The 57,469-nt window shown below is 68.6% G+C and carries 54 protein-coding genes and 1 riboswitch (1 of these 55 cut by a window edge); of the genes, 38 read left to right on the top strand and 16 right to left on the bottom strand.

Annotated features, from left to right (window positions below):
• The 5 genes from leuD to QCD75_RS08475 all read left to right on the top strand — a co-directional run.
• Nucleotides 1-517 carry the 3' portion of a 3-isopropylmalate dehydratase small subunit gene (gene leuD / locus QCD75_RS08495; RefSeq protein ID WP_301227564.1) on the top strand. 86 nt of this gene lie to the left of the window's left edge, so only the last 517 of its 603 coding nucleotides appear in the window; its start codon lies beyond the left edge, outside the window; it ends in the stop codon at nt 515-517.
• 245 nt (nt 518-762) lie between these two features.
• Nucleotides 763-2,088 carry a UDP-N-acetylglucosamine 1-carboxyvinyltransferase gene (gene murA / locus QCD75_RS08490; RefSeq protein ID WP_301227563.1) on the top strand — a complete coding sequence of 442 codons (1,326 nt, stop codon included), beginning with the start codon at nt 763-765 and terminating at the stop codon, nt 2,086-2,088.
• An 11-nt stretch (nt 2,089-2,099) separates the two neighbouring features.
• Nucleotides 2,100-2,906, top strand: a complete 807-nt coding sequence (locus QCD75_RS08485; protein ID WP_301227561.1) for a lysophospholipid acyltransferase family protein — start codon at nt 2,100-2,102, stop codon at nt 2,904-2,906.
• Nucleotides 2,903-3,955, top strand: coding sequence for an NAD(P)H-dependent glycerol-3-phosphate dehydrogenase (locus QCD75_RS08480; RefSeq protein ID WP_301227559.1), 1,053 nt, complete (start codon nt 2,903-2,905; stop codon nt 3,953-3,955). The genes QCD75_RS08485 and QCD75_RS08480 overlap by 4 nt, the downstream gene beginning before the upstream one ends.
• A gap of 2 nt (nt 3,956-3,957) precedes the next feature.
• Nucleotides 3,958-5,103, top strand: coding sequence for a D-alanine--D-alanine ligase family protein (locus tag QCD75_RS08475; protein ID WP_301227557.1), 1,146 nt, complete (start codon nt 3,958-3,960; stop codon nt 5,101-5,103).
• Between the two features lie 48 nt (nt 5,104-5,151).
• Here QCD75_RS08475 and QCD75_RS08470 read toward each other — a convergent pair whose 3' ends face one another.
• Nucleotides 5,152-5,655, bottom strand: coding sequence for a DUF3515 family protein (locus QCD75_RS08470; RefSeq protein WP_301227555.1), 504 nt, complete (start codon nt 5,653-5,655; stop codon nt 5,152-5,154).
• Between the two features lie 213 nt (nt 5,656-5,868).
• On the opposite strand from QCD75_RS08470, the gene thiL reads away from it, so the two are divergent.
• The 4 genes from thiL to rsmD are packed head-to-tail and all read left to right on the top strand — an operon-like array spanning nt 5,869 to nt 10,883.
• Nucleotides 5,869-6,879, top strand: coding sequence for a thiamine-phosphate kinase (gene thiL, locus QCD75_RS08465; RefSeq protein ID WP_301227705.1), 1,011 nt, complete (start codon nt 5,869-5,871; stop codon nt 6,877-6,879).
• A gap of 22 nt (nt 6,880-6,901) precedes the next feature.
• Nucleotides 6,902-7,963, top strand: coding sequence for a DAK2 domain-containing protein (locus QCD75_RS08460; protein ID WP_301227703.1), 1,062 nt, complete (start codon nt 6,902-6,904; stop codon nt 7,961-7,963).
• Nucleotides 7,953-10,229 carry an ATP-dependent DNA helicase RecG gene (locus QCD75_RS08455; protein WP_301227553.1) on the top strand — a complete coding sequence of 759 codons (2,277 nt, stop codon included), beginning with the start codon at nt 7,953-7,955 and terminating at the stop codon, nt 10,227-10,229. Before QCD75_RS08460 ends, QCD75_RS08455 begins: the two co-directional genes overlap by 11 nt.
• 30 nt (nt 10,230-10,259) lie before the next feature.
• Nucleotides 10,260-10,883, top strand: coding sequence for a 16S rRNA (guanine(966)-N(2))-methyltransferase RsmD (gene rsmD, locus QCD75_RS08450; protein WP_301227551.1), 624 nt, complete (start codon nt 10,260-10,262; stop codon nt 10,881-10,883).
• Here the strand turns inward: rsmD and QCD75_RS08445 are convergent.
• From QCD75_RS08445 to QCD75_RS08435, 3 genes are read right to left on the bottom strand one after another with little or no spacing between them, the layout of a single operon-like run.
• Nucleotides 10,880-11,662 (bottom strand): spermidine synthase, encoded by a 783-nt coding sequence (locus QCD75_RS08445; protein ID WP_301227549.1) that lies wholly within the window; start codon nt 11,660-11,662, stop codon nt 10,880-10,882. The two genes, rsmD and QCD75_RS08445, sit on opposite strands and share 4 nt — an antisense overlap.
• Nucleotides 11,662-12,870 carry an aminotransferase class I/II-fold pyridoxal phosphate-dependent enzyme gene (locus QCD75_RS08440; RefSeq protein ID WP_301227548.1) on the bottom strand — a complete coding sequence of 403 codons (1,209 nt, stop codon included), beginning with the start codon at nt 12,868-12,870 and terminating at the stop codon, nt 11,662-11,664. The genes QCD75_RS08445 and QCD75_RS08440 overlap by 1 nt, the downstream gene beginning before the upstream one ends.
• On the bottom strand, nt 12,867-13,724 hold the full coding sequence (locus tag QCD75_RS08435) for an SDR family NAD(P)-dependent oxidoreductase (protein WP_301227546.1): 858 nt from the start codon (nt 13,722-13,724) through the stop codon (nt 12,867-12,869). The genes QCD75_RS08440 and QCD75_RS08435 overlap by 4 nt, the downstream gene beginning before the upstream one ends.
• 48 nt (nt 13,725-13,772) lie before the next feature.
• On the opposite strand from QCD75_RS08435, the gene coaD reads away from it, so the two are divergent.
• From coaD to mutM, 5 genes are all read left to right on the top strand, one after another.
• Nucleotides 13,773-14,273 carry a pantetheine-phosphate adenylyltransferase gene (coaD, locus tag QCD75_RS08430; protein ID WP_301227544.1) on the top strand — a complete coding sequence of 167 codons (501 nt, stop codon included), beginning with the start codon at nt 13,773-13,775 and terminating at the stop codon, nt 14,271-14,273.
• A gap of 173 nt (nt 14,274-14,446) precedes the next feature.
• Nucleotides 14,447-14,971: a YceD family protein gene (locus QCD75_RS08425; protein ID WP_301227542.1), complete on the top strand. Its 525-nt coding sequence runs from the start codon at nt 14,447-14,449 to the stop codon at nt 14,969-14,971.
• A gap of 36 nt (nt 14,972-15,007) precedes the next feature.
• A complete protein-coding gene (rpmF, locus tag QCD75_RS08420) occupies nt 15,008-15,211 on the top strand; it encodes a 50S ribosomal protein L32 (protein WP_009356569.1) in 204 nt (67 codons plus the stop codon).
• A 21-nt stretch (nt 15,212-15,232) separates the two neighbouring features.
• Complete coding sequence (gene rnc, locus QCD75_RS08415) at nt 15,233-15,994, top strand: ribonuclease III (RefSeq protein ID WP_301227540.1); 762 nt, start codon at nt 15,233-15,235, stop codon at nt 15,992-15,994.
• Nucleotides 15,995-16,003: 9 nt separating this feature from the next.
• Nucleotides 16,004-16,975, top strand: coding sequence for a bifunctional DNA-formamidopyrimidine glycosylase/DNA-(apurinic or apyrimidinic site) lyase (mutM, locus tag QCD75_RS08410; RefSeq protein WP_301227538.1), 972 nt, complete (start codon nt 16,004-16,006; stop codon nt 16,973-16,975).
• On the opposite strand, the gene QCD75_RS08405 is transcribed toward mutM, so the two are convergent.
• The 3 genes from QCD75_RS08405 to QCD75_RS08395 are packed head-to-tail and all read right to left on the bottom strand — an operon-like array spanning nt 16,927 to nt 21,655.
• Complete coding sequence (locus QCD75_RS08405; RefSeq protein WP_301227536.1) at nt 16,927-17,940, bottom strand: NAD-dependent epimerase/dehydratase family protein; 1,014 nt, start codon at nt 17,938-17,940, stop codon at nt 16,927-16,929. The genes mutM and QCD75_RS08405 overlap by 49 nt on opposite strands.
• Nucleotides 17,937-20,639: an alpha/beta fold hydrolase gene (locus QCD75_RS08400; protein ID WP_301227535.1), complete on the bottom strand. Its 2,703-nt coding sequence runs from the start codon at nt 20,637-20,639 to the stop codon at nt 17,937-17,939. The genes QCD75_RS08405 and QCD75_RS08400 overlap by 4 nt, the downstream gene beginning before the upstream one ends.
• Nucleotides 20,633-21,655, bottom strand: a complete 1,023-nt coding sequence (locus QCD75_RS08395) for a 3-oxoacyl-ACP synthase III (RefSeq protein WP_301227533.1) — start codon at nt 21,653-21,655, stop codon at nt 20,633-20,635. Before QCD75_RS08395 ends, QCD75_RS08400 begins: the two co-directional genes overlap by 7 nt.
• 266 nt (nt 21,656-21,921) lie before the next feature.
• Between QCD75_RS08395 and smc the strand changes: the two genes are divergently transcribed.
• Nucleotides 21,922-25,530 carry a chromosome segregation protein SMC gene (gene smc / locus QCD75_RS08390; RefSeq protein ID WP_301227531.1) on the top strand — a complete coding sequence of 1,203 codons (3,609 nt, stop codon included), beginning with the start codon at nt 21,922-21,924 and terminating at the stop codon, nt 25,528-25,530.
• Nucleotides 25,531-25,592: 62 nt separating this feature from the next.
• Nucleotides 25,593-26,804, top strand: coding sequence for a signal recognition particle-docking protein FtsY (gene ftsY, locus QCD75_RS08385; protein WP_301227529.1), 1,212 nt, complete (start codon nt 25,593-25,595; stop codon nt 26,802-26,804).
• 96 nt (nt 26,805-26,900) lie between these two features.
• On the opposite strand, the gene QCD75_RS08380 is transcribed toward ftsY, so the two are convergent.
• On the bottom strand, nt 26,901-28,148 hold the full coding sequence (locus QCD75_RS08380; protein ID WP_301227527.1) for an MFS transporter: 1,248 nt from the start codon (nt 28,146-28,148) through the stop codon (nt 26,901-26,903).
• 248 nt (nt 28,149-28,396) lie between these two features.
• Between QCD75_RS08380 and QCD75_RS08375 the strand changes: the two genes are divergently transcribed.
• Both QCD75_RS08375 and QCD75_RS08370 read left to right on the top strand, forming a co-directional pair.
• Entirely contained in the window at nt 28,397-29,761 is a 1,365-nt protein-coding gene (locus QCD75_RS08375; protein ID WP_301227525.1) for an ammonium transporter, read from the top strand.
• Nucleotides 29,758-30,096 (top strand): P-II family nitrogen regulator, encoded by a 339-nt coding sequence (locus QCD75_RS08370; RefSeq protein WP_024366371.1) that lies wholly within the window; start codon nt 29,758-29,760, stop codon nt 30,094-30,096. Before QCD75_RS08375 ends, QCD75_RS08370 begins: the two co-directional genes overlap by 4 nt.
• A 90-nt stretch (nt 30,097-30,186) precedes the next feature.
• On the opposite strand, the gene QCD75_RS08365 is transcribed toward QCD75_RS08370, so the two are convergent.
• Nucleotides 30,187-31,575, bottom strand: coding sequence for a glucose-6-phosphate dehydrogenase (locus QCD75_RS08365; protein ID WP_301227523.1), 1,389 nt, complete (start codon nt 31,573-31,575; stop codon nt 30,187-30,189).
• A 152-nt stretch (nt 31,576-31,727) separates the two neighbouring features.
• Between QCD75_RS08365 and ffh the strand changes: the two genes are divergently transcribed.
• On the top strand, nt 31,728-33,314 hold the full coding sequence (ffh, locus tag QCD75_RS08360) for a signal recognition particle protein (RefSeq protein WP_301227522.1): 1,587 nt from the start codon (nt 31,728-31,730) through the stop codon (nt 33,312-33,314).
• A 58-nt stretch (nt 33,315-33,372) separates the two neighbouring features.
• On the top strand, nt 33,373-34,122 hold the full coding sequence (locus QCD75_RS08355; RefSeq protein WP_301227520.1) for an alpha/beta hydrolase: 750 nt from the start codon (nt 33,373-33,375) through the stop codon (nt 34,120-34,122).
• Between the two features lie 44 nt (nt 34,123-34,166).
• Here QCD75_RS08355 and thiC read toward each other — a convergent pair whose 3' ends face one another.
• Nucleotides 34,167-36,002, bottom strand: a complete 1,836-nt coding sequence (gene thiC / locus QCD75_RS08350; RefSeq protein ID WP_301227518.1) for a phosphomethylpyrimidine synthase ThiC — start codon at nt 36,000-36,002, stop codon at nt 34,167-34,169.
• Nucleotides 35,998-36,105, bottom strand: a riboswitch (TPP riboswitch). It overlaps the preceding gene by 5 nt.
• A gap of 76 nt (nt 36,106-36,181) precedes the next feature.
• Here thiC and QCD75_RS08345 point away from each other — a divergent pair.
• From QCD75_RS08345 to QCD75_RS08260, 18 genes are all read left to right on the top strand, one after another.
• On the top strand, nt 36,182-36,676 hold the full coding sequence (locus QCD75_RS08345; RefSeq protein ID WP_301227516.1) for a GNAT family N-acetyltransferase: 495 nt from the start codon (nt 36,182-36,184) through the stop codon (nt 36,674-36,676).
• A 3-nt stretch (nt 36,677-36,679) separates the two neighbouring features.
• Complete coding sequence (locus QCD75_RS08340) at nt 36,680-37,762, top strand: amidohydrolase family protein (protein ID WP_301227514.1); 1,083 nt, start codon at nt 36,680-36,682, stop codon at nt 37,760-37,762.
• A gap of 99 nt (nt 37,763-37,861) precedes the next feature.
• Nucleotides 37,862-38,737 (top strand): VOC family protein, encoded by an 876-nt coding sequence (locus QCD75_RS08335; RefSeq protein ID WP_301227512.1) that lies wholly within the window; start codon nt 37,862-37,864, stop codon nt 38,735-38,737.
• A gap of 378 nt (nt 38,738-39,115) precedes the next feature.
• On the top strand, nt 39,116-39,553 hold the full coding sequence (locus QCD75_RS08330; RefSeq protein ID WP_301227510.1) for a hypothetical protein: 438 nt from the start codon (nt 39,116-39,118) through the stop codon (nt 39,551-39,553).
• A 215-nt stretch (nt 39,554-39,768) separates the two neighbouring features.
• Nucleotides 39,769-40,191, top strand: coding sequence for a 30S ribosomal protein S16 (rpsP, locus tag QCD75_RS08325; RefSeq protein ID WP_104175432.1), 423 nt, complete (start codon nt 39,769-39,771; stop codon nt 40,189-40,191).
• A gap of 1 nt (nt 40,192) precedes the next feature.
• Nucleotides 40,193-40,435, top strand: coding sequence for an RNA-binding protein (locus tag QCD75_RS08320; RefSeq protein WP_301227506.1), 243 nt, complete (start codon nt 40,193-40,195; stop codon nt 40,433-40,435).
• A 113-nt stretch (nt 40,436-40,548) separates the two neighbouring features.
• The gene (gene rimM / locus QCD75_RS08315; protein WP_301227504.1) at nt 40,549-41,199 is read left to right on the top strand and encodes a ribosome maturation factor RimM; all 651 of its coding nucleotides are present in this window, start codon (nt 40,549-40,551) and stop codon (nt 41,197-41,199) included.
• Nucleotides 41,200-42,009 carry a tRNA (guanosine(37)-N1)-methyltransferase TrmD gene (trmD, locus tag QCD75_RS08310; protein WP_301227502.1) on the top strand — a complete coding sequence of 270 codons (810 nt, stop codon included), beginning with the start codon at nt 41,200-41,202 and terminating at the stop codon, nt 42,007-42,009.
• A 243-nt stretch (nt 42,010-42,252) separates the two neighbouring features.
• A complete protein-coding gene (rplS, locus tag QCD75_RS08305; protein WP_301227500.1) occupies nt 42,253-42,612 on the top strand; it encodes a 50S ribosomal protein L19 in 360 nt (119 codons plus the stop codon).
• Nucleotides 42,613-42,717: 105 nt separating this feature from the next.
• Nucleotides 42,718-43,398: a signal peptidase I gene (gene lepB / locus QCD75_RS08300; protein WP_301227498.1), complete on the top strand. Its 681-nt coding sequence runs from the start codon at nt 42,718-42,720 to the stop codon at nt 43,396-43,398.
• Nucleotides 43,399-44,319: a signal peptidase I gene (gene lepB, locus QCD75_RS08295; RefSeq protein WP_301227496.1), complete on the top strand. Its 921-nt coding sequence runs from the start codon at nt 43,399-43,401 to the stop codon at nt 44,317-44,319.
• A 12-nt stretch (nt 44,320-44,331) separates the two neighbouring features.
• Nucleotides 44,332-45,003, top strand: coding sequence for a ribonuclease HII (locus QCD75_RS08290; protein ID WP_301227494.1), 672 nt, complete (start codon nt 44,332-44,334; stop codon nt 45,001-45,003).
• Between the two features lie 100 nt (nt 45,004-45,103).
• Nucleotides 45,104-45,430: a DUF2469 domain-containing protein gene (locus QCD75_RS08285; RefSeq protein ID WP_226761804.1), complete on the top strand. Its 327-nt coding sequence runs from the start codon at nt 45,104-45,106 to the stop codon at nt 45,428-45,430.
• Between the two features lie 234 nt (nt 45,431-45,664).
• Nucleotides 45,665-46,021, top strand: a complete 357-nt coding sequence (locus tag QCD75_RS08280) for a YraN family protein (protein ID WP_301227491.1) — start codon at nt 45,665-45,667, stop codon at nt 46,019-46,021.
• Nucleotides 46,022-47,563, top strand: coding sequence for a YifB family Mg chelatase-like AAA ATPase (locus QCD75_RS08275; RefSeq protein WP_301227489.1), 1,542 nt, complete (start codon nt 46,022-46,024; stop codon nt 47,561-47,563).
• Nucleotides 47,564-47,639: 76 nt separating this feature from the next.
• On the top strand, nt 47,640-48,830 hold the full coding sequence (gene dprA, locus QCD75_RS08270; RefSeq protein ID WP_301227487.1) for a DNA-processing protein DprA: 1,191 nt from the start codon (nt 47,640-47,642) through the stop codon (nt 48,828-48,830).
• Between the two features lie 112 nt (nt 48,831-48,942).
• On the top strand, nt 48,943-49,869 hold the full coding sequence (locus QCD75_RS08265; protein WP_301227485.1) for a tyrosine recombinase XerC: 927 nt from the start codon (nt 48,943-48,945) through the stop codon (nt 49,867-49,869).
• 297 nt (nt 49,870-50,166) lie between these two features.
• Nucleotides 50,167-50,670: a DUF3145 domain-containing protein gene (locus tag QCD75_RS08260; RefSeq protein ID WP_024368243.1), complete on the top strand. Its 504-nt coding sequence runs from the start codon at nt 50,167-50,169 to the stop codon at nt 50,668-50,670.
• A 114-nt stretch (nt 50,671-50,784) separates the two neighbouring features.
• Here QCD75_RS08260 and fabF read toward each other — a convergent pair whose 3' ends face one another.
• The 6 genes from fabF to QCD75_RS08230 all read right to left on the bottom strand — a co-directional run.
• A complete protein-coding gene (fabF, locus tag QCD75_RS08255) occupies nt 50,785-52,020 on the bottom strand; it encodes a beta-ketoacyl-ACP synthase II (RefSeq protein WP_301227482.1) in 1,236 nt (411 codons plus the stop codon).
• 153 nt (nt 52,021-52,173) lie between these two features.
• Entirely contained in the window at nt 52,174-52,419 is a 246-nt protein-coding gene (locus QCD75_RS08250) for an acyl carrier protein (RefSeq protein ID WP_011692310.1), read from the bottom strand.
• 131 nt (nt 52,420-52,550) lie between these two features.
• The gene (locus tag QCD75_RS08245; protein WP_301227469.1) at nt 52,551-53,612 is read right to left on the bottom strand and encodes a beta-ketoacyl-ACP synthase III; all 1,062 of its coding nucleotides are present in this window, start codon (nt 53,610-53,612) and stop codon (nt 52,551-52,553) included.
• Nucleotides 53,609-54,538 carry an ACP S-malonyltransferase gene (locus QCD75_RS08240; protein WP_301227467.1) on the bottom strand — a complete coding sequence of 310 codons (930 nt, stop codon included), beginning with the start codon at nt 54,536-54,538 and terminating at the stop codon, nt 53,609-53,611. Before QCD75_RS08240 ends, QCD75_RS08245 begins: the two co-directional genes overlap by 4 nt.
• Before the next feature lie 87 nt (nt 54,539-54,625).
• Nucleotides 54,626-55,870 carry a PucR family transcriptional regulator gene (locus tag QCD75_RS08235; RefSeq protein ID WP_301227465.1) on the bottom strand — a complete coding sequence of 415 codons (1,245 nt, stop codon included), beginning with the start codon at nt 55,868-55,870 and terminating at the stop codon, nt 54,626-54,628.
• 200 nt (nt 55,871-56,070) lie between these two features.
• Nucleotides 56,071-57,469 (bottom strand): transketolase-like TK C-terminal-containing protein (locus QCD75_RS08230; RefSeq protein WP_441005452.1); only part of this gene is annotated, 1,399 nt, incomplete at its 5' end.

Below are 57,469 nucleotides of genomic sequence, written 5' to 3'. Positions count from 1 at the left end.
CCTCAAGCGCATCACCCGCACCGGCTTCGAGGACGCCCTGTTCGCGGCGTGGCGCAAGGACACGGCGTTCATCCTGAACCAGGAACCCTTCAATGCCGGCTCCGTGCTCGTGGCCGGCCCCGACTTCGGCACGGGATCCTCCCGGGAGCACGCCGTCTGGGCGCTGAAGGACTACGGCTTCAAGACCGTGCTGTCCTCACGCTTCGCGGACATCTTCCGCGGCAACTCCGGCAAGCAGGGCCTGCTCGCCGCCGAACTGGCCCAGGACGACATCGAGCTCATCTGGAAGGAACTGGAGAACGCCCCCGGCACCGCGGTCACCGTGGATCTCGTCTCCAAGACCGTCCAGTGCGGCAACATCGTGGCTCCGTTTGAGATCGACGACTACACCCGCTGGCGCCTCCTCGAGGGCCTGGATGACATCGGCCTGACCCTCAAGCATGAGGAAGACATCACCACCTTCGAGACCACCAGGCCGTCGTTTATGCCCAAAACGCTGCCGGCCAGGCTGTCCTAGCTTTCCCGCTGCCCTGACCCGCCCTGACCTGCGCCACCACTGCAACGCGGGGTCACTTACGGCCCGTCCCGCGGCCCCGGACGGGCCGTACGTGACCCCGCGTTGTCCGGTTTTCGACGGCGGCCGCCGGGGCCGGGGCGACAGGCCGCGCGCACGCCGTATTTCAGATCGGTAACGCTAGCTCCTATGCTTAGCTGGTGCCTTTGTAAGGATCTGGGGGCGAGTAGTCGTGAGGAAACCGGTATATGAGTAGTGTTTTGACAATCCGCGGAGGCGTCCCGCTGGCTGGCCGCGTCACCGTGCGGGGGGCCAAGAATCTTGTCCCCAAGGCCATGGTGGCTGCCCTGCTGGGCAACGAGCCGTCCGTGTTGCGCAACGTCCCTGAAATCAAGGACGTCGAGGTTGTCACCAGCCTGCTCCAGCTGCATGGCGTCACCGTCGAGAAAGACCCCGTTACCGGGGATCTGACCCTCGACCCGACGAAAGCAAAAACGGCCTCGCACACGGCGATCGACGCGCACGCCGGCGATTCCCGCATCCCGATCCTGCTGTGTGGTCCCTTGATCCACGCGATCGGCGAGGCCTTCATCCCGGACCTGGGCGGCTGCAAGATCGGCGACCGCCCCATCGACTACCACCTGAACGTGCTGCGGCAGTTCGGCGCCGTCGTGGAAAAGCGCCCCGGCGGCATCCACATCTCCGCCCCCGACGGCCTCAAAGGCGCCAAGATCTCCCTGCCGTACCCCTCCGTCGGCGCCACCGAACAGGTGCTGCTGAGCGCCACGAGGGCCGAGGGCATCACCGAGCTCTCCGGCGCGGCCACCGAGCCGGAGATTGTCGACCTCATCGCAGTCCTGCAGAAAATGGGCGCGATCATCAGCGTCCAGACGGACCGCACCATCCGGATCGAGGGCGTCCCGGACCTCGGCGGCTACAACCACCGCGCGCTGTCGGACCGCAACGAGTCGGCCTCCTGGGCCTCGGCGGCGCTGGTCACGCGGGGCGACATCTTCGTCGAAGGCGCCACCCAGCGCGACATGATGACCTTCCTCAACACCTACCGCAAGGTTGGCGGCGGGATGGACATCGGCGATGACGGCATCCGCTTCTATCACAAGGGTGGCAAGCTCAACCCGCTGGTCCTCGAGACGGACGTGCACCCCGGCTTCATGACCGACTGGCAGCAGCCGCTGATTGTCGCCCTGACGCAGGCGGAGGGCGTGTCGATCGTCCACGAAACCGTGTATGAGAACCGCTTCGGCTTCACTGAGGCCCTGATCCGGATGGGCGCCAACATCCAGGTCCACCGCGAATGCCTCGGCAGTGTCCCGTGCCGCTTCGGCCAGCGCAACTTCCTGCATTCAGCCGTGATTTCCGGCCCCACCCAGCTGACCGGCGCCGATATAGACGTACCGGACCTGCGGGGCGGCTTCAGCCACCTGATCGCGGCGCTGGCCGCCAACGGCACCTCGCGGGTCACCGGAATCGACATCATCAACCGCGGCTACGAGCGATTCACCGAGAAGCTCGCGGGCCTGGGCGCCGATTTCGACATCACCGCAGCGAAGTAGCGGTAGGACCGGTGAAGGAATCGGCCAAAAGCCACATCACCTTTGTCGCTGTCGCCGGGATTGTCCGGCCGGTAATGAACCTGCTGATGCGGAAGGAATGGATCGGCCTGGAGAAGCTGCCCGCCGGCGGCTTCATCGCCGCACCCAACCATTGCACCGAAATCGATCCGCTGGTGGTGGGGCACATGCTGTACAACCAGAAGCGGATGCCACGTTTCCTGGCCAAGGCCGGACTCTTCAAGGTGCCCGTGCTGGGATTCGTGCTGCGCGCCACCAAACAGGTCCCGGTGGAACGCTCCACGGCGGGCGCCAACCGGGCGCTGCAGATCGCCAAGGAAGTCGTGGACGAGGGCGGGGCGATCATCATTTACCCCGAGGGCACGCTGACCCGGGACCCCGGTCTGTGGCCGATGAAAGGCCACACCGGCGCCGCGCGGATGGCGCTGGAAGGCGGTATTCCCGTCGTGCCGATGGCGCACTGGGGAGCCCAAGAGGTCCTGCCCCGCTATGCCAAGCGGTTACACATCTTTCCGCGTAAGACGTCCCGACTGGTCGTGGGCGATCCCGTGGACCTCAGCGCTTTCGCCGGACGTCCGCTGGACAAAGCCACCCTCACCGAGGCCACCAACGTGATCATGGAGGCCATCACTGAGCTCCTGGCCACCCTCCGCGGCGGACAGCCTCCGCTGGTCCGCTGGGACCCTGCGGCCCATAATCAGTCCACGCACGGCCGCTTCATGGAGCAGAACGGCAAGCCTGGCGGTTCAGCAACAGGTCCTGCAACACCGGAGAAGAATCTTAGGGATAGCGGCGAATGACATTCGATCAAACGCGGGGACTGTCCGCCACGAGAGTCGCTGTACTCGGCGCCGGATCCTGGGGGACCACTTTTGCGAAGGTCCTCGCTGACGCGGCCACTGCCTCCGGCGTCGAACGCGACATCCGGCTCTGGGGCCGTCGCGGTGAAGTAGTCGACCAGATCAATCTGAAGCACCGGAACGAGCAATACCTCAGGGACATTGCCCTGCCGCCCAGCATTACCGCTTCAACCGATGTCTCCGAGGTCCTCGCCGGCGCTGAGCTCGTGGTCCTGGCCGTTCCGGCCCAGACCCTGCGGCCGCAACTGCGCCAGTGGAAGAACCTGCTGGCGCCCGGCGCCTTAGTGGTTTCCCTCATGAAGGGACTCGAGCTGCACTCCGATGCCCGGATGAGCGAAGTGATTTCTGAGGAGCTCGGCATTCCCGCCAACCGGATCGCTGTGGTGTCCGGACCCAACCTTGCCATGGAGATCGCCCGGGAAGAACCCACCGCCTCTGTAGTGGCCTGCTCCGACCCGATTGCGGCAGGCTGGATCGCCCGCAGCTGCACCGCCCCGTACTTCCGCCCCTACACCACCGGCGACGTCGTCGGTGTCGAAATCGGCGGGATCGTCAAGAACATCATCGCCCTGGCCGTCGGCATTTGCGAAGGCAGGCAGATGGGTGACAACACCAAAGCCTCGGTCATCACACGCGGCCTCGCGGAGACCTCCCGGCTGTCCCTCGCCCTGGGCGGCGAGGCGCAGACGATGGCCGGCCTCGCGGGCCTGGGTGACCTCGTCGCCACGTGCTCGTCCTCGCTCTCGCGGAACCACACCGCCGGCCGCCTGCTGGGCACGGGGCTGACCCTGGACCAGGTCACGGCGCAGATGACGCAGACCGCCGAGGGGATCAAGTCAGCTCAGGCCGTACATGAGCTCGCGGGCAAGCTCGGCGTCGAGATGCCCATCACCGCGGCCGTTGTTGCCGTGCTGGCCGGAAAACTGTCCGTAGACGAACTGGGGCCGCTGCTGCTGTCCCGGGACCTGAAACGCGAAGGCGATTACTGAGAGTGTCGGAACTAAACGAATCAACACAAGGCCGGGCCGCACGGTCCAGGCCCCGCGTGGCGGTCCTCTTCGGCGGCCGCTCCAGCGAACACGCCGTCAGTTGCGTGACGGCGGCCGGGGTCCTCGGTGCCATCGACCAGACGAAGTACGAGGTCATCCCGATCGGGATTGCCAAGACCGGCCAGTGGGTGCTGGCTTCCGGGGACATCCACGACTGGTCACTTTCTGCATCGTCCCTGCCGGAGGTGGCATCCTCGGCCCAGACCGTGACGCTGGCCGAAATCGGCGGCGAACACCAGCTCATCGTGGCCTCCCCGAACGAGGTCCCGCACGAACTGGGCGCGGTGGACGTGGTGTTCCCGCTGCTGCACGGCCCGTTCGGCGAGGACGGCACCATCCAGGGCTTCCTGGAACTCTCCGACACTCGCTACGTGGGTGCCGGTGTTCTTGCGTCCGCCGTCGGCATGGACAAGCACTTCATGAAGGTGGTGTTTGAATCCGCCGGGCTCCGTGTGGGGCCCTACATCGCCGTTACGGACCGGCAGTGGCGCAACGATCCCGAGACCGTCCGCAAACGCGTGGACCAGCTCGGCTTCCCGGTCTTCGTCAAGCCCGCGCGGGCAGGCTCCTCGATGGGCATCTCCAAGGTGGACTCCCTCGACGGCCTGGACGCAGCGATTGAGGCCGCCCGACAGCACGATCCGAAACTCGTCATCGAGGCCGGCATTGTCGGCAGGGAGATCGAGTGTGCCGTGCTGGAGGGCAGGGACACAGACAGTCCCCGGACGTCCATGCCGGGCGAGATTTCCGTGGCTGGCGGCGGGCATGAGTTCTACGACTTCAACGCCAAATATGTGGACAACGCGGCGGCGCTCAGCTGCCCGGCCGAACTTCCGGACGAAGCCATCGCCAGGGTCCGCGAGCTGTCCGCCGTCGCTTTCGACGCCGTCGGAGCCGAGGGACTCAGCCGGGTCGACTTCTTCTATACCCCGGAGGGCGAGCTGATCATCAACGAGATCAACACGATGCCCGGGTTCACGCCGAAAAGCATGTATCCGCAAATGTGGAAAGCATCCGGCCTGGGTTACGCCGAACTCATCGACGAACTGATCTACCTGGCGCTGCACCGCAAAACAGGCCTGCGTTAGGCCAGCGGGTCCGGCCACCGGTGCGCAGTGGCCCGGCCCGCCGGAAAGCTAGGGGGTCGGCGGCAGGTTCTGCAGGTCCGCCTGGCCCACGCAGTTCCGCGTCGCCGGCACCTTGGCGGCTGCGGCCGAAAGGTCGGCGAGCACGGTTGCGGAACTGATCTTGTCGGGGTCCATCAGGATCTCGGTTGCCGGTTCGCGCCCGAAAGTCGTCAGCGTCCACACCGGGTCGCCTTCTTTGATCACCCAGTCCACGCCATTGACGCTGACGCAGCGGTCCGTCGTCGGCCCCGGAACATTCACCCCGCAGCGCAGGACCACGAGGGACGGATCCCCCCACGCCGCAGTGGCCTGGCTGTTGGTCTTCCGCAGCTTCGCTTCGCCGATCGCATCCGGCAGCGCGACCATCATCGGTGCACAAGCGGCGTTAGCGGCGTCCTTGGCCGGAGCGACGTCGACAACCGGAGCGCAGGCGCTCAGCAGGACCCCTGCTGCCGCCGCCGCGGCCAGACTGCGGAGCGGACGTGCGGAAGCCGGGAAACGGAAGCGCTGCATCCTTCAAGCCTATCCCGGCCTGCCCGGCGTCGTGGCAACCGCCGCCCCCCGCGCTGAACGCCCTTCCCCGGCGTATCCGCCGGAGTTTGGCCGCCGTTCCCGGCGCTGTGCCGCTGCTGCGGCCCCCCACGGTAGCGTAGGGCTGTGCCTGAACACGAGCCTGTCCCACTTTCCGAAGCGACCCTGCCCGGGGGGACGCCACCCAAGGCGGCCCTGACTGTGGCGGGGCTCTCCGAATCCCAACTGCTGGAACGCATTTTCCCGCGCCTGCACTACGGCCAGGAACACAACCCGTCCCTGATCCTGGGCCCGGGCGACGACGCCGCCATCGTGGCCGTTCCGGACGGGCGGACAGTCCTCAGCATCGACACCCAGGTGGCGGACCAGGACTTCCGCCTGAAGTGGAACAACGGCTACCGGACCACCGGATACGACGTCGGCTGGAAGGCCGCCGCGCAGAACCTCAGCGACATCAACGCCATGGGGGCCCGGGCCACGTCCCTCGTGGTCAGCCTCACCATGCCCCCGGAAACCCTGGTCGCCTGGGTCGAGGACTTCGCCGACGGACTCAGTGCCGGCATCCGGGGCCTCGGCGCCCCGGACTGCGCCGTGGCTGGCGGAGACCTCGGCCGAGGCCGCGAGCTGGCGGTGAGCGTGGCGATTCTCGGCAGCCTCGACGGCGGGGCAGCCGTGCTGCGTTCCGGCGCCCGGCCGGGGGACGTCCTGGCGCTCGCGGGCACTGTGGGCCGTGCCGCGGCGGGTCTCGCGCTGCTGGAATCGACGAACCCCGTCGAGGCCCTGGACCGGGAACAGCGCGCACTGATGGACACCCAGTGCAGGCCAACGCCTCCGCTCGCCGCAGGCCCGCTGGCCCGGGATTCCGGAGCCACGGCCATGATGGACATTTCCGACGGACTGATCCGTGACGGCCAACGGATGGCGTCCGCCAGCCGCACCGTCCTGAACCTCAACGCGGCGGCACTGCGGGAACTGGCGGTTCCGCTGCTGCCTGCCGCCGGACTGCTCGGCGCAGACCCAATGGCCTGGGTCCTGGGCGGCGGAGAGGACCACGGGCTGCTCGCCACATTCCCACCCGGTCTTCAGCTGCCTCACGGTTTCACTGCGATAGGCTCGGTAGAAGCCCCTGCACCAACGGACCGCGCGGGCGTCAAGATAGCGGGCAGGCCCGCTGACAATGTGGGATGGGATCACTTTGCAGACTAAGATTGCCGCGAACGCGCAAGCGATGAAGCGGTGGTTGAGCAAGGCAGAAACAACGCTTGGGAACCACAGCGACCGCCTGAACGCCATCAACATCTTCCCCGTCGCCGACGGCGACACCGGCACGAACCTGTACCTGACAGTGCGGGCCGCCGCCCAGGCGCTCCTCACCCTGGACACCGCCGCGCTGCCCCAGATCAGCGCGGATCCGTCCCTGCATTCCTTCGGCCCGCCGGACCCGGCCCGGAACGACGTCGGGGCCATCCTCGCCCGGGCCGGCCTGGCTGCCATGGAAAAGGCCCGCGGCAACTCCGGCACCCTGTTCGCCGTCTTCCTTTGCGCCGCGGCAGAACCCCTCGCCGGCCACCACCGGCTGAGCGCGCCCCTGCTGGCCGCCGCGCTGAACCGGGCCCAGCTCCGGGCCTGGTCCGCGTTGAGCGACCCGGTTCCCGGCACCATGCTGTCCGTGATGGAAGCCGCCGCCCGCGCCGCGGCCGCCGTGGACTCTGCGCACGACGGCGACGACAGCAACCACACCCTTGGCCTGGCCCTGGATGCCGTCGTGGACGCGGCCGTCGCCGCTGTAGTGCGCACTGAGGACCAGCTGGAGGCCCTGCACGCCGCCCACGTCGTGGACGCCGGCGGCGTCGGGATGCTGCTGGTCCTCGACTGCCTCCGCTCCGCCGTTCTCGGCGAGGAACTCCAGGACCAGCTGCTGGACGGACTGCACGGCTACGACGTCCAGGACCCGCACATCCATGCCGGCTTGCCGCGCGACGAAGGCGTGGAAGTCATGTGCACCATCACGCTTTCACCCCTGGACGCCGCCATGATGCGCCAGCGGCTCGACGAAATGGGCGAGTCCGTCATCATGAGCCAGGTCGGCGGGGCAGCCGACGCGTCCGGGACCTACCGCTGGCGCGTCCACGTGCACGTGCCGGCCGCCGCGCCGGCCGTCGCCCTGATCCGCTCCCTCGGCGAACCCTCGGACATCAGCGTTACTGACCTTGCCGTACCGGACGCAGAACCCCGCGCCTCCGGCGACCGCGAACCCGCAGGACAGGCCCCCGACGGACATGTTCGCTGAGCCGCACAACGCCGAAGTGGGACTGGGCCTGGAACGCCGGGTCGGCAAGAGGTCCGCAGCAGTCATCGAAAAGCACCTTGGCATCACCACAGTCGGCGGGCTGCTGAACTACTTCCCCCGCCGCTACATGGACCGCGGCGAACTGACACCCATCAGGGAGGTTCCACTCGACGAGGACGTCACCCTGATTGCCCGGGTGGTCAGCAGCAGTACCCGGTTCATGAAGACCCGCCGCGGCTCGCTGACCGACGTCGTGATCACCGACGACGCCGGCGCCGCGGCCCCGGGCACCGCGGCCCCGGGCACCGGGATGGGCGGCGGCACCCTGAAGGTGAGCTTCTTCAACGGCCACCGGGCCAAGGCCGAGCTGCAGCCGGGCCGCCGCGCCCTGTTCTCCGGAAAGATCACCCGCTACGGCGGCGCCCTGGGGCTGACGAACCCGGACTTCCAACTGCTGGACGAGGACCAGGACACCCCCGGGATGGACCCGGAGGCGCTCGCCGCCATGCCCATCCCGGTATACCCGGCCACCGCCAAGCTGACCAGCTGGTCCATCCAGAAGGTCGTCTCCACGCTGCTGGAGACCGCGGACCTGGACGCCCTGCCTGACCCGCTGCCGGCGGAGATCACGGCGCGGGAGAAGTTCGTGCCGGTCGCCGACGCCTACCGGCTCATCCACTCCCCGCACGGCCCCGCAGACTGGCAGCGCGCCCGGGACCGGTTCCGCTACCAGGAAGCCCTGGTGCTCCAGTCCGCCCTCGCCCGGCGCCGCGCCCAGCTCGCCGCGGAGGAGGCCACCGCCCGCCGGCCCGCCGCGGAGGGGCTGCTGACCGCCTTTGACCGGCAGCTGCCCTTCACCCTGACTGCCGGCCAGGCCGCCGTCGGGAAGACCCTGGCCGCGGAGCTCGCCCAGGACTCGCCGATGAACCGGCTGCTCCAGGGCGAAGTCGGTTCGGGGAAGACCATCGTGGCCCTGCGCGCCATGCTGCAGGTGGTCGACGCTGGCGGACAGGCTGCCCTGCTGGCCCCGACCGAGGTCCTGGCCGCGCAGCACTTCGAATCGATCCGCCGCACGCTCGGGCCGCTGTCCCGCGACGGCATGCTGGGCGGCTTCGGCCCCGACGCGGTCCAGGTCACTCTGCTCACCGGCTCCATGCCGACCGCGGCCCGGAAACAGGCCATGCTGGACGCCGCCTCCGGAACCGCCGGGATTGTCATCGGCACCCACGCCCTGCTCAGCGACAACGTTTCCTTCTACGACCTCGGCCTGATCGTGGTGGATGAACAGCACCGGTTCGGCGTCGAACAGCGCGACGTGCTCCGGTCCAAGGCCAGGAAGCCCCCGCACCTGCTGGTCATGACCGCGACCCCCATCCCCAGGACCGTGGCCATGACCGTGTTCGGCGACCTCGAAACGTCCGTACTCGACGAACTGCCGGCCGGGCGCGCGCCAATCACCACCCACGTCGTCGGCCTCGCGGAGCACCCCGCGTGGGCCACACGCATCTGGAGCCGCGCCCGGGAGGAGATCGACGCCGGCCACCAGGTGTACATCGTCTGTCCCAAGATCGGCTCGGACGACGACGGCGACTTCAGCCCCGGCGAGGCCGAACCGGCCGCTGCGGACCTCGACGGGGACAGCGCGGCGCGGGAACTGGCATCCGTCACCGCCGTTGTGGAACAGCTCCGGGACGAACCGGCCCTGGCCGGCGTGCCCGTGGCGCCGCTGCACGGCCGGCTGGACCCGGCACTGAAGTCCGAAACCATGGCCTCCTTCACCGCCAACCAGACCAAGCTCCTGGTCTCCACCACCGTGATCGAAGTGGGCGTGGACGTCCACAACGCCACCCTGATGGTGATCCTGGACGCGGACCGCTTCGGCATCTCCCAGCTCCACCAGCTCCGCGGCCGGGTGGGCCGCGGCGGGCTGCCGGGCACCTGCCTGCTCGTCACCGCCCTGGAACCCGGGCACCCGAGCCGCCGCCGGCTCGACGCCGTCGCGGCCACAACCGACGGCTTTGCGCTCTCCCAGGAGGACCTCAAGCTGCGCCGTGAGGGCGACATCCTGGGTGCCTCCCAGTCCGGCGGCCGGTCCACGCTGAAACTGCTGCGGGTGCTGGAACACGAGGACGTGATCGCCCGGGCACGGCAGGACGCCTGGCAGATTGTCGGCGGCGACCCGTCACTGGGCGCCCACCCCGCCCTCGCCGCATCGATCGACGAATACCTCAATCCGGAAAAGGAGGCGTTCCTTGAACGCGGCTAACACCATGAATGCACCCAGGACGGCCCGGCCATGAGCCGCATCATAGCCGGTGCCGCGGGCGGAACAACCCTGGTCAGCGTCCCCGGGTCCCTGACCCGGCCCACCACTGACCGGGTCAAGGAAGCGCTCTTCTCCCGGCTGGACGCCTTTGAGGTCATTGCGGACGCCCGCGTGCTGGACCTCTACGCGGGCTCCGGTTCCCTCGGCGTGGAAAGCGCCAGCCGCGGAGCGAAGACCGTCGACCTGGTGGAATTCGACGGGAAGGCCAGCGAGGTCTGCCAGCGCAACGCGGACCTGGTCAACACCGTCGCTGGGCGCAAGGTCGTCACCGTGCACCGGTCCAAGGTCGAATCGTTCCTGGAACGCGCCCGGGATGGCGTCCGCTGGGACCTCGTCTTCCTGGACCCGCCCTACCCCCTCGAGGAACCGGCACTGGCCGGGGTGCTGGCCAAGCTGCTCCCGCATCTGGCCGAGGGCGCCGTCGCCGTGGTGGAGCGCTCATCCCGGTCGCCCGAGCCGGTCTGGCCGGACGGGATGGAGCGGTTTGCCGAACGGAAGTACGGGGAAACGAAGCTCTGGTTCGCCGAACCCAGCGTGGAGGAAGGCGCCCAGGCCGACCCGGACCAGGCAGCGGAACCGAACAGCGCCGGCTAGCCGGAGAGCGCGTCCAGCGCGACGCCGGAGAGCACCTTCGCGGGGTGGGGCCCGCGGGCGGTGAGCGCCGCGGTCCACACCTCCGGCCAGGGTCCCTGCGTCCCGGTCAGGATGATGTTGCCGGGATAGCGGCCGCTGAACATACCGGCCTCGGCAAAGGCGGAGACATCGGACATCGCCCGGCGCAGCGCGGCCACCTGGCTGCGGACCAGCGTGAGCCCGGGCTCATCGCCCACGTTGACGATCAGGACCCCGCGGGGACTGAGCCTTGCCGCGGCTTCGAGGTAGAACTCCGTGCAGGCGATATGCTCCGGCGCGTCGGGCCCGGAGAAGATATCCAGGATCACGACGTCGAAGCGCAGGTCCGGGGGCAGCGCGGCCAGGGCGTCCCGGGCGTCGCCGATCACGGTGTGCAGCCGCGTGCCCTCCGGCAGGGGGAGCTGCTGCAGCACGAAGTCCAGCAGTTCCCGCTCCAGCTCCACCGCGTACTGCACGGAGCCCGGCCGTGTGGCCTGGATGTAACGGGCCAGGGTCAGCGCACCCGCTCCGAGGTGCAGGGCTGTGATGGGTTCGCCCCAGGGTGCCGCAAGATCCACCACGTGGCCGATCCTGCGCAGGTATTCGTAAAAGATGTCCGAGGGGTCCGCAAGGTTGACGTGCGACTGTTCCGCACCGCCGATGCTCAGGACAAAGCCGCCCTTGGTGAAGGCGTCGGGCTCGATTGTCGCGTGCTGGCCGGTGGTGCGCAGGAAACGCGAGGCCGGGGGAGTGTCCGGCATCAGAGCCTGTCGCGGAGGGTCGCGAGCCGTTCGGCGGCTTCCTGCAGCACGTCGATCCGTTTGCAGAAGGCAAAGCGCAGCAGGCTCCGGGTGCGTTCGGCGCCTTCCGGGTGGCAGAAGACCGGCACCGGAATCGCCGCGACGCCCACGAGCGCGGGCAGCCGGCGGGCCAGGTCCACGGCGTCGGTGATGCCCAGCGGGGCGGTGTCCACGTTCACGAAGTAGGTCCCCTGCGGGGTGAAGACGTCCAGTCCGGCCGCGCGGAGGCCCTCGCTGAGGATGTCGCGTTTGAGTTGCAGGGTGTCGGCGACTCCGGCGTAGAACTCGTCGGGCAGGCCGAGGCCGGCCGCGATGGCGCTCTGGAACGGGGTGCCGGAGCTGTAGCTCAGGAACTGCTTTACCGTGCGGGCCGCCGCGACCAGGTGCGCGGGCCCGCTGAGCCAGCCGATCTTCCAGCCAGTAAAGGAGAAGGTCTTCCCGGCGGAGGAGATGGTCAGGGTGCGTTCCGCGGCGCCCGGCAGGGTGGCCACCGGGATGTGACGGGCCCCGAATGTGAGGTGTTCGTAGACCTCGTCGGTGACAATGACGGCGTCGTGCCGGATGGCGAGCTCGACGACGCGTTCGAGCACTTCGCGGGGGAACACCGCACCGGTGGGGTTGTGCGGGTTGTTGACCAGCACCACCTTGGTGCGGCTGCTGAACGCCGCGTCGAGGGCGTCCAGGTCCGGCATGAAGTCGGGGGCCAGCAGCGGTGCGGTGACGTGGCGGGCGCCGGAGAGGCCGATGATCGCGCCATAGGAGTCGTAGAACGGCTCGAAGGTGAGCACCTCGTCTCCTGGCCCCACGAGTGCCAGCAGTGAGGCGGCAATGGCCTCGGTGGCGCCGGTGGTGACGATGATCTCGGTCTGCGGGTCCGGCTGCAGGCCGTAGAAACGCTCCTGGTGGAGCGAAATCGCCTCCCGCAACTCCAGGATGCCCTTGCCGGGGGCGTACTGGTTGGCACCGGCGGCGATGGCGGCCTGGGCGGCCGCCTTGATCTCCACCGGACCGTCCTCGTCCGGGAAGCCCTGGCCAAGGTTGATCGCGCCGGTCTGCACGGCGAGGGTGGTCATTTCCTCGAAGATCGTCACGCCGAGGGTGCCGTCGAGGGAGAGGAGGTTGGCTCCGGTCGCGGTCCGCTGCCACGGGAACTGCTTCTGGGAGCTCACCGCTGGCCCGTCTTCTCGACCCGCCCGGTGAACTTGTCCATCGTGGAGTAGATCCCGAAGACCTTCCCGCCCACGAAGTCCCAGGCCCGCACGGGCAGCAGCCCGCGCAGGACTTTGCCCAGCTGCGCGGTCGCCGGGGCGATCAGTTGCGGCCGGCCGGCGGTGGTGGCCCGCCACGCCCGGTTCACGGCGTCCTCCGGCGTCATCAGCGGCGTCAGCAGCGGGCCGCGGGCCCCGGCGAACATCCCGGTGGAAATGTAGCTGGGGCAGAACGTCGTCACGGCGAGGTGGCGGTAGCCCTGCTGTTCGAGTTCCAGCCGGAGCGAGTCGCTCCAGCCAATGACGGCCCACTTGGACGCCGCGTACACGCTCATCCTCGGGTTGGAAACGGTGCCGGCGGCGGAGGCGATGTTGAGGATCCGGCGCGGCCGGCCGGCATCGGCCATCATGCCCGGCAGGAACGCGTGGGTGACGTACATCGGCGCCAGCGCGTTGATGTCCATGGTCAGGGCGATGTCCCGCTCCGGGTTGTGGTCCCAGAAGAGCGCACCGCGGACGATTCCGGCGTTGTTGACCAGCAGCGTCAACGGACCTTCCTCCGCGCAGTCCGCCGCGGCCTCGGCGATCGCCGTGCGGCTGGCGAGGTCCACCTGGCGGACGACGGCACGGGCGCCGAGGTCGGTCACTTCGGCGGCGGTCTTCGCCAGTCCGGCGGCGTCGACGTCCCAGAGAATCACGACGCCGGCGCCCTCGCGGGCCGCTCGCAGGGCGTAAAGACGGCCCATGCCCATGGCGGCTCCCGTCACGAGAACCACGCCCCCGGACACAGTGAAGGGAATGCTTGATGCTGACATTCAGCCATGTTATCCCGGCCGGCGGCAGCAATACGGTAGGTTCGGAGCATGAGACGCGCCGTATGCCCTGGCTCCTTTGACCCGATCCACAATGGCCACCTGGAAGTCATTGCCAGGGCCGCAGGCCTGTTTGATGAGGTCATTGTCGGCGTCTCCACGAACTACGCCAAGAAATACCGGTTCACGCTGGAGGAACGCATTGACATGGCGAAGGAGACCCTGGCCTCCCTGCGGGGCATCGTGGTCGAGCCGGTCGGGGAGGGACTCCTTGCGGAGTACTGCCGCCAGCGGGGCGTATCCGCCATCGTCAAGGGCCTCCGCTCCTCCTCCGACTTTGACTATGAGCTGCCGATGGCGACGATGAACCGCCAGCTGACCGGCGTCGAGACAGTCTTCCTGCCCGCCGAGAGCCACTACCTCCACCTGTCGTCCACTTTGATCAAGGAAGTGTTCACCCTGGGCGGTAATGTCTCCGACTTTGTGCCCCGCTCGGTGCTGAAACGGCTGCACCCGGGCGGGCCGGTCCAGGATCAGCCGCGCAGAGGGTAAGCTTGATCGGTACTCGGCGGCCTGCTGCCGGTTGCGGGGCCTGAATCCGGTGCGGCGTGCGGTGTGAACTGCAGGATGCCACCGGTTTGAGTCCGCCCGGCAGATCAGGCTAAGATGGTACGTCGGTCATATGTTCAACAGGAGTTCTCATTAAACGAGATGCTAGTTCGCCCTTGGTGTTTGACGTCAAGGACCTCGGACGCAGTCCGGGAAGCATGCGGACGCTGACGGAACATGTACCCGCACCAGGTGATCTTGGTGTGGCGCTCATTGGCGTGCAGGAAGGTTCGGATGTCGAGCTGGATCTGCGGCTTGAGGCCGTACACGAAGGAATTCTGGTATCAGGAACCGCACACGTCGAAGTTACTGGCGAGTGCGGCCGATGCCTGGATCCCCTTGCGTATGACCAAGAGGTCGATGTGCAAGAACTTTTCTTCTATGAGGACGCTGTGTTCTCGGATGAGGAAGACGAAGAAGAGCAACGTCGAATCGAGCACGATCTGATCGATCTTGAGCCGGTGTTGCGGGACGCAGTTGTAACCATGCTGCCGTTCCAGCCGGTGTGCCGGGAAGACTGCCAGGGCCTTTGCTCCGAATGTGGAGTTCGCCTGGAAGACGAGCCGGGGCATCACCACGAGGTGGTAGATCCTCGCTGGGCTGCCCTAGCTGACTTGGCTAAGCCTGACCGGCAAAACTGATTTGTAAGTGTTGGACTAGAGAGAAATGAGTTAGCCGTGGCTGTCCCGAAGCGGAAAATGTCTCGCTCGAATACCCGCGCCCGCCGCTCCCAGTGGAAGGCAACTGCCCCCCACCTGGTGAAGACTGTCGAGAACGGCCAGGTTACGTACAGCCTGCCGCACCAGGCAAAGGTCGTTACCGACTCGGCTGGCACCGCGCTGTTCCTTGAATACAAGGGCCGCAAGGTCGCAGACGTCTAATCCGCCAACTGGCTGACTAAGATGTCTTCAACTGAAGAGCTTCTGAAGCGTCTCGGTGTCACTATTGACGCCGGGACGCTTCGTCTTGCGCTCACACACCGTTCCTACGCCTACGAAAACGGCGGCATCCCCACCAACGAACGGCTCGAGTTCCTCGGCGACTCCATCCTGGGGTTCTCGGTAACCGACGCCCTGTACCGTGACAACCCCACGCTGCCCGAAGGTGACCTGGCCAAGCGCCGTTCCGCCGTCGTCAGCACCAGGGCACTCGCGGGCATCGGCCGCAGTATCGGGCTTGGGGAGTTCATCTACCTCGGACAGGGCGAAAAGCTCACCGAAGGCAAGAACAAGGCCTCGATCCTCGCGGACACCATGGAGGCGCTGATCGGTGCCACCTATGTCTCCAATGACATCGAGACGGCGCGCCGGCTGGTCATGCGCCTGATCGGACCGCTGCTGGCGGACGCCGCGGCGCTCGGCGCCGGCACCGACTGGAAGACTTCCATCCAGGAGCTCGCGGCCAGCCGCCAGCTCGGGACGATCAACTACGCCGTGGAGGGCTCCGGCCCGGACCATGCCCGGACCTTCGAAGCCATCCTGCGCATCGGCGGAACCGACTACGGCAGCGGGTCCGGCAACTCCAAGAAGGAAGCCGAGCAGGAAGCCGCCGCGGATGCCTGGCGCAGGCTGTCCGCTCCGTCCGCTGTTGCGACGGAGGCTGCGCCGACCGTCGAACCCGGTGCGTCCGACCCGGAGCAGTTGCAGTCCCAGCCCGGCGCATAGGCCCGCCCGGTGCCTGAACTGCCCGAGGTCGAAGTGGTCCGCCGCGGCCTCGTGAGCTGGGTGCTGGGCCGGACCATCACCGCCGTTGAGGTGGTGGATCCGCGTTCCGTCCGCCGGCACGCGCTCGGCCCGGAGGACTTCGCCGGCAACCTTGAGGGCGCCCGCGTCCTGGACGTGGTCCGGCGCGGAAAGTTCCTTTGGCTGCCGCTGGCGGACACGCCCGCGGCAGCTCCCGGCGGCGGCGCGGCCGACGCCCCGACTCCGGCGGTGGCCCTCATGGCGCACCTGGGCATGTCCGGACAGCTGCTGATGCAGGACTCCTCGGCGTCCGACGAAAGGCCCTTGAAAGTGCGCCTGCGCCTCAGTCCCGCAGAGGGCATGCCGGAACAGCTCCGGTTCGTGGACCAGCGGATTTTCGGCGGACTCTTCCTGACCTCGTTGGTCCCCACCGCCGACGGCGGCCCCGGCGGACTCGCCGAGACGCCGCTGCCACTCATCGCCGCGGAGGCCTCCCACATCGCCCGGGACCCGCTGGATCCGTACTTTTCCTTCGATGAGTTCTACCGCCGCCTCCGCGCACGCAAGACAGGCCTCAAGCGCGCCCTGCTGGACCAGGGGCTCGTCTCGGGGATCGGCAACATCTACGCGGACGAGGCACTCTGGAAGGCGCGGCTGCACTTTGCCCGGCCCACGGACACCCTGCGGCGGGCCGATGCGCTCCGGGTCCTTGACGCCGCCCGCGGGGTCATGACGGACGCCCTGGCCGCCGGCGGGACGAGTTTTGATGCGCTCTATGTCAACGTCAACGGGGCGTCCGGGTACTTCGACCGCTCGCTGAACGCCTATGGGCGCGAGGGCGAGAAATGCAAACGCTGCGCCGCCACCGGTCTGGTCAGCACCATAAGGCGGGACCAGTTCATGAACCGCTCGTCCTATACCTGCCCCGTCTGCCAGCCGAGGCCGCGCAACGGCCGCTGGTAGGTCCCGTAGTGCTCGGCCAGCCTCGCCAGGCCTTCGTCAAGTGACACGGCGGGAGTCCAGTCGAGGAGTTCGCGGGTCCCGCGCTGGTCGAACCAGTGGGCGGTGGAGAGCTGTTCAGCGAGGAACCTGGTCATCGGTGGTTCTCCTTCCCGGCCGGCCCGGGTCCAGATCTTCTCCACCACCGATCCTGCCGCCCGCGCGAGCCGGCCCGGTACTGTCCACGACGGCGCAGGGACGGCGGCGGCAGCGCAGATGCCCGCCAGCAGCTCGCCGACCGGGCGGGGTTCGCCGTTGCTGACCACGAGCGCCCGGCCGTGGATGTGCTCCATGCGGTGCAGCCCGGCGACGATCGCCGAAGCAGCGTTGTCCACGTAGGTGGTGTCGATCAGGGCCGCCCCGGCGTCGAGCAGCGGCAGGCGGCCGCGGCGGGCACGTTCGAGCACCCGTTCCACCAGCTGCGTGTCGCCGGGGCCCCAGACGATGTGCGGGCGCACCGCCGCGACCCGGAAGTCCGGGCTGTCCGCGGCCAGTGCCAGCAGTTCGGCCTCGGCCTTGGTGCGCGAGTAGTGTCCGTGCGCGCGGGCCGGGTCCGCTGGCTCGGCGCCCAGGCCGGCGATGGCGGCCCCGGAGTTGGCTACGGACGGGGACGAGACAAACACCAGGTCCCGGACCCCGGCCTCGCGGGCCACGCGGAGCAGCCGGCGGGTGCCTTCGACGTTCACCTCGTCGAATTCCACGGCGCGGCCGGTGAATGAGACCTTCGCGGCCAGGTGGATGACGCCCTCGGCGCCGGCGACGGCGCGACGGACGGCGTCCTCGTCCGTGACGGACCCGGGGAGGTCTGCGGCGCCGTCGACGTCCGCGGGACGCCGCTGGAAGGTGGTGACCGAGTGGCCCTGGTGCACGAGCAGCCGGGCCACCACGCGACCGAGCAGGCCGCTCGCGCCGGTGACGAGGACCCTCACGGCGTGCCCGGACGGCCGCCGGCCAGGACCGCCGAGGCCCAGCGGGCCAAACGGGTCCGGTCGATTTTGGCGTTGTGGCGGATGTCGGTCGGCTGGGAGGGGACAACAAGTACCGCGGAGACGCTGACGCCTGCCTGACGGGCCGTCTCGCGTACGCGCCCGGCGAGCTGCGGTGCGGCAGGGCCTGCCCGGCGGGCGGGCGGTACAGTATCGACGATGGCGACGACGGCCTGCGTCCCGGGCGGGCCGACCCCGACGACGGCGGCCAGCCCGATCCCGGCCAGCCGTTCGATGGCCTGCTCAGCGCCCACCGGCGTGATGACGGCACCCGGTGCCGTTACGACGTGCGCGAGGCGTCCTTCCACCCAGAGCCGGCCGGCGGCGTCGAAGTGCCCGACGTCGCCCGTGCGGTGCCATCCGGCCGTGCGGACGCTCTCGCGCTGGGTCAGCCAGAGCCTGTCGTAGGCCTCCTTCATGTGCGGGGCGCTGACGAGGATCTCGCCGGTCACTCCCGGCTCCGAGACGGGGTCATTCCCCGGTGCGGTGCCGTCCGCGGCGAGCGGGATGACGGCCACCCGGGTGCCATGCACCGGCCGGCCCACGCATACGCCGTTGCCGGCCCCGGCCACGGTTCCGGCCGCGGCGTCGGCCCCGGCGGCGCGGATCTGTTCGAGGCTGATGTCGGTGGCGGGCAGCACTTCGGTCATCCCGTACGGGGTGTGCAGCGAGGCCAGGGGCAGCAGCCGCTGCACCTGGGCGAGCAGTGATTCGGGGACGGGCGCGCCGGCGGAGAGCAGCAGTTCCACGCGCCCCAGGGCCTCGTGTCCGGCCCGGCGCAGGCCGCCCTGGGTCGCGAGGACGTTGCGCAGCGCCGCGGGTGAGGCGAAGACCACGGTGGCGTCGATGGCCGCGGCAGCGTCCGCCAGTGCGCGGGCCGTCAGGGTGCCGGGCGCGGTCACGTCCATGGCCGGCGTTACCGAGACGGCCCCGAGTGCCGGTCCCAGCAGGGCGAACGGCGCGAAGCCTGCCACCAGGCGTGCGCCCGGGCGGATCCCCAGCGTCGCGGCGAGCGTGTCCCGCATCGCCGCCAGCTGCCGGTGGGTATAGAGCACTCCCTTGGCGGGGCCGGTGGATCCGGAGGTGAAGAGCACGGCCGCCGGGGCGTGCGGGTCCGGAACCGGCAGAGGCGGCGTCTGCCCGGAGAGGAGCTCTCCCCGGTTGGCAAGGACGGCCAGGGAGGTCTCCACGGCCAGAAGCCGGCGACGGGCGGCCGGCAGCTCCCGCACACTGATGCGCCGTCCCGGCCAGCCGAGCACAGATGCGGCGGCCAGGGCCTTGTCGATGCCGATGAGGAAATCCGGGGTGGCGCCTTTGACGGCGCGGCTGAGTCCCCGGGTGCCCAGTCCGGCATCGGCCACGACGACCACCGCGCCGAGCCGGAGGCAGGCGTACAGGACCACGGTCAGGTCCACGCCCGGCGGAACCATCAGGCTCACCCGGCTCCCGTGCCTGACACCGGCTTCCTGCAGGCCCGCTGCGAGGGCGGCGATACTCCGTTCCAGTTCCTGCCAGCTGAGCGAGCGTGCGGCGCGGCCGTCCGCGGCCATTTCCGCGACAGCGGTGTCCCCGCCCGCGGGTCCGTTCGCCGCCTCGGTGAGCGGCGCCCACAGCGGCGCAGGCCCGGTGCCGGGGTCCAGCGGCCCGGCCCGGACCTCCAGCGACGGGCCGTCGCGCAGCGCGTCCATCCGCTGAAGGCCGGGTCCGCTGTCCCGGTCGTGTTCGGAAAGCCACTCGAAGACGGGAGTGGCGATGTCCCGGTCTTCAGAGACCAGGTGGCCGGCACCCTCGAAGCGGTGCACTTTCGCGTGCGGCAGCCGGCCGATGAGGTCCTTCAGGTACCGGTCGGAAAAGATCGGGTCCCGCGGTCCCCAGAGCATCAGGGCCGGGACCCCCAGCCCGCCAAGCCCTTCGGCGACGCGGCCGAGGGCCGGGAAGCTGGGGTGGGACGCGTCGGCGGGAATGTCCGCGACGAAGTTGCCCACGCCGGCGCGGCGGCCGGCGCCGCGATAGGGGGCCATGAAGGCGCCGCGGACATCCGCGGCCAGCGGCGGGTGGGCCAGGGAGTGCGTCACCCGCAGGAAGGCGTCCGACGTCGTCGTTCCCCAGCGGTGCACGGCGGGGTGCAGGGCAAGCCGGAGCGCCGGCGGGATGCGGGAGCCTGGGGGCTGGTGGACAGCGGTGTTGGTCAGCACCAAGCCGGCGAGCTGCTCCTGATGCGCCAGCGCCCAGCCGAGACTGATCACGCCGCCCCAGTCGTGGCCGACGGTGACGACCGGGCCGCCCAGCCCGAGCGCCGCCGTGAGGTCGCCCAGGTCGTTGATCCGGTCTGCCAGGCGCCGGAATCTCCCGGTGCGCTCCGAGAAGCCCATGTCCAGTTGGTCCACCGCCACCACACGCCAGGGATGCGCGGGGTCGGATCCGGCGGCCAGCAGGGTCCGCCACAGGTAGGACCATGTCGGGTTGCCATGCACGCACAGCAGGGTCCCGGCAGGAGCCAGGCCCCGGCGGGAGAGCTGGGCGCCGTTGTCGAGCAGGTGCCAGCGGCGCACGGCTCCGCGCCCGTCAGCGTCGGAGGTGGACGACACCTCGATTTCGCGCGACCATTCGGGGTCGACGCCGGGCCAGTCGGCGGCTACCAAACGATTTCCACCATGGCGGTGTTGAGGCCGGAACCGACGCCCATGCACAGCACCCGGTCCCCGGCTCCGAGGCTCTGCGCTTCAGCCGCGAGGGTCATTGGGAGGGAGGCCGGGCCCACATTGCCCCAATGCGGGAACGTGATCGGCACCTTGTCAGGGTCCAGGTCGATGGCGTCGATGATGGCCTGGGTATAGGCGGTACTCACCTGGTGCGTGACGTAGCGGTCCATGGAAGCCCAGTTCCACTCCGGCTGGGCCTCGTGCCAGGCATCGACCACGAGCTGCAGGCCGCCGTCCAGCAGGGCTTTGGTGTCCGTTGCCATGCCGTCAATGCCGCCCACGCACAGTTCATGGTGCTCGGTGCCGGCGCGCATCACGCCGCCGAGGATCCGGTGCGCCCCCGGGTGCTGGTCCGCCGGGCCCAGGACGGCGGCAGCGGCTCCCGAGCCGAGGGTGAGTGTGGCAAACTCACGGTTGAAGTCCTCGCGGGTCGTCTCTGGCCGCTGCAGCCTGGCCAGGGTGGCCTCCTGCGTTGCCTGGGCGTCCTCGCCGTTGACGATCACTGCGTACTTGATCTGGCCCGAGTCGATCATGTTGGCCGCCAGGGTCATGCCATTGACGAATCCGAGGCAGGCGTTGGCCAGGTCGAAGTTCAGGGCCGAGGACGGCAGGCCGAGTCCGTGGTGGATCTTCACCGCGACGGACGGTTCAAGGTTGCGCCGCGTGACCGAGGTGTTGATCAGCAGGCCGATCTCGGACGCTTCGATGCCGGACTCGGCCAGGGCCTTGGCGCCCGCCTCGATGGCGGCGTCGTCGAACGATGTCCCTGGCGCCCACCATCGCCGGTGGGTGACGCCGGCAACGCGTTCGAGCAGTTTCGGGGGGAACTTCAGCCGCCGCAGGGTCGCAGCCAGCCTGTGGTCGAAATCCGTGGAACTGACGATCCTCGGAGCCTCGACGCTGGTCACTGAAAGCAACGCGGTGTTGCGGTGTCGGAATGTTGCATTCCCTATCAAAATTACGCCTCTGTTCGTGTCTGTCCTGCGCTCCGCGGTAGACCGCACCTTCAAGCACAAGCCCAAGGGCTTAACTATGCCCGCCGCAGATCCATTCCCGCGGATGCCGCCGCCGGCATCGGCGGCCGGCCCCACCGGTTCTGCGCGGAATTCTCACAGCTCCGCAGTAGATTGTAAGTATCAGGGGCCGTCCCCGAACATCCGAGTCCGTCCGAATCAGCGCCCAACCTCGTGTCCAGTCCGCCGAGCAGGAGATCCGAAACACCTTGCACCTCAAAACCCTGACCGTCCGGGGATTCAAGTCCTTCGCCTCGGCGACGACCTTCGAATTCGAACGGGGCGTCACCGCCGTGGTCGGCCCCAACGGCTCGGGCAAGTCCAATGTGGTGGACGCCCTGGCCTGGGTGATGGGCGAGCAGGGCGCCAAGACCCTCCGCGGCGGCAAGATGGAGGACGTGATCTTCGCGGGCACATCCGGACGCCCGCCGCTGGGCCGCGCCCATGTCTCACTCACCATCGACAACAGCGACGGCGCCCTGCCGATCGAATACAGCGAAGTCACGATTTCCCGCACACTGTTCCGCACCGGCGGTTCGGAATACGCCATCAACGGCGCCGGCTGCCGGCTCCTGGACATCCAGGAACTCCTCTCCGACTCCGGCCTGGGCCGGGAGATGCACGTGATTGTGGGCCAGGGGCAGCTGGACAAGGTCCTCCACGCCACCCCGGAGGACCGGCGCGGTTTCATCGAAGAGGCCGCCGGCATCCTCAAACACCGGCGCCGCAAGGAAAAAACGGTCCGCAAACTCGAAGCCATGCAGGCCAACCTGGCACGGCTCAGCGACCTCACCGGCGAAATCCGGCGGCAGCTGACCCCGCTCGGCAAGCAGGCCGAAGTGGCCAGGCGTGCCCAGACCGTCCAGTTCGAAGTCCGCGACGCCCGCTCCCGCCTCCTGGCGGACGATCTCGTCCGGCTGCAGACGGCCCTGGCCCGGGACGTAGCGGACGAGAGCGCGCTCAAGGCCCGCCGCGGCGTCGTCGGGCAGGACCTCGAGCTCGGCAGGCAGCGGCAGGCCAGCCTCGAACAGCTCGCCGCCGAAGCCACCCCCAAGCTCACCGCCGCGCGCGAGAACTGGTACCAGCTGACCGCCGGACGCGAACGGCTGCGCTCCCTGGGCTCGCTCGCCGAGGAACGTCGCCGGCTGCTCGGGGCCTCCGACAACGTCCCTGACTCCGGGCGCGACCCCGATCAGCTCGACCGGCAGGCCGCCCGTGTCCGGGAGGACCAAACCGGGCTGGAGCGCCAGATCGTGGACCGCCGCAGCGTCCTGGCCGCCGCCACGGCCGCGAAACAGGACGCCGAACACGCCGCCGCCGCCGAGGACAAGCGCCTCGCGTCCTTGCTCCGCGCCGCCGCGGACCGCCGCGAAGGCCTGGCCAGGCTCGCCGGGCAGGTGGGCGCCGCACGCTCCCGGGTCGAGTCCGCGCAGGCCGAACTCGGCCGGCTCCGCGAATCCCTCAAGGCAGGGGAGGAGCGCCGCAGGCTGGCCCACAGCGAGTTCACCGCCCTCGAAACCCAGGTCGCCGGCGTGGAGGAGGGCGAGGAGACCCTCGACGCCGACTTCGAGGACGCCAGCGCGGCACTGGACGGCATCGCTGCCGAGATCGAGGCGCTGAAGACCGCCGAACGCGACGGCGAACGGGAACGCGGTGCCCTCCTTGCCCGTCGCGACGCCCTCCAGCTCGGCCTGAACCGTAAAGACGGCTCAGGCCACGTCCTCGGTTCAGGAATTCCCGGGGTCCTCGGATCCCTGGCGTCCATGATCACAGTGGAACCAGGTTTCGAAACCGCCGTCGCCGCAGCCCTCGGCGCCGCCTCCGACGCCATCGTGGTGCAGGACAGGGAGGCTGCGGCCGCCGCCGTCCAGCGTCTGAAGGATGACGACGCCGGCCGGGCCGCCCTGCTGCTGGCAGGGGCGGTTGCCACCGAAACCGATGCCCGGCCCGCTTCCGACAGGCAGCTCCCGGCGGGCGCCCGGTGGGCCTCCCGGCTCGTCACGACGTCCGTTTCGGATAGTGATGCCGCCTCCCGGCTGCCGCTGTCCGGCCTGCTGGCGGACATCGCCGTCGTCGAGGGCCTGGACGGTGCGGCGCAGCTGCTTGCCGGCCACCCGGAACTGACCGCGGTGACCCTGGCCGGGGACGTCCTGACCTCGCTGACAGTCAGTGGAGGCTCCGCGAAGGCGCCCTCGCTGATCGAAGTCCAGGCCGCCGTCGACGATGCCTCCGCACGGCTTGCCGAGGTGACCGCGGAACTGGAACGGCAGCGTTTCGCCCTCGCGTCCGCGCAGGCCAGACGGGCCGCGGCGCAGGACCGTGCCGATGCGGCCCTTGAGAAACTCCACGATTCGGACGCCCGGCTGGCGGCCGTCGCCGAACGCCTGGGCCACCTGAATTCCGTATTGCGCAGCGCTGTTGGGGAAAGCGAGCGGCTCGCCGCTTCCCTCGCCAAGGCCGAGGCTGGCATCGTCAGCGAGCAGCAGGCGCTGGAAGCCGTGGCGGCACGGCTCGCCGCCGCGCAGGAAGCGCCGGCCGAGGAGGAGCCCTCCCCGGAACACCGTGACGCCCTCGCCCTGGCTGCCTCGCTGGCCCGCAGCGCCGAAATGGAGGCCCGGCTGGCCCTGCGCAGCGCCGAGGAACAGCTCACAGCCACCCGCAACCGGGCGTCGTCGCTCGAACGCGCCGCCGCCACCGAACGGCGCGCCCGCGAGGAAGCCGCCGAAAGGGCACGCCGCCGCCGGCTTCAGGCCAAACGCGCAGCGGCCGTCTCCGCCGCCGTCGGCCAGGTGATCGGACACATCGACGTGTCCGTGGAACTTGCCGCCCGGGAACGGGACAGGGCCGAGCAACGCAAGGAGCAGATGGACGGCGAGCTCGCCGCGCTGCGCCGCAGCAACGACGCGCTGGCCCGCGAGCTGGCCGAACTAACCGACTCCGTCCACCGTGACGAACTGGCCCGCACCCAGCAGCGCCTCCGGATCGAAGCCCTTGAGCTTCGAAGCATCGAGGAGCTGGGACTGACCGCGGACCAGCTGGTGGCAGATTTCGGCCCGGACCAGCCTGTCCCCGTCGCCGCCACGGCACCGTCGGACAAGTGGGCGGCCCTGCGCGCCCCCGTGGACGAGGAGGGACGCGAGATCGTGGCCGGCAAACCCTTCGTCCGCGAGGAACAGGAGAAACGGCTCAAACGGGCCGAGCGGGACCTGTCGGCGCTGGGCCGGGTCAACCCCCTGGCGCTGGAGGAATTCGCGGCCCTCGAAGAACGCCACCAGTTCCTCAGCACCCAGCTCGAGGACCTGAAATCCAGCCGCAAGGACCTGCTGGACATCATCAAGGAAGTCGACGACCGCGTCCAGAAGGTCTTTGCCGAAGCGTTCGAGGACACCTCGGCGCAGTTCGTCAGGATCTTCGCGCGGCTGTTCCCGGGCGGCGAGGGCCGGCTGGTCCTCACCGACCCCTCGGACATGCTTACCACCGGCATTGAGGTCGAGGCGCGCCCGGCCGGCAAGAAAATCAAGCGGCTCTCGCTGCTCTCGGGCGGGGAACGTTCACTGACCGCCGTCGCCCTGCTCGTGGCGATCTTCAAGGCCCGGCCCTCCCCGTTCTACGTCATGGACGAGGTGGAAGCAGCATTGGACGACACCAACCTGGGCCGGCTCATCACTGTCTTCGAGGAGCTGCGCGAATCCAGCCAGCTGATCATCATCACCCACCAGAAACGCACCATGCAGATCGCGGACGCCCTCTACGGCGTCACGATGCGCGGCGACGGCGTTTCCACCGTCATCAGCCAGCGGCTCGGACCCGAGGTCTGAGGCACGCCCGCCCTCATTTTCACGCTCCGCCCCGGCTTTCCGGTTTGTGAGAAGCTAGGGGAGTGAACGACATCCTCCCCATTCTTCTGCCCATTCTCGCCGCCCTGGTGGTCCTCGGTGCGCTCATCCCGGTCCTGATGAAGACCCGGAAGAACATCACCAACTACCCCGGAAAACGGGACGAGAACGACCCTGTGCAGCCGGGTGCGGGCAGCGGAACCCTGCTCGAGGACCGCCCCGCGCCGGCGCGTGAACGCCCGGCACCGGACTTCGTCGACCGCGAGGGCATGGCAACAGTCGAAGTCCCGGACAACGTCGCCGGCCTGGAAACCGTTCCCGTTGAAACACCGCTGCCGGTAGCCGGCCGCCTTATCCGCCTGCGCGAACGCCTCGTCAAGTCCAACAACATCCTCGGCAAGGGCCTGCTGGCACTGCTCTCGGCAGACAAGATCGACGAAGACGTGTGGGACGAGGTCGAGGAGACCCTCCTGCTCGCCGACCTCGGCACCGAGCCGACCCTGCAGCTGGTGGACGCCCTGCGCGAACGCGTCAAGGTGCTCGGCACCCGCTCCCCGGAGCAGGTCAAGGCCTTGCTGCGCGAGGAACTCATCAAGCTGGTCGACCCGACGATGGACCGCACCCTGCGGGTTGAACGGCACGCGGACAAGCCCGCCGTCGTGCTCGTCGTCGGCGTCAACGGCGTCGGCAAGACCACCACGGTGGGCAAGCTCGCCCGGGTGCTCGTCGCCGAGGACAAGGACGTCCTGCTGGGCGCGGCCGACACCTTCCGCGCCGCCGCCGCCGAGCAGCTGGCCACCTGGGGCCAGCGCGTCGGCGTCGCCACCGTGAAGTCAGACGTCCACGGTGCGGACCCGGCATCGGTCGCCTACGAGGCGGTCAAGGCAGGCATCGACCAGGAAGTCGACGTCGTCATGATCGATACCGCCGGTCGCCTGCAGAACAAGGTGGGCCTGATGGACGAACTCGGCAAGGTCAAGCGTGTCATCGAGAAGCTGGCCGAAGTCGACGAGGTGCTCCTCGTCCTCGACGCCACAACGGGACAAAACGGACTGAACCAGGCCCGGGTTTTCGCCGAAGTCGTGAACATCACCGGCATCGTCCTGACCAAGCTCGACGGAACGGCCAAGGGCGGCATCGTGGTGGCCATCCAGAAGTCGCTCGGCGTCCCGGTCAAGCTGATCGGCCTCGGCGAGGGTGCGGACGACCTCGCCCCGTTCGACGCGGAAAGCTTCGTCGACGCCATCCTGAACTAGCCCACCGCAGCAGTGCTCATCACATTCGAGCCGGTCGGCGACGTCGTGGGGTCCCTTCCGTCGCAGCTGTGGAGCTGTTAACTGTGGACAGGATCTTCAGGCGCCGCGGTGCGCCGGCCGCTGGAACGTCTCCCGCGCCAGCAGCCAGCCCGCGGCGGCCGCGACCAGGACGCCGCCGGTGACGCCGAAGGCCCAGCCGTAACCCAGCCGGTCCGCGAGGAGCCCGGCAAGGACCGGTCCGACGATCGCGCCGCTGTCGGAGGTCATCTGGAAGATGGCGAGCACCCGACCGCCGGAGCGTTCGTTGCCGATTACATCGGCCATGGCTGCCTGCTGGGCCGGACCGAGCAGCCCCGAACCGATGCCGGCGACCGCGGTCGCCGCGAGGAACCAGGGGAGCTCGTGCGTGAAGCCAATGGCTGCCGTCGCGGTCCCGGTGACCAGAAGCCCGGAAATCATCATCGGTTTCCGGCCCAGGCTGTCCGCGAGTTTGCCCGAGAACGTCAGCGCCACGGCGTTGGCGGCGGCGAACATGGCCAGTGCCCAGCCGGCCGATCCCGGACCGGCGTTCAGTGCCACGACCGCGAAGAGCGGCACCGTGGCCATCCGCACGCCGAACGTCGCCCAGCCGTTCGCGAAACTGGAGAACAACCCCGCCCGGTACGCACTGTCCCGCAGCGCTGTCCGCAGTTCCATGGCCGGAGCCGCGCTTCCGTCCGGGCGGGACGCGGCGGGAACATGGCTCAGCTGGGTCTGCACCACGAGGGCTGCCAGGACCAGGGCGGCCGCGTAGACAAGGAAGGGCACGCGCAGGCCGAAGCCGGCCAGCAGCCCGCCCACGACCGGCCCGCATACATTGCCGATCAGGAACGCCGAGGCGTAGGCCCCGGAAACCCGGCCGCGGCTCTCGGGCGGAGCGAGCCGGACCACCAGGGCCATCGACGCCACCGTGAACATCACCGAGCCGGCGCCGCCGAGTCCCCGGAAGATGAGCAGCTGCCAGTAGTCCTGGGCGAAGGCGCAGGCCGCCGTCGACGCCGCGACGATCAGCAGTCCGGCCACATACACCGGCCGTTCGCCGAGCCGCACAATCAGCGCGCCCCCCGTGGGAGCGAACACCAGCCGCATGAACGCGAAGATGCTCACGATCACGGCAGCCGCGGTCGCCCCGACGTCGAAAGTGGTGGCGAACTGGGGGAGGACCGGAGCCACAAGGCCAAAACCGAGGGCGATGAGGAAGGCAGCTACCAACATCACCTTGATGTCCCGGGGCAGCACTGCCCTGCCGTCGGTCCGGATGCCGGCCTGCGGCGGGGAACCCGCGGGGCGGGGGGTCTTACTCATGGTGGTGGCTTCCTGGCGAACGGGCGGGCGGGACAGGCGATGTTGGAACGCTCGAAATATAACCGTAACAAGAACGATTTCAACCATTTACTTCCGGGAGGTTCTTGTAACAACCCGGCAATCTAAATCCTCCGTCGGCGAAACACGCCTTCGACAAAATCTTCTTAGAACGCAAACAGCGTTGAGGCACGCGGAGAACTCCGCAGGAACAACTTCTAGATCGCATCCAAGCAAGGAGGACGTGCACCATGGAACTTACCGCAGGTCACGTATGGCTGATGGTGGCAGCGGCACTCGTGCTGTTCATGACACCAGGACTGGCATTTTTCTACGGCGGCATGACGCGCGCCAAGGCCGCACTGAACATGATGATGATGAGTTTCATCTCCATCGGCATGGTCGGTGTGGTCTGGGTGCTCTGGGGCGCCTCGATGAGCTCCGGCGAGGGGTTCCTGCAGATGGTGGGAAACCCCTTCGCCGCCTTCGGGCTGGAGGGCATCAACACTCCTGACGGACTCATCAAGGTCGGCTACGCAGCCACCTTCGCCATTATCACCGTCGCACTGATCAGCGGCGCGATCGCCGACCGCGCCAAATTCGGCGCCTGGTCCCTTTTCGTCCCGGTCTGGGTGACCCTGGTGTACTGCCCGCTGGCCTACATGATCTGGGGCGGCGGCCTCTTCGGCCCGGAAGGCGCTATCGGCAAGGCCCTCGGTCCCGCGATTGACTTCGCCGGCGGTACGGTCGTCCACATCAACGCCGGTGTCGCCGCGCTGATCCTCGTGCTGATCATCGGCAACCGGAAGGGCTTCGGCAAGGACCCCAACCACCGCCCGCACAACATTCCCTTCGTGATGCTCGGTGCCGCGATCCTGTGGTTCGGCTGGTTCGGCTTCAACGGCGGCGCCGCGACCACCGCGGAACAGGGCGGCCTGATCTGGATCAACACCCTCGCAGCGCCCGCCGCGGCGATGCTCGGCTGGCTCGTCACGGAACGTATCCGCGACGGCCACCCGACCTCGCTCGGTGCAGCCTCCGGCGTGGTTGCCGGCCTCGTGGCCATCACCCCGGCCTGCGCCAACGTCAGCCCGGTCGGCGCACTTGGCCTGGGTCTCATCGCCGGTATCGCTTCCGCACTCGCCGTCGGCCTCAAGTTCCGCTGGGGCTTTGACGATTCGCTCGACGTCGTCGGTGTCCACCTCGTCTCGGGCATCATCGGCACCGTGTCTCTGGGCTTCATCGCCCTCCCCGTTGAGGGTGTTGGCGGCGGCCTGTTCTACGGTGGCGGCGTCACCCAGCTTGTGGCCCAGCTCGCCGTGGCCGGAATGGCCATCGCCTACTCCGCAATCATGACCACGATCATCGCGCTGGCCATCCACAAGACCATGGGCTTCCGGGTTTCGCAGGAGCAGGAAGTGGTGGGCGTGGACCTCAGCCTGCACGCCGAAACCGCCTACGAATTCGGCGTCGGGGGCCACGGCGGAAGCTTCACCCCGCTGCACGAACTCATCACGGGCAAGGCCCAGGCCGTGGCTCCGGCCCCCGCACCGGTGGACGTGGCGTCCAACGGCAAGAAGACCGCAGCAGCAGGCAAGGAGAGTGTGGAGGCATGAAACTGATCACAGCAATCGTCCGGCCGGAAAAGCTCGACACCATCCGCGAGGGCCTCGAAGCCTACGGCGTGCAGGGCCTCACGGTCAGCGCAGCCAGCGGCTACGGCAGGCAGCGGGGCTACACCGAGGTGTACCGCGGCGCCGAGTACAACGTGGACCTGCTCCCCAAGATCCGGGTAGAGGTCCTGGCCACCGATGAACAGGCGGACGACATCCTGGATGTCATCATCGCCAGTTCGAACACCGGCCGGGCCGGCGACGGCAAGGTCTGGACGATGGATGTGTTCGAGGCGGTGCGGGTCCGCACCGGCGAACGCGGATCAGCCGCCATCTAAGCAGCTTCAAACACCAAGGCGGGCCGGGTACCTGAAAGGGTTCCCGGCCCGCCTTGGTGTCGTCTGCGGACCACCCGCCGGAAGCGCCGGTCAGCGCGGCCAGCCGTCCGGCCCGGCGCTTCCGGCGGCGTACTCCTCCAGCGGCGCGCTGTCCCGGGCCCAGGCCTTGAGGACGGGCTCCAGGATCCGCCAGCAGTCTTCCGCAGTATCGGCGCGGACCGAGAGAAGGGGATCGCCGGTCAGGACGCCCTCGAGGACCTCCCCGTACGGCAGCAGTTCGGAGGCGCTGAGCTCGGCCTTCAAGGTCGCGCGGTCCAGGCTCAGGACCTCGCCGGGGCCGTTCACGTCAACGTCGAACTGCAGGGTGTCCGGTCCGAAGCCGATCCGGAGCTGGTTGGGGAAGTCCACCCCGGTAAAGCCCCTCGGCAGGTGCGGTACCGGCCGGAAGGTCACCACGGCTTCCTTGCGTTTGGTGCCCAGGGCCTTGCCGGAACGCAGGATGAACGGCACGCCCTGCCAGCGCCAGTTGTTGATCTCCACTTCGACCTCGGCCAGCGTCTCGGTGCCGCGGGCCGCGTCGACGCCTTCCTCCTTGGCGTAGTCCGGAACCTTGCGGCCGCCGATGGATCCCGCGGTGTACCGGGCGCGGCGCGTGCTCTTGGCGTAGGGCGCCTTGATGCTGCTGGCCCGCAGCACCGTGGCCACGGCGTCGCGGAGGTCCCGTTCGTCCACCGAGGCGGGCGGCTCGATCGCCATCAGGGCCATGATCTGCAACAGGTGGCTCTGGATCATGTCACGCAGGGCTCCGGCGCCGTCGTAATAGCGGGCCCGCCCCTCCAGCGCGAGGTCCTCGTCGAAGACGATCTCGACCTTTTCGATATGGTTCCGGTTCCACACCGGCTCCAGGAAGGTGTTGGCGAAGCGCAGGCCAAGGATGTTCAGCACCGTCGCCTTGCCCAGGAAGTGGTCCACCCGGTGGATATGGTCCTCCGGGACCAGGGCGGCCAGGGTGTGGTTGAGGTGCCGGGCGGACTCCTCGCTGGAACCAAAGGGTTTCTCCATGACCAGCCGGGTCCCGGCGGGCACCTGGCCGGGAGCCAGCGCCTCGCAGGCCAGCTGGCTGACGCGCGGCGGCAGGGCGAAATACACGGCCACCGGCCCCTCCAGCTCCGCCAGCAGTCCGGCCAGCTGCCCCTCGGCCGTGACGTCGAGCCGGTGGTAGCTGGTGGTTTCGCGGATCCGTTTCAGTTCCCGCCGGCCATAGGCTTCGGCCTGGGAGTTGGCGTCGGCGAAGGACTCCTCAACGCGTTCCAGCCATTGATCCGGGGTCCAGTCGTCCGACCCGGCGCCCACCAGGGTCAGTCCGGCGGCGCGTCCCCGGGACACGAGCCGGGCAAGGCCCGGCAGCAGGAGCCGTCCGGTGAGGTCGCCCGAGGCGCCAAGGATGAGCAGGGTTTTCACAGTTGTTTGGCTGGTCACCTAAGTCAGCATGCCATCTTGAAGGCGCGTCTTGGTACCCTAGATAGTCGAGTCCCGTTGTCGAGACGGTTCGTTCAGGCGAACATCAGTCGCGACGCTGGCGTGCCGGACCGGCCGCCATCCGCAGATCCACTGAAAGAAGTGCACGGCGCGTGTTCAATTCACTCTCTGACCGGTTGACAGCAACCTTCAAGAATCTCCGTGGCAAGGGCCGCCTGACCGAGGCGGATGTTGATGCCACGGTCCGCGAAATCCGGCGTGCCCTCCTGGACGCCGATGTCGCCGTGTCCGTCGTCCGCGAATTCACCGGACGCGTGCGCGAGCGTGCCCTCGGCGCCGAGGTCGCCGCCGCACTGAACCCGGGCCAGCAGATCGTGAAAATCGTCAACGAGGAGCTCGTGGAGATCCTCGGCGGCGAGACCCGCCGGATCCGGCTGGCCAAGACCGGGCCCACCATCATCATGCTCGCCGGCCTCCAGGGCGCCGGCAAAACGACCCTGGCGGGCAAGCTCTCCAAGTACCTCAAGGCGCAGGGCCACAGCCCCATGCTGGTGGCCTGCGACCTGCAGCGACCCAATGCCGTGACCCAGCTCCAGGTCGTCGGCCAGCGCGCCGGCGTACCCGTCTTCGCCCCGCACCCGGGCGCCACCTCCACCGAACTGGACCACCCGGCCGGCGACCCGGTCGCGGTCGCCCGCGCCGGCGTCGAGGAAGCCCGCCGCACCCTGCACGACGTCGTGATCGTTGACACCGCCGGCCGGACCGGCGTGGACGCCGAGATGATGGAACAGGCGCGCCAGATCCGCCGCGCCATCGTTCCGAACGAAGTGCTGTTCGTGGTGGACGCCATGATCGGCCAGGACGCTGTCAACACGGCCATGGCCTTCGACGAAGGCGTCAACTTCACCGGCATCGTGCTCTCCAAGCTCGACGGCGACGCCCGCGGCGGTGCCGCGCTCTCCGTCTCGTCCGTCACCGGCAAACCCGTGATGTTCGCGTCCACCGGCGAAGGCCTGGACGACTTCGAGCTCTTCCACCCGGACCGCATGGCCTCACGCATCCTCGACCTCGGTGACGTGCTCACCCTGATCGAGCAGGCGGAGAAGTCCTGGGACAAGGACGAGGCTGCCCGGATGGCGAAGAAATTCGCCGACCAGGAAGACTTCACCCTGGAGGACTTCCTCTCCCAGATGCAGCAGATCCGCAACATGGGTTCCATGAAGAAGATGCTCATGATGATGCCCGGAGCGCAGAACATCCGGCAGCAGCTCGAGCAGTTCGACGAGCGTGAAATTGACCGCGTCGAGGCGATCGTGCGCTCCATGACCCCGCATGAACGCGTCGCCCCCAAAATCATCAACGGTTCCCGCCGGGCCAGGATTGCCCGCGGCTCCGGTGTGCATGTCTCCGAGGTCAACGGCCTGCTGGAACGTTTTGCCCAGGCCCAAAAGATGATGAAGAAGATGGCTGCCGGCGGAGGCATGCCCGGGATGCCGGGAATGCCGGGCATGGGCGGCGGAGGGGCCCGCAAGGGCGCCAAGAGCGCACCCAAGAAGAAGGCCCGCTCCGGCAACCCGGCCAAGGCGGCACAGGAGCTCAAGGATGCCCAGGCCCGCCGGGCCGAAGGCGCCAAGGCCCTTCCGACCGGTGCCGCGTTCGGGCAGCAGGGCGGCGACTTCGATCCGTCCCAGCTGAACCTGCCCAAGGGCTTCGACAAGTTCCTCGGCGGCGGCAAATAGGGCCCTTCGGCCGAAATGTCGGCGGCCCGTTGCCGGGCCGGTGTCATAGGGTTAGACCATGTACAAGCAGCGCGTAGTATTCGTCCACGGGGCCGGCAGCTTCGGCGCTGCCGCGTGGCCGAAACAGCACGGAATGGCGCTGAACTACGACGCGCTGTTCCTGCGCCGCCACGGTTATGACCCCGTCGCCGAGCCGCTGGAGACGGACTTCGCTGCCGACGCCGCCATTGTCCTCCGCGCCCTGTCCGACGACGGCCGCAGCCGGGCCGGCGGCCACGTCGTGGCCCATTCGCAGGGGGCCATCTCCGCGATGATGGCCGCCGTCGAACGCCCGGACCTGGTGCACTCCCTGACCCTCGTGGAACCGGCCTGCCTTTCGCTCACCGCGGACCAGCCGGCCACAGCCGCGCACCGCGCCTTGATGCAGCCGCTCTTCGAAGTCCGCCACCACCTGAGCGATGAGGATTTCCACCGCGAATTCGTGCGCCGGGTGTTCGCGGCCCATACCCCGGCACAAGCGACCCTGGGTGCGCCCAGTCCGGAGGACCAGCGGGAGGCGCGCCGCCTGCGGCTGCAGGCTCCGCCCTGGGAAGCCCCGCTGCAGATCGTTCCCGGCGTCCCGACGCTGGTCCTGACCGGCGGCTGGGAGCCGTTGTATGAGGAGATCGCAGGCTACCTGCGTGAGACCGGCGCCCTGCACCGCACCGCGGCGGGCGGGCACCGGCCCCAGGATTCAGCAGAGGGCAACCGGCTCATCCGGGCGTTCATCGCCGACGTCGGTCGGCAGCAGCACGCCCACGCCTCCTAAACGGGTGCGGGGCCGCCCTGCTCCGCCCGGTGCGGTCCGCCCTCTTAGCTGGGTGCGGGGCCGCCCAGGGCAGGTTCCGGCAGGTAAACCTTGCCGCCCGAGGCCAGGAACTCGGTGCTCTTCGCCCGCATCCCGGCTGCCAATGCCGCCAGCGCGGCCTGCGAGTCCGCGGACCCGTACTCATCGCGGATGTCCTGGCTGATCCGCATGGAGCAGAACTTGGGACCACACATCGAGCAGAAATGGGCCGTCTTGGCCGGCTCCGCGGGCAGCGTCTCGTCGTGGAACGCCTCGGCCGTCACAGGGTCCAGGGACAGCGCGAACTGGTCCCGCCAGCGGAATTCAAACCGTGCCTTGGACAAGGCGTCGTCGCGTTCGTGCGCCCCGGGATGGCCCTTGGCGAGATCAGCGGCATGGGCTGCGATTTTGTAGGTGATGACGCCGGTCTTCACGTCGTCCTTGTTGGGCAGGCCGAGGTGTTCCTTGGGGGTGACGTAGCACAGCATGGCGGTGCCGTAGCGGGCGATCTCGGTGGCGCCGATCGCGGAGGTGATGTGGTCATAGCCCGGGGCAATATCGGTCACCAGCGGCCCGAGCGTGTAGAACGGGGCGCCCTTGCAGAGTTCCTGCTGGCGCTCCACATTTTCCCGGACGAGGTGGAACGGCACATGGCCCGGGCCCTCCACCATGACCTGCACATCGAACTCCCAGGCCCGCTGGGTGAGCTCGGCCAGGGTGTCCAGTTCGGCGAACTGCGCCGCGTCGTTGGCGTCTGCGGTCGCACCGGGCCGCAGGCCGTCACCGAGCGAGAACGCGACGTCGTAGCGGGCGAAGATTTCGCAGAGCTCGTCGAAGTGGGTATAGAGGAAGTTCTCCTGGTGGTGGGCCAGGCACCAGCCGGCCATGATCGCGCCCCCGCGGGACACGATGCCGGTGACCCGGTCCGCGGTCAGCGGCACGTAGCGCAGCAGCACCCCGGCGTGGATGGTCATGTAGTCGACCCCCTGCTCGCACTGTTCAATCACGGTGTCCCGGAAGATCTCCCAGGTCAGGGCGTTCGCCTCGCCGTTGACCTTCTCCAGCGCCTGGTAGATGGGGACGGTGCCGATGGGGACAGGGGAGTTGCGGAGGATCCATTCGCGCGTGGTGTGGATGTCGTCCCCGGTGGAGAGGTCCATCACCGTGTCCGCACCCCATTGCGTGGCCCACTGGAGTTTGTCGACCTCCTCGGCGATGGAGCTGGTCACCGCGGAGTTGCCGATGTTGGCGTTGATTTTCACCAGGAACGCCTTGCCGATGATCATCGGCTCGGATTCGGGGTGGTTGACGTTGCTGGGGATAATGGCACGGCCCGCCGCGACCTCGCTGCGCACGAGCTCCACATCGCAGTTTTCCCGCAGCGCCACGAACCGCATCTCCTGGGTGATGACCCCGTCCCGTGCGTAGCGCATCTGCGTGACCGTCCGGCCGTCGACCGCGCGCCGCGGCACCGGCCGGTCGCCCCTCCACTCCGCGGACGCCGCGCCCCGGCGCACGGCGGACTTGCCGTCGTCGAGCAGCGCCCGGGCCCGGCCGGCGTAGGTTTCAGTGTCCTTCCGGGCGGCAATCCAGGGCGCCCGGAAGGGCTCCAGCCCGCGGACCGGATCGCTGCCGGGCCCGGCAGTGCGGTACACCCGGAACGGGGCGTTCCGGGTACCGTCGGGGGAGCCCGCCAGTGCGATTTCGGTCACCGGGACGCGGATGCCGTGTTCCGGATCCCGGGCAAACGCCAGGGAATGGGACTCCAGCGACCGCGTGCGGCCGGGGGGCTCAATCTGGCCCGTCAGCTGGCCGGCTGACTGGTTTTGGACAGGGCTGTGCTGCGTCAATGGTGTGTTCACGGAAATACTCACTTCCTTCGCCGGCATTACCCGGACAGGTTCAACGGTCGCAGGCTGCGTCAGCCCGATCTCAGCCCCTGCAAGGGCACCCGTGTGGTCGTAGATGAAGCTACCACGTCCCGCCCGGGCGGCTGTCGAGTGTGACGGCGGCCGTCACGGCCCGGTGTTACCGTGGCATCGTGACGCCGTCCAGGGCCGGGCCCCGCATCAGGGAGGCGGCGCCGGAAGACCTCGCGGCCCTGCCGGCTGTTGAAGCGGCGGCTGACCGCCTCCTCGAAGCCGAGCTGGGACACCGGGTGCTCCCGGAGTTGCCGGCAACGGGTGTTCCGCTCTTTATCCTGGTCGCCGGAAACCCGCCCGTGGGGTTTGCCCGCGTCGATGAGGTCGGCGGCCAGCCCCACCTGGAACAACTCTCCGTGCATCCCGACGCTGCCGGGCGCGGGCTTGGACGGTCGCTGGTGGAGGCCGCCATCGGCGCGGCCCGGGACCGCGGCTATCAATCGATGACGCTTCGCACCTTCGCGGGGATTCCGTTCAATGCGCCGTTTTACGCGAGCTGCGGCTTCGAGGAACCCGCCGAGCCCGGGCCCGCGCTGGCCGCCGTTAGGTCCCACGAAGCGGAGCTGGGGCTGGATGCGCTGGGCCGGCGGCTCGCGATGCGGATTAGGCTTTAAGCCATGACCAGCATCATCGAGTTCACCGGCACCGTCCTCACCGGACCCGACAGGGAGCACCACGGATTGTGGTCCGTCGGCGGGGTCCTGACCTTCCAGCGGCCCGCCGCCGCCCCGGACCAGGTCCTGGACGGCTGGGTCATCCCCGGACTGGTCGACGCGCACTGCCACATCGGGCTTGGCCCCGGCGGGGACGTCCCGGAGGAGCTGGCGGAAGAACAAGCCATGACCGACCGCGACGCCGGAACCCTCCTTGTCCGCGATGCCGGTGCCGTCCACGACACCCGCTGGATCCAGCACCGCGCGGACCTGCCCCGCATCATCCGCTCGGGCCGGCATATCGCCCGGACCCGGCGGTACCTCCGCGGTTTCGCCGTCGAGGTGGAGCCGGAGAATCTGGTGGAGGCCGTGCGCAAGCAGGCGCGGGCCGGTGACGGCTGGGTCAAACTCGTGGGGGACTGGATCGACCGCGACGCCGGCGACCTCGCCGCGAGCTTCCCCGCCGGGGTGCTGAAACATGCCATCGAGGCCGCCCACGACGAAGGTGCCCGGGTCACCGCGCACTGCTTCGCCGAAGACACCCTGGACGACATGCTCGACGCCGGCATCGACTGCATCGAGCACGCGACCGGCCTGCGCCCGCGGCATCTGGCGCGTTTCGTCGAACAGGGTGTTCCGATCGTCCCCACGCTCATCAACATCGCCACGTTCCCCGGCATCGCCGCGCAGGCGGAAGCGAAGTTCCCCCGCTACGCGGCGCACATGCGCTCCCTCTGGGAGGGCCGGGCGGAACGTGTCCTGGCGGCCTTCGAAGCCGGAGTCACCATCTACGCCGGGACGGACGCCGGCAGCGTCATCAGGCACGGGCGCATCGTCGACGAACTCCAGGCGCTGCACGCCGCCGGGCTCCCTGCGACGGCAGCCCTCGATGCCGGCTCCTGGGCTGCCCGGGCCTGGTTGGGGGCGGGCGGCATCACCGACGGTGCCAGCGCCGACGTGCTGGTCTGCGCAGAGGATCCGCGCCGCAACCTGGCCACCCTGCGGGAGCTGCGGAACATCGTGCTGCGCGGGGAACTGGTCCGGTAGGGCCACTCCGGCTTCATGAGGAATAAATTGAAGCTTCAAGTAATTTACCCTGTATGAGGTCATCGAAGGTCGATGGCCGCCAAGCCCCGGAGCGATCACATGACTGCAGAAACCAGCACCCGGGATCTTCTTCCCGCCGAACTCACCATGGGCACCGTGATGCTCAAGGTCGGCGACATGAAGGTCATGACGGACTACTACCAGCGCGCACTGGGCCTCGACATCGTGGCGGAGCAGGACGGCGGGCTCTACCTCGGGCGCCGGCAGAAGCCGCTGGTCCACCTCGCGCCGGCGCCGGGGCTGAGCGTCCCGTCCCGCGGCGAGGCCGGCCTCTTCCACACGGCACTGCTCTTCGGTGACCAGTCCTCCCTCGCCGCCACTGTCGCCAGCGCGGCGCAGTACGAACCGCAGTCCTTCACCGGCAGCGCCGACCACCTCGTCAGCGAAGCGTTCTACTTCAACGATCCCGAGGGCAACGGCATCGAGCTCTACTGGGACCGTCCCCGTGACGCCTGGTCCTGGGACGGCAAGAACGTCGTCATGGACAGCCTGGCCCTGCCGCCGCAGCGCTACCTCGAACAGTTCCTGACCGAGGAATCCGTCAGCGGGCAGCGCGAGGCCGAGGCCGGCGTCGGCCACGTCCACCTCCAGGTCGGCGACGTCGCGTCCGCCCAGGACTTCTATGTCGGAACCCTTGGCTTCGAGAAGACCGCGGGCTGGCACGGCCAGGCCCTGTTCGTCTCGGCAGGCGGCTACCACCACCACATGGCCATGAACGTCTGGAACAGCCGCGGCGCCGGCCCGCGCCGCGACACCCTGGGACTTGGCGAGGTGCTGATCGAAGTGCCGGCCGGAGACGACATCGGCGCCCTCGCCGACCGCCTCAGGACCGCCGGAGTCCAGTCCCACCACACCGGAGCCGAACTGCGCTTCGAGGACCCGTGGCGCAACCGGATCCGCGTCGCCGTCCGCTGAACGCCCGCCGTCCCCGGCGCCCGCCCTGCTGGAATCCGTCGGCCGGGTCTCAAGGGACATGCCCAGCGCAGGCTGTAGCGGATGGACATAGTGGCCTTATGTCCACTCGCGCAGGCCAGTGGAGGGCATGTCCAGCGGGCCGGGGCGAGTGAGGCAGGGTGCTACCGGGATTGGCACACGACATGTCCACTCTTCGCTGACAGCTCCGTGGGGCATGTCCGCCGGTCGAGGCCAGGAGTGGACATAGTGGCGTTATGTCCATTGGCCGCGGTCAGGGGAGGGCATGTCCAGCCGGGGCGCGGCCGGGCCCAAGCGGCTAGGCTGAAGCGACGCCGAAAACAGCGGACCAGCGCCGCCAGACACAAAAGGACGAGCTCCATGGGATTCACCGAAATCTTTGTCTCCACCCACGATGAAGCCCTCAAGCGTGCCGCAGCCCTCGACGGCGGTGCTGCCGCTGCCCCCGGGGCTGTCCGGATTGCGGATATCAGCGACTTCGAAGTCGAGCGGCTGGGCGACCTCGCCGGAACTGCCGTCCACGCCGCGGGCGCCGACTACGAGCTCGCCATGGTCGATGTCGCCAGCGACTCCCTCCTGGGGGTCCCGCCCGCGATGGTCCGTGCCCTGGCCGAGCTGCTCAGCTATGAGACCGAAGGGGACGGCGACGTCCTGGCTGATGTCGCGGAAAGCTGGGCCGCGGAGGAGGACATGCCCTTCGGTGTGGAGCAGGCCGCCCGGTACGTCCGGCAGCTCGCTGAACTGGCTGCCGGCGTCGACCCGGCCAGCAAATCCGGCCTCTACGTCTGGACTTCCTGAGCCACCCCGGGCCGGGAAGGGCCGGGAAACAAGGGGCCCGGGGGTGTCAAGTCGAAATCCCGCCGCTGATCTGGCACAATAAACAGGTACTCGATCTGCGTGGCCCCTCTCTCCGCGTCCGGATCCTGTCCTTTTAGAACCCCCTAGTACGGCCCGCCCCACGGGTGCAGAACGCCGGGCTCGACCCCGTTTCAGAAACAGGAGTGACCACAAAAGTGGCCGTAAAGATTCGCCTTAAGCGCTTTGGCAAGATGCGCGCACCGTACTACCGCATCGTCGTCATGGACGCACGCTCCAAGCGTGACGGCCGTGCCATCGAAGAGATCGGTAAGTACCACCCGACCGAAGAGCCCTCATACATTGAGGTCGACACGGACCGTGCCCAGTACTGGCTCGGCGTCGGCGCACAGCCGTCCGAGCAGGTTGCCGCGATCCTCAAGATCACCGGTGACTGGCAGAAGTTCAAGGGTCTCCCGGGCCAGGAGGGCACCTTGAAGACCAAGGCTCCCAAGGCTGCCTTCGTGACCCCGGAAAAGGGTTCCGTGATTATCCCGGAAGCCATCACCAAGAAGGCCAAGAAGGATGACGCTGCCGAGGCTCCCGCCGACGCCGCAGCAGAGACCACCGAGGCTGAGTAACTTGCTGGCAGAAGCGCTCGAACACCTCGTCCGGGGGATCGTTGACAGTCCTGAGGATGTCAAGGTCAGTGCGAAGAACAACCGCCGCGGGGACACCCTCGAAGTGCGCGTTCATCTGGACGACCTCGGACGGGTGATCGGCCGCCAGGGCCGCACCGCACGCGCCTTGCGCACTGTGGTGGCAGCACTGGCGGACGGCGAGCCGGTCAGGGTCGACGTCGTCGACACCGACCGCCGCCGGTAACGCTTTCAGCAATACTTGTCTTGAGTCCGGCCCCTTCACCAGATAATGGTGGAGGGGCCGAACTGTTTTCCCCAGTAGATCCACAGACTCACCAACCCCGAACAGAGGAACAGATGCAGCTTCAGGTGGCACGAATCGGCAAGCCCCACGGCATCCGCGGCGAAGTAACCGTCCAGGTGCTCACGGACGCGCCCGGCGACCGCTTCGTCCCGGGGACCCAGTTCGTAGTGGAGCCGGCCACGGCCGGCCCGCTCACCATCATCAGCGCACGCTGGAACAAGGACATCCTGCTGCTCGCCTTCGAGGAAATTGAGACGCGCAACGAAGCGGAGGCCATCCGCGGCGCCAAGTTGTTCGTCGAAACCGAAGAACTCAACGACGATGCGGACGACGAGGGCTGGTACGAGCACGAGCTCGAGGGCCTGGAAGTCCGCGTCGGCGGCCAGGTGGTCGGCAAGGTTTCCGGCCTGTACACCCTCCCGGTCCAGGACCTGCTCGTCGTCACCGCCACGGACGGCAAGGAAGTCCTGATCCCCTTCGTGGAGCAGATCGTCCCCGAGGTCAACGTCGGGGAAGGCTACATCCTGGTCACCCCGCCTCCGGGCCTCTTTGAGGTCAACGCCGAGGACGAGGCCAAATCCGAGGACGAGGCCAAGTCCGAGGACGAGGCCAAGTCCGAGGAGGAGCCGCAGCCGGTGGACGAGCCGAAGCCCGCCGGAACCGCCACCGCTGAAGGCCCCGCCGGCGCCGGGGACAACGCCTAAATGAGGATCGACGTCGTCAGCATCTTCCCCGACTACCTGGCACCGCTGGAACTCTCGCTGATCGGCAAGGCCCGCCAGGACGGCCTGCTGGAGCTGAACGTCCACGACCTCCGGGACTTCACCACGGACCGCCACCGGACCGTCGATGACACCCCATACGGCGGCGGCGCCGGCATGGTCATGAAGCCCGAGCCCTGGGCGCAGGCGCTGGCAGCCGTGGCGGCCGACCGTCCTGCGGAAGCTGCGAAGCCGGTCCTGATCGTGCCGTCACCGGCGGGGGAGCGGTTCACCCAGGCCACGGCCCACGAGCTGGCCGAAGAGGACCGGCTGGTGTTTGCCTGCGGCCGCTACGAAGGCATCGACGAGCGCGTCATGGAATGGGCCGCCGGGCACTTCACGGTCCGGCCCGTGAGCCTTGGCGACTACGTCCTCAACGGCGGCGAAGTGGCAGTGCTGGCCATGGTGGAGGCCATCGGCCGCCTCCTGCCCGGCGTCGTCGGCAACCCGGAGTCACTTGTGGAGGAATCACACGCCGACGGGCTGCTGGAGTACCCCGTCTACACCAAGCCCTCCATCTGGCGGGACCGCGAGGTTCCCGCCGTGCTGCTCAGCGGCAACCACGGCAAGATTGCCCAGTGGCGCCGGCACGAACAGTACCGGCGCACCGCCGAACGCCGCCCGGACCTGCTTGGGGCGTTCGACGCCGCCAAGCTGCCCCGCGCTGACCGCACCGCCTTCGCGGGCCTCGGGTACGACGTCGTCGACGGCCACCTGGTGCGCCGCGCGGACGCCGGCGGGGATTCCGGTTGAGCGGACTGGCCTGAGCGGATTGGCTGGAACGCCCCGGATGTGGCAAAATTGGTCCTTGTGCCTGCTGGGTGCGAACCTGCCACAGGGGGAGCGTCACCAACAGCGCGGCACCCCGGCCCCGCCAATTCCTGGCGGTGCCGGATTCACAAATTTTCGACGGGACTTTCCGGGCCGCATTTGCGCCCGGGCTTCGCCGCCGTGACCCAACGTGAAGGACCTGTGGCGTTCACCAGGAGTGAATCAATGCATATCCTCGATTCCGTAGATGCAGCCTCGCTGCGCACCGATGTTCCCGTCTTCCGCGCGGGTGACACCCTCAAGGTTCACGTGAACATCATCGAAGGCAAGAACTCCCGCGTACAGGTCTTCCAGGGCTTCGTCCTGGGCCGCCACGGCGACGGCCTGCGCGAAACCTTCACCATCCGCAAGGTCTCCTTCGGTGTTGGCGTGGAGCGTACCTTCCCGGTGCACTCCCCGATCATCGACAAGATCGAGCTCGTCTCCAAGGGCGACGTGCGCCGCGCCAAGCTGTACTACATGCGCAACCTGCGCGGCAAGGCCGCGAAGATCAAGGAAAAGCGCGACTTCCAGCCCTCAAAGTAGGTCCTTTCAGGCTTCCACCGCGGGTCCACGGACCGTGTCCGGCCAGCGCCGGAGCATCCGCAACAGCGCTGTTCACCTCAGAAAAGCGCAATAAGGATACGGACCATGGAACACACAAAACGCCAGCCCAGGAAACTCGGCTGGCGTTTTGTGTTGCCGGCCGTGGTCCTCGCCGTCATCATCAGCGGACTGGTCCGGTCGCTGTGGCTCGACGTCTACTACATCCCCTCCGCCTCGATGGAGCCGCTCTTCCGCGAGGGGGACAGGATCCTCGTGTCCCGGACGGACTTCCAGGCCGAACCGGTGGGCCGCGGCGACATCGTCGTCTTCGACGGCCGGGGCTCCTTCGCCCCGCTGAACAGCGGCCAGGGCCCGGTTCTGGACTTTCTCGGCGGCGTCGGGCACTGGATGGGCCTCTCCGGCGGTGAGAACACCTACATCAAACGTGTCATCGGGCTCCCCGGCGACCACGTGGCCTGCTGCGACGCCGGCGGCAAACTCACAGTCAACGGCCAGCAAGTTGCGGAACCCTATCTCTATGCGGGCGACGCGCCGAGCGAACAGAAATTCAGCGTGACCGTGCCCCCGGGGCGGCTCTGGCTGATGGGGGACCACCGGTCCATGTCGGCCGATTCCCGCAGTCTCCTGGGGGCCCCTGGCGGCGGCATGGTGCCGCTGGAGCGGGTGATCGGCAGGCCCATCCAGATCATCTGGCCGCTTGATAGATTTACAGCAGTAGCACGGCCCGCCGAGGCCGCCACGACAACAGCGAAGAACGGACAGTAGATGCCCGAGACCGGACCCCGGACTCCTGATCCGCGGGAGCAGGACCCGCCCAGGGTTACCGCCTCAGCGGTCCCCGCCGCCGAGCACCCGACCCCTGCTCCGGCGCAGGAGGCCCGGGGGCAGGAAACTCGGGTGCAGGACGCTGCGGCGGGCCCGACACCCGACCGGGACATCCCGGCGGCGGGCGGCCCCTCCCATGCAGGAACCGCCTCTAAGCGCGCGCGCCGGGCGAAGTCCCGGGAGCGCCACGGCCCGCTGTTCCTCTGGGTGAAGGAAGTGGCCACCGTGGTGCTCGTCGCCATTGCGCTGTCCTTCCTGATCAAGACCTTCCTCTTCCGGGCCTTCTACATCCCGTCCGAATCCATGGTCAACACCCTGGACGTGAATGACCGGATCTTCGTGAACCTCCTGGTCCCGGAGCCGTTGGCCCTGCAGCACGGCGACGTGGTGGTGTTCCGGGACACGGAGGGCTGGCTCGTCCCTGCGGCGGAGAAGGCATCCGGCCCGTTCACGTGGGTGCAGGACGGGCTGACGTTCATTGGCCTGCTGCCGGATAACTCGGAACAGCACCTCGTCAAGCGCGTCGTCGGGCTGCCCGGGGACCATGTCGTCTGTTGCGATGCCGGCGGCAGGCTCATGGTCAATGGCGCGCCGCTGAACGAGAGCTACATCAACCCCGCCGAAGTGCCCCAGGTCCGGAACTTTGACGTCGTGGTCCCCGCAGGCAAGGTCTGGGTCATGGGCGACAACCGGAACCATTCCGCCGACTCGCGCTCCCACGCGGACAGCAACGGCGGCTTCGTGAACATCGCCGACATCGAAGGCAAGGCTGCGGTTATCGCCTGGCCGCTGAACCGCATCACTGCCCTCGACAACTACCCGGACGTCTTCCGCGACGTGCCTGCCCCGGCAGGAAAGTAGCGGGAGCCAGACATGTCCGAAGCCCCCACCCTCGACTACGAGCGCCGCTTCCGCAACTCCGGCGCCCGGCTCCTCGCCGGCATTGACGAAGTGGGCCGTGGCGCCCTCGCGGGGCCCGTCAGCGTGGGCATCGCCGTCGTGGATCTCTACCAGCAGAAGCTCCTCGCCGACGTGCGCGACAGCAAGCTGCTCAAGGTGTCGGACCGTGAACGCCTCGTGCCGCTCGTCCAAAGCTGGAGCGTGGCTTCCGCCGTCGGGCATGCCTCGGCGACCGAAATCGACGCGCTCGGCATCATTGCCGCCCTCCGGCTCGCCGGCACGCGTGCCTGGCTCGCGGTCCTCGACACCGGGGTGACCCCGGACGTCGTGCTCCTGGACGGCAGCCACAACTGGCTCTCGCCCGCGGCCCAGCCGTCCCTGTTCGACGACGGGCCGGCGGAGCCTGGCTGCGACGCGCCGGTGCATACGCTGGTCAAGGCGGACATGCAGTGCCTGAGCGTTGCCGCGGCATCCATTCTGGCCAAGGTGGAACGTGACGGCATGATGCGCGAACTGCACCGCGAATATCCCGCCTTCGGCTGGGACGAGAACAAGGGCTACGGCACGGCCACACACAAGGACGCGCTTCGGGCCGCCGGGCCCACGCCCTACCACCGGGTGAGCTGGCAGCTGCTCGCAGACTGACGCCAGCGCCGGTTTTCCCGCAAGGCAAACGGGTGCGCCGCAGGGTGCTGCGGGAGGGCCCGTGGCGCGCGGGCGCCGCCGGATGGTGCAAGATGGAATCATGAGTGCCGAGGACCTTGAAAACTATGAGACCGACATGGAGCTGCAGCTCTACCGCGAATACCGCGACGTAGTCGGGCTGTTCAGCTATGTGGTCGAGACCGAACGGCGTTTCTATCTGGCCAACCACGTTGACCTGCAGGCCCGCAGCGCCGATGGCGAGGTCTACTTCGACCTGACGCTGCAGGACGCCTGGGTCTGGGACGTCTACCGCTCCGCCCGCTTCGTCAAAAGCGTCCGAGTGATCACGTTCAAGGACGTCAACGTCGAGGAGCTCCCGCGCAGCGAGGAACTCGCCCTGCCCAAGGTCGGCGACCTGGGGAACTGACCCGGCTGACCCGCCGGCCGGCCCTTCGAGCTCCCGCAAAACCTCACCAATGCCGGCGTCCAGTTGCCTGGGACCGACTGTTGTCGTGCTGAGGGTGGCCGCATCCGCGTCCTTGCTGATGTCCCGAAAACGAAGGACCATCCCGGGTTCCTGACTGGGCGGTCCTTGCCGGGGTTTCCCACATAGCGTCCCTGGCGCCTGTGCCAGGCTCCCACCGCGGCGCAGGCTGGTTTCATGAGAGCTAAAGACGTGCTGGGCCGGCGCGGTGAGGAACTCGCAGCCGGTTACCTCACAGCCCAGGGCCTGCGGATCATGGACCGCAACTGGAGCTGTTCTGCGGGCGAAATCGACATTGTCGCCCTCGACGGTGACACCCTGGTGATCGCCGAAGTGAAGACCCGCAAGTCCCTCGCCTATGGGCATCCTTTCGAAGCCGTCGGCGTGGACAAGCTGGCGCGGCTGCACCGGCTGGCCAACGCATGGTGCCGGGACCATGAGCTCCGGATGCCGCTGCGCCGGATCGACGTGATCGCCGTGCTCGACGACGGCATCGGCCACCCCGCCGTGGAACACCTCAAGGGGGTGGGATAGGTGGCGCTGGGCCGGACCTACTCGGTGGCCCTCGTCGGGCTGAACGGCTACATCGTGGAAGTGGAAGCTGACATCGGCCAGACCCTGCCGGCATTTATCATCCTGGGTCTTCCCGACGCGTCGCTCAACGAGGCCAAGGAGCGGATCCGCTCGGCCGCCCAGAACTCGGGAATCCCCTTGAGCCGCCGGAAGATCACGGCCAACCTCATCCCGGCGTCACTGCCTAAGCGGGGCTCCGGCTTCGACCTGGCCATCGCCATGGCCGCCCTGCTGGCCTCCCGCGATGTCCGGTCCACCGGCCGGACCGTCTTCATCGCCGAACTGGGGCTGGACGGCAGGCTGCGGCCGGTCCGCGGAGTCCTGCCCGCCGTTATGGCCGCGGTCCGTGCAGGCTACGCGGACGTCGTTGTGGCGCAGGCAAACGCCGCCGAGGCGGAACTCGTGCCCGGCGCCCGCGTGCAGGGCTATGCCACACTGGCCCGGTTGGCCTTTGATTTCGGCGCCGACCCGCAGCAGCTCGCCCTCGACTTTGAACCCGAGCCGGAACCTGGTGAACCTGACGCCGGTGCTGACACGCCGTCCTGTGCACCACCGGACATGCGTGACGTCGCCGGGCAGGGGGACGCCAGGAGAGCCCTGGAAGTCGCCGCCGCTGGCGCCCACCATCTGCTGCTGACCGGGCCGCCGGGCGCGGGTAAGACGATGCTGGCTGAACGGCTGCCCGGGCTCCTGCCGGACCTGGGTGATGCCGAGGCCATGGAAGTGACCGCCATCCATTCGCTGTGCACACTGACCTCAGCTTCCCTTCAGCTTGTGCGCAGGCCGCCCTACGAGAGCCCGCACCACACCGCCACTGCGGCCGCGATCATTGGGGGTGGCACCGGGCTGCCGCGGCCCGGGTCCGCCTCGCGGGCGCACCGCGGGGTGCTGTTCCTTGACGAGGCCCCCGAATACGAACGCCGGGTGCTGGATGCGCTGCGGCAGCCGCTGGAGAGCGGCCAACTGGTACTTCATCGTTCGGCCGGAACAGCGGCCTACCCGGCCCGCTTCCAGCTGGTTCTTGCGGCCAACCCGTGTCCCTGCGGCAAAGCAACGGGCAAGGGGATCGACTGCATCTGCACCCCTACGATCCGCCGGCGCTACCTGGCCCGGCTGTCGGGGCCGCTGCTGGACCGGGTCGACATCCAGCTGCAGCTGGAGCGGGTATCGCTGGCCGACTTTGGCCAGCCGGGGGCGGAGGAGGACACCGCCACCATCGCAGCCCGTGTCCACGCAGCGAGGCAGCGCCAGCTCGCGAGGCTGCTCCCGTTCGGATTGGAGACCAACGCCCAGGTGCCGGGCCGGGTGCTCCGGGGTGCCTTGCGGCTCGGCGTCCCCACCACCCGGATCCTGGACCTCGCGATGGAACGTGGGGTGCTCACGGCCCGCGGCTACGACCGCGTGTTGCGTCTGGCGTGGACCCTGGCGGACCTCGGTCACCGGGATATCCCCGCGGCCGACGATATCGGACTGGCACTGAGCCTTCGGCAGGCCGCCGCCTGACCAGACACCGCACAAGGCTGCCGCGGGAACTGCGGCGCCACGACCAACCGCCACCCAGTGAAAGGACAACAGCACCATGACAGAGAGCGAACGGACGGCACGGGCGGCGTTGTCCCGACTGTTCGAGCCGCAGGACGCCGCAGGCCTCGCACTCGTGCACATCGCCGGGGCGGAGGACGGACTGCGGATCGCCATCGGCGAGCTGGCCGCCGGTCCGGAGCTGGAACGGGAGATGTTCCGGCTGCTGGACCAGAACAGCCAGGGCAGCGGCTGGACGGGCCTGGCGGTCGCCCGAAAGCGCTGGGCGCCAAGGATTCCGGACCTGGCACCGGCACGGGACCTCGCAACCATGCAGCGGCTCGGCGGGCGTGTGATCATTCCGTCAGACGACCTGTGGCCCCGGCAGCTGGCCGACCTCGGACTGCAGGAGCCGATTTGTCTTTGGTGGCGCGGCGTCGAGCAGCAGCTCCCCCCGGCCGGCAAATCGATTGCCCTCGTCGGCTCCAGGGACAGCACCGCCTACGGATCCGCCGTGACCGGCGACCTTGGGTATTCGCTGGCCCAGCGCGGATTCACGATCGTCTCGGGCGGCGCCTACGGGATCGACGCACACGCCCACCGGGCTGCCCTCGCCGGCGGCTCCGCCGGCAGCATCCCCACGATCGCCGTAATGGCGGGGGGAGTGGACCGTTTCTATCCGTCCGGCAATGAGGACCTGCTCCGGGCAGTCGCGAACCAGAGCGCGGTCCTGGCCGAGGTCCCGCCCGGGTCTGCGCCGACGCGGTACAGATTCCTCCAGCGCAACCGGCTGATCGCCGCGCTGGCATCGGTCACCGTGGTGGTGGAGGCGAGATGGAGATCCGGTGCGCTCAACACCGCGCACCACGCGGAAACCCTGGGCAGGGCCGTCGGCGCCGTGCCCGGCTCTGTGCACAGCGCGAATTCCGCCGGTTGCCACCGGCTGCTCCGGGAAGGCGGGGCGGTCTGCGTCACCGATGCGGCGGAGATTGCGGAGCTGGCCTCGCCCAGCGGCGAGGCGCTGCCCGAGGCCAGGACAGGCCGGGCGGCAGTGCAGGACGGCCTGACCCTGGAGGACCTCATTCTGCTGGATGCGCTGCCCCTGCGGTCCACCACCTCGGTGGAAAAGCTCACCGTTGTCGCGGGACTGAGCGCGGATTCGGTGCGGGCTGGCCTGGGCCGACTCGGTCTGCTGGGTCTGGCCGAGTCGCAGCGTGGAGGCTGGAAGCGGTCAGGCAATCCAGGATGAGTAGCGGCCGGGTTCCCGACGCGCGACGGGGGCGCGTCCGCAGGGACCGTGCAGACCAGCGGCTCGCCGCCGGGATCCTTGACCACCGGGTGAATCCTGCGAGAGTGGGGGAGTGCCCACCCAACAGATCCCAGCCGGCCTGTCCACCGCAGCCGAGGGCTTCGGCCGCTACCTGGAGGCGGAGCGGGGACGCTCGGCCCACACGGTGCGCGCTTACCTCTCCGACGTCCGCAGCCTCCTGGAGCATGCGGCCTCCGAAGGAGTTGAGGACCTCCCCGGGCTGGAGCTCGGCACCCTGCGGCGCTGGCTCGGATCGCAGAGTGAAGGGGGGATGTCCCGCGCCACCCTGGCCAGGCGCTCCGCCACCGCCAGGTCCTTCACCGCCTGGGCCGTCCGTGAGGAACTCATCCAGGCGGACCCCGCCCTGCGGCTGAAGGCACCAAAGCGGGAAAAGTCCCTGCCCGGAGTGCTGCACCAGCAGCAGGTCCTTCGGCTCGTGGAAGATGCGGAGTCTGCTGCCGCCGCGGGCGGAACCATGCCTCTGCGGGACCGGGCCATGGTTGAACTGCTGTACGCCACCGGCATCCGGGTCGGAGAGCTGGCAGGCCTCGACGTGGACGATCTCGATCCCGACCGCAGGACCTTGCGGGTGCTTGGCAAGGGCAACAAGGAACGCACCGTTCCCTACGGACTGCCTGCCGCGCTCGCCGTCGACGACTGGCTGCGCCGGGGCCGGCCCTCCCTCGCCACGGACACCTCCGGCCCGGCGCTCTTCCTGGGCGCGCGCGGCAGGCGGGTGGACCAGCGGCAGGTTCGCGCTGTCGTCCACGACTTGCTGGCAGCCCTGGGGGACACGGCTGCGACCGGGCCGCATGCCCTGCGGCACACCGCCGCCACGCACCTGCTCGACGGCGGGGCAGACCTCCGCGCGGTGCAGGAAATCCTGGGCCACAGCAGCCTGGCCACCACCCAGATCTACACGCACGTCTCCGTCGAGAGGCTCCGGCAAAGCTACCAGCAGGCCCATCCAAGGGCCTGAACCCGGAGCGTCGGGCAACCAAGGACCCCGGCAGGGTCCATTCGTGACGCCGTGCGGCGCGCCGGGAAGGACGCGCCGAATTGCACTGGCGTAATTAGAGGGGGTACGGCAGAATGAGACTCACGTCCGGCAACTATCAAGTGTCGCTTGAAGCCCTTTGGCATCAGGTCCCACGGGGAAACCGGGCAGTAACTTAATAGTCTGGCAAGGACCACCGCTCACTACGGACCCGCGCAACAGACAGACATCCAGGCAGAGGTCGTTGGGGAAGACGTACCTACAGCTATGGAGGATGGAATGTCTGTTGCACTGACCCGCGGTGTGTTGTTCGTTCACTCGGCCCCAACTGCCCTGTGCCCCCACGTTGAGTGGGCCATAGGTTCTGTTGTGGACAAGCGGACGGATCTTGAGTGGACTGCTCAGCCAGCAGCGCCCGGAATGTTCCGGGCCGAGCTGTCGTGGACCGGAAACCCGGGCACGGGGGCCCAGCTGGCGTCCGCCCTCCGAGGCTGGGCGCACCTGCGCTACGAAGTGACTGAAGAGCCCAGCCAGGGTGTTGATGGCGGCCGCTGGTCGCACACGCCCGAGCTTGGCATTTTCCACGCCGCCACGGATGTGCACGGCAACATCATGGTCTCCGAAGACCGCATCCGCTACGCCTACGAATCCGGCGCCGGCGACCCCTCCGCGGTCTACCATGAGCTCTCCCTTGCCCTTGGAGAAGCCTGGGACGAGGAACTCGAGCCCTTCCGGCACGCCGCCGAAGGCGCCCCGGTGCGCTGGCTCCACCAGGTCGGCTAGCTCCCACCACAGCCGGGACACCGCAACCCGCCCATAGCAGCCCCAGACGACAGATGGCGGCAATGTTCCCGAGGAACATTGCCGCCATCCTGGCGTGCAGCGCCGGATCCGGCGCTAGATGCTCCGCACCGCGATCACGGCGTTGTGGCCGCCGAAGCCGAAGGAGTTGCTCAGCGCCGCGATGCTGCCCGAAGGCAGGTCGCGGGCGGTGGTGACGACGTCGAGCGGGATCTCCGGATCCTGGTGTTCGAGGTTGATGGTCACCGGGGCCTTGCGGTCGTAGATGGCCATGACGGTCAGCACGGCTTCCACCGCACCCGAAGCGCCCAGCAGGTGCCCCATCTGCGACTTGGTGGCGGAGACGGCGACGCTGTCCAGCTGCTTGCCCAAGGCGGCCTTGAGGGCCGCGTACTCGGGCTTGTCGCCGACCGGGGTGGAGGTGGCGTGCGCGTTGACGTGCACCACGTCCTCAGGCTGGATCCGGCCGTCGAACATGGCGGCCTTCAACGCCCGGGTGGCGCCGAGGCCCTGGGGGTCCGGGGCCGTGATGTGGTACGCGTCGGCGGTGACCGAGGTGCCGGCCAGTTCGGCGTAGATCCGGGCGCCGCGGGCCAGGGCGTGTTCCTCGGCCTCCAGCACCAGGGCGCCGGCGCCTTCACCCATGACGAAGCCGTCGCGGTCGAGGTCATAGGGGCGGGAGGCATGCTCGGGATCATCGTTGCGGCGCGAGAGCGCCTGCATGGAGGCGAACGCTGCGATCGGCATCGGGTGGATGGCAGCTTCGGCGCCGCCGCAGACGACGACGTCGGCCTTGCCGGAGCGGATCAGGTCCAGGCCCATGTGCACGGCTTCGGTGCCGGACGCGCAGGCGGAGACGGGGGTGTGGGCGCCGGCGCGGGCGCCGAGGTCAAGGCTGACGGCTGCTGCCGGGCCGTTGGGCATCAGCATGGGCACGGTCATCGGCAGGACGCGGCGGGGGCCCTTTTCGCGCAGGGTGTCCCAGGCGTCAAGGAGGGTCCAGACCCCGCCGATGCCGGTGGCGAAGGCCACGGCCAGGCGGTCGTGGTCGACCTCCGTGATGCCGGAGTCGGCCCAGGCTTCGCGGGAGGCGACGACGGCGAACTGGGTGGAGGGGTCCATGCGCTTGGCCTCAACCCGGCTCAGGACCTCAGTCGCGGGGGTGGTCGCGCGTGCGGCAAAGTGGACGGGCAGTTCGTACTTGGCCACCCAGTCATCTTCAAGCGTGTGCGCGCCGGAGACGCCCTTGAGCGCGTTCTTCCACATCGTGGGGACATCGCCGCCAATGGGTGTGGTGGCACCCAGACCGGTAATGACTACTTTGCGTGCCATGGGATCACTCTCTGTCGGTGCGCCAGCCATATCCGGCACCTGGAGAGGTTGCCGGGGCCCGCGTTTGAAAAACTCTGGGGTGGTGCTGTGGATGGTGCTGAAAAGGCGCGGTCCGGTGGTGCAGCTGCACCCCCGGACCGGCCGGGGCCTGAATTAGGCCTGTGCGTTCGCGATGAAGCTGACGGCGTCGCCGACGGTCTTGAGGTTCTTGACCTCTTCGTCCGGGATGCGCACGCCGAACTTCTCTTCGGCGTTGACGACGATGGTCATCATGGAGATGGAGTCGATGTCCAGGTCCTCGGTGAAGGACTTGTCCAGTTCGACGGCCTCGGTGGCCAGGCCGGTCTCTTCGTTGACGATTTCAGCCAGGCCGGCCAGGATCTCTTCGTTGCTCGCCATTGATGGCTCCTTTTCTGTTGTTGTCCCGGGCTGCCGGTGTGCTGGCAGCCCGGGACGGAAATGATTCAAACCGAGGGTTCGGCTTGCGGTGGGATTTAGGGCTGGGGGAACGCGGGGGGAAACAAGGACGCCTACGGAAGCACGATCACTTGGGCACCGAAAACCAGTCCGGCGCCGAAGCCGATCTGCAGTGCAAGCCCGCCGCTGAGCTGCGGGTTTTCCTGCAGCAGGCGGTGGGTGGCGAGGGGGATGGAGGCGGCGGAGGTGTTGCCGGCGTCGGCGATGTCCCGCGCGATGATGACGTGCTCCGGCAGCTTGAGTTTCTTGGCCATCTCGTCGATGATCCGCATGTTCGCCTGGTGAGGGATGAAGGCTGCGAGGTCCTCGGCAGTGATGCCGGCGACGTCCAGTGCCTGCTGGGCCACCTTGGCCATTTCCCAGACGGCCCAGCGGAAGACCGTCTGGCCGTCCTGGCGGAGCGTGGGCCAGACGGCCGCGTCGGTGACGGCAGCTTCTTCGGCGCTCAGTGCGCCTCCCTGCCTGCCGGCGGTGGCGAGCTCGCGGAGGTCCAGCATGGAGTGGGTCATGCCGATCGCATCCCACTTGCTGCCATCCGAGCCCCACACCGACGGGCCGATGCCGGGCGTGTCGGAGGGACCGATCACAACGGCGCCCGCGCCATCGCCGAGCAGGAAGGAGATGGTGCGCTCGGTGTTGTCGATGACGTCGGAGAGCTTTTCCGCGCCGACCACCAGGACGTAGTTGGCAGCGCCGGAGCGGACCAGCGCGTCGGCCTGGGCGATGCCGTAGCAGTACCCGGCGCACGCGGCGGAGATGTCAAAGGCCGGGGCCGGTGTCGCGCCGAGGCGGTCGGCGAGGCTCGCCGCCGCGGACGGGGTCGCGTAGGGGTGCGTCACGGTGGAGACGATGACGGCGCCGAGCTGGGACGCCTCGATGCCGGCCTTTTGCAAGGCCTCGCGGGCAGCGCCTTCGGCCATGTCGATGACGCTGATGTCGGCGGGGGCGCGGTGCCGGGTGATGATGCCGGTGCGCTGGCGGATCCACTCGTCGGAGGAATCGATCCACTGGCAGACGTCATCGTTGGTGACGATCACGTCCGGCCGGTACGCACCGACTCCCATAACGCGGGTGTTCTCGTGCAGGGGTGCCTGCTTCAAAGTGGGAACGCTCATGCCTGTCCTTCCAGTTCTGCGAATAGGGCCAGGGCGGCGGACAGGTCGTCCGGGGTCTTGACGGTGACGGTCTTCACGCCCGGCATGCCGCGCTTGGCGAGGCCGGCCAGCGTTCCGGCGGGGGCCAGTTCAATGACGCCGGTCACGCCCCGCTTCACGAGCGTTTCCATGCAGCGGTCCCAGCGGACCGGGCGGGACACCTGGGCAATCAGGCTCTCCACGGCGGCGTCACCATCGGTGACCTGCGCGCCGTCGAAGTTGGACAGCAGGGGGACCTGCGGGTTCCGCGGGTGCAGCTTGGGCCGGAGGGCCTGCAGCGCCGCGACGGCGGGGGACATGTGCGAGGTGTGGAACGCGCCGGCAACTTTCAGCGGAATGACCCGGGCCTTGGCCGGGGGGTTTTCCGCGAGGGCCTTGAGCTGGTCCAGGGTTCCGGCGGCGACGGTCTGGCCCGCGCCGTTGACGTTGGCCGCCGTGGCACCGCAGGCCTCGATCGCGGCGAGCACCTCGGCGGGGTCGCCGCCCACCACGGCGCTCATGCCGGTGGGCGTGGCCGCCGCGGCGGCCGCCATGCCGTTGGCGCGTTCCCGGACGAAGGTCATGGCTTCGGTTTCCGTCAGCACGCCGGCGAGGGCGGAGGCCGTGATTTCGCCGACGGAGTGGCCGGCAAGGATGACCGGCAAGGTGGCGAGTTCGACGTCGAACAGGGACTGCGCGGCCACCAGCCCGGCGGCGACGATCAGGGGCTGCGCCACGGCGGTGTCCTTGATCGTCTCTTCATCCGAGGTGGTGCCGTGGGCGGTGAGGTCGATACCTGCGATTTCGCTCAGGGCGGCCAAGTGGCCTGCGACGGGGGGCAGTTCCAGCCAGGGGGCGAGAAAGCCGGGGGTCTGGGAGCCCTGTCCAGGGCAGACGATTGCAAGCACGTATCCAGCTTTCCAAACTACGGCGTGATTATCGGTGCATTCATGCACCAAGCTCACAGGGTCACTTTGTAGGAAGTCTACAACTGCTCAGGGGTTATTACGCGACGGCTGCCGTTCGGTGGCGGGCTTCGGCGGGGTCGCGAGCCGGCCCACGACGAGGGCGGTCTGGAGCACAAAGGCCTCCCGCGGCAACAGCGGATCCCAGCCCGTGACGTCGCAGACGCGCTTGAGCCGGTAGCGCACGGTGTTGGCGTGGACGAAGAGTTCACGGGCTGTGGCTTCGAGGGAATGGCCGAGCTCGAGGTAGGTGCCCAGGGTCTCCACCAGCCCGTTGGAGGCCGCGAGCAGGGGCCGGTAAATATTTTTGACGAGGGAACGCCGGGCGGCGTCGTCGCCGGAGATCACGCGCTCGGGCAGGAGGTCATCGGCAGCTACCGGACGCGGCGCGGCGGGCCAGGCGCGGGCAGCAGTCAGCCCGGCAAAGGCGGACTGGGCGGATCCGCTGGCCTCCAGCAGGGAAGCCGCTTCGGCGCCGTAGACGACCGGCCCCGGGGCGAAGAGTTCGGCGAGTTTCAGGTAGGCGGTCTCGCGGTCGTGGAGGCCGCCGAGGATGAGGATGAGCCGGTCGCCCTGGATTCCGACGAGGGCGTCCTCGGCGAAGCGCCCCGCGGTGCGGCGCAGTTCGCTGACGTAGCTGGCGTTCGGTTCGGACGGGGAATTGCCCACCATGACGGTGAAACGCTCCTGTGCCTTCCAGCCCAGGGCGGCAATCCGGGACCGCAGGGCATCGGTGTTTTCGCCACGCAGGATCGCATCCACGATGAGGGCTTCGAGCCGGGTGTCCCACGATCCGCGGGTTTCGGCGGCGCGGGCGTAGACGTCGGCGGCGGCGAAGGCCACCTCCCGGGAGTACCGCAGCACAGCCTCGCGCAGCGCGCCCTGGTCCGCTTCGGGGGCGATCACGGGGACCTGGTCCTCGACCACCTCAACGACGATCCGGATCAGCTGGAGGGCCTTTTGCAGGCTGATGGAGCGGGTGAGTTCGGTAGGCGCGGTGCCGAAGACGTCGGACAGGATCCACGACGGCGAGCTGGGGCGCTCGTACCAGGTGACGAAGGCGGCGATGCCGTTCTGGGCCACCATGCCCAGGGCGGAGCGTTCGTCCGAGTTCAGCCGGCTGTACCACGGCAGGGACTTCTCCAACTGGCGCAGCGTCGTCGTGGAGAGCTGCCCGACGCTTCCCCGGAGCTTCTTGAGCGTCTCGACCTTCTCCGGGGACATCGCCCTCGAGGCGGGCTTGCGTTTTGCGGGAGTGGTGATCGGCTCGGCCATGCATCGAGCATACGGTGCGGCCCGCCCAAGCTCCATTTGTGCAAAGGCTACAAGGCACCTTGTGCTGGATCACAGTGCTGGATCACAGCGGCGCACCGCAGCCGCGTCGGATTCCCGGACGGGCGTCGGAATGCTGATTAACGCCGACGGCGGCCCCCGCCTTCAAGTGGGGACCGCCGTCGTACGCTGTTGGACTGACCCTAGGAGTCGCCGCCGGCGTTGCCGGTGGTGCCGGCGTTCACGTTGTGCAGGCGGTACTTCTCGATTGCCTGGGCCGGAGCCTGGGCATCCACCTCGCCGCGGCGGGCCAGCATCTGCAGGGAACGGACAACCACGGAGTGGATGTCGTTCTTGAAGAAGCGGCGGGCAGCGGCTCGGGTGTCGGAGAAGCCGAAGCCGTCCGCGCCGAGCGAGGCGAACTCGTTCGGCAGGAACTGGCGGATCTGGTCCGGGACGGCCTTCATGTAGTCGGTCACGGCCACGATCGGGCCGGTGGCGCCGGCGAGCTGCTGGGCCACGAACGGGACGCGGGCGGGCTGGCCGGGGTTGAGGAAGGCTTCTTCCTCGGCCGCCATGGCGTCGCGGCGCAGTTCGGTCCAGGACGTTACGGACCAGACGTCCGCGGAAACGCCCCAGTCCTCGGCGAGGATCCGCTGGGCCTCGAGGGCCCACGGCACCGAGACGCCGGAGGCCAGGATCTGCGTGCGCGGGCCGTCAATCTTGGCCGGCGCCAGCAGGTAGATGCCCTTGATGATGCCCTCGACGTCGAGTTCCGCCGGAGCAGCCGGCTGGGAGATCGGCTCGTTGTAGACCGTGATGTAGTACATCACGTTCCGCGACGGGTCGTTGTCCGCCAGGCCCGGACCATACATGCGGTTGAGGCCGTCGCGCATGATGACGCCGATCTCGTAGCCGTAGGCAGGGTCATAGCTGAGGACCGCCGGGTTGGTGGCGGCCAGAATCGGGGAGTGGCCGTCGGCGTGCTGCAGGCCTTCGCCGGTCAGTGTGGTGCGCCCGGCGGTGGCACCGATGATGAACCCGCGGGTCATCTGGTCCGCGGCGGCCCAGAAGGAATCGCCGGTGCGCTGGAAGCCGAACATCGAGTAGAACACGTAGATCGGGATCAGCGGCTCGCCGTGCGTGGCGTAGGAGGTTCCCGCGGCGGTGAACGCCGCCACCGACCCGGCCTCGTTGATGCCGGCGTGCACGATCTGGCCGGAGATGGACTCCTTGTAGGCCAGGACGAGCTCGCGGTCCACCGACAGGTAGTTCTGGCCGTTCGGGTTGTAGATCTTCGCCGTCGGGAAGAACGCGTCCATGCCGAAGGTGCGCGCCTCGTCCGGGATGATCGGCACGATCCGCTGGCCGAATTCCTTGTCCCGCATAAGGTCCTTGAGCAGCCGGACGAACGCCATGGTGGTGGCTGCCAGCTGCTTGCCGGAGCCGCGGTTGGCGACCTCGTAGACCTTCTCCTCCGGGAGCTTGACCTCGGAGTGCTTGGAGCGGCGTTCGGGGACGAAGCCGCCGAGCGCGCGGCGGCGTTTCATGAGGTACTGGATCTCGGGGGAGTCCATGCCGGGGTGGTAGTACGGGGGCCGG

It is taken from the genome of Arthrobacter sp. PsM3 (genome assembly GCF_030433895.1).
Classification (GTDB): Bacteria; Actinomycetota; Actinomycetes; order Actinomycetales; family Micrococcaceae; genus Arthrobacter.
The sequence above is the reverse complement of the archived record's forward strand: the minus strand, read 5'-3'. Positions and strand labels throughout refer to the sequence as shown.

Bases quoted from the DNA above. Each gene is read 5' to 3' on its own strand.
- QCD75_RS08245 (WP_301227469.1), bottom strand. From the start codon at position 53,612: ATGAGCGTTCCCACTTTGAAGCAGGCACCCCTGCACGAGAACACCCGC.
- QCD75_RS08370 (WP_024366371.1), top strand. From the start codon at position 29,758: ATGAAACTGATCACAGCAATCGTCCGGCCGGAAAAGCTCGACACCATC.
- rsmD (WP_301227551.1), top strand. From the start codon at position 10,260: ATGAGCCGCATCATAGCCGGTGCCGCGGGCGGAACAACCCTGGTCAGC.
- QCD75_RS08285 (WP_226761804.1), top strand. From the start codon at position 45,104: ATGAGTGCCGAGGACCTTGAAAACTATGAGACCGACATGGAGCTGCAG.
- QCD75_RS08455 (WP_301227553.1), top strand. From the start codon at position 7,953: ATGTTCGCTGAGCCGCACAACGCCGAAGTGGGACTGGGCCTGGAACGC.
- trmD (WP_301227502.1), top strand. From the start codon at position 41,200: ATGAGGATCGACGTCGTCAGCATCTTCCCCGACTACCTGGCACCGCTG.
- murA (WP_301227563.1), top strand. From the start codon at position 763: ATGAGTAGTGTTTTGACAATCCGCGGAGGCGTCCCGCTGGCTGGCCGC.
- coaD (WP_301227544.1), top strand. From the start codon at position 13,773: ATGAGACGCGCCGTATGCCCTGGCTCCTTTGACCCGATCCACAATGGC.
- QCD75_RS08330 (WP_301227510.1), top strand. From the start codon at position 39,116: ATGGGATTCACCGAAATCTTTGTCTCCACCCACGATGAAGCCCTCAAG.
- QCD75_RS08250 (WP_011692310.1), bottom strand. From the start codon at position 52,419: ATGGCGAGCAACGAAGAGATCCTGGCCGGCCTGGCTGAAATCGTCAAC.
- QCD75_RS08435 (WP_301227546.1), bottom strand. From the start codon at position 13,724: ATGTCAGCATCAAGCATTCCCTTCACTGTGTCCGGGGGCGTGGTTCTC.
- QCD75_RS08260 (WP_024368243.1), top strand. From the start codon at position 50,167: ATGTCTGTTGCACTGACCCGCGGTGTGTTGTTCGTTCACTCGGCCCCA.
- dprA (WP_301227487.1), top strand. From the start codon at position 47,640: ATGACAGAGAGCGAACGGACGGCACGGGCGGCGTTGTCCCGACTGTTC.
- QCD75_RS08340 (WP_301227514.1), top strand. From the start codon at position 36,680: ATGACCAGCATCATCGAGTTCACCGGCACCGTCCTCACCGGACCCGAC.
- QCD75_RS08445 (WP_301227549.1), bottom strand. From the start codon at position 11,662: ATGCCGGACACTCCCCCGGCCTCGCGTTTCCTGCGCACCACCGGCCAG.
- QCD75_RS08460 (WP_301227703.1), top strand. From the start codon at position 6,902: ATGAAGCGGTGGTTGAGCAAGGCAGAAACAACGCTTGGGAACCACAGC.
- lepB (WP_301227498.1), top strand. From the start codon at position 42,718: ATGGAACACACAAAACGCCAGCCCAGGAAACTCGGCTGGCGTTTTGTG.
- QCD75_RS08280 (WP_301227491.1), top strand. From the start codon at position 45,665: ATGAGAGCTAAAGACGTGCTGGGCCGGCGCGGTGAGGAACTCGCAGCC.
- QCD75_RS08290 (WP_301227494.1), top strand. From the start codon at position 44,332: ATGTCCGAAGCCCCCACCCTCGACTACGAGCGCCGCTTCCGCAACTCC.
- QCD75_RS08335 (WP_301227512.1), top strand. From the start codon at position 37,862: ATGACTGCAGAAACCAGCACCCGGGATCTTCTTCCCGCCGAACTCACC.
- rnc (WP_301227540.1), top strand. From the start codon at position 15,233: ATGTCTTCAACTGAAGAGCTTCTGAAGCGTCTCGGTGTCACTATTGAC.
- QCD75_RS08375 (WP_301227525.1), top strand. From the start codon at position 28,397: ATGGAACTTACCGCAGGTCACGTATGGCTGATGGTGGCAGCGGCACTC.
- fabF (WP_301227482.1), bottom strand. From the start codon at position 52,020: ATGGCACGCAAAGTAGTCATTACCGGTCTGGGTGCCACCACACCCATT.
- QCD75_RS08380 (WP_301227527.1), bottom strand. From the start codon at position 28,148: ATGAGTAAGACCCCCCGCCCCGCGGGTTCCCCGCCGCAGGCCGGCATC.
- rplS (WP_301227500.1), top strand. From the start codon at position 42,253: ATGCATATCCTCGATTCCGTAGATGCAGCCTCGCTGCGCACCGATGTT.
- QCD75_RS08235 (WP_301227465.1), bottom strand. From the start codon at position 55,870: ATGGCCGAGCCGATCACCACTCCCGCAAAACGCAAGCCCGCCTCGAGG.
- rimM (WP_301227504.1), top strand. From the start codon at position 40,549: ATGCAGCTTCAGGTGGCACGAATCGGCAAGCCCCACGGCATCCGCGGC.
- QCD75_RS08480 (WP_301227559.1), top strand. From the start codon at position 2,903: ATGACATTCGATCAAACGCGGGGACTGTCCGCCACGAGAGTCGCTGTA.
- lepB (WP_301227496.1), top strand. From the start codon at position 43,399: ATGCCCGAGACCGGACCCCGGACTCCTGATCCGCGGGAGCAGGACCCG.
- QCD75_RS08355 (WP_301227520.1), top strand. From the start codon at position 33,373: ATGTACAAGCAGCGCGTAGTATTCGTCCACGGGGCCGGCAGCTTCGGC.
- QCD75_RS08470 (WP_301227555.1), bottom strand. From the start codon at position 5,655: ATGCAGCGCTTCCGTTTCCCGGCTTCCGCACGTCCGCTCCGCAGTCTG.